The 55,543-nt window shown below is 68.1% G+C and carries 49 protein-coding genes, 4 tRNA genes and 1 riboswitch (2 of these 54 cut by a window edge); of the genes, 20 read left to right on the top strand and 33 right to left on the bottom strand.

All coding sequences use genetic code 11. The features are described from left to right. The 4 genes in view from AC07XP_RS11045 to AC07XP_RS11030 are tightly spaced (at most 11 nt apart) and all read right to left on the bottom strand, a layout consistent with a single transcriptional unit that may run on beyond the window. Positions 1 to 578, bottom strand: the 5' portion of a protein-coding gene (locus AC07XP_RS11045) for an ABC transporter substrate-binding protein (protein WP_495264661.1). The gene continues 289 nt to the left of window position 1, outside the view; only the first 578 of its 867 coding nucleotides appear in the window; it begins with the start codon at positions 576 to 578; the stop codon falls past the left edge of the window. Between the two features lie 11 nt (positions 579 to 589). Further along, positions 590 to 1,171 (bottom strand): bifunctional adenosylcobinamide kinase/adenosylcobinamide-phosphate guanylyltransferase, encoded by a 582-nt coding sequence (locus tag AC07XP_RS11040; protein WP_495264658.1) that lies wholly within the window; start codon positions 1,169 to 1,171, stop codon positions 590 to 592. Continuing rightward, positions 1,158 to 2,555, bottom strand: a complete 1,398-nt coding sequence (locus AC07XP_RS11035; protein WP_495264657.1) for a cobyrinic acid a,c-diamide synthase CobB — start codon at positions 2,553 to 2,555, stop codon at positions 1,158 to 1,160. Before AC07XP_RS11035 ends, AC07XP_RS11040 begins: the two co-directional genes overlap by 14 nt. Then, a complete protein-coding gene (locus AC07XP_RS11030) occupies positions 2,540 to 4,492 on the bottom strand; it encodes a TonB-dependent receptor domain-containing protein (protein WP_495264656.1) in 1,953 nt (650 codons plus the stop codon). Before AC07XP_RS11030 ends, AC07XP_RS11035 begins: the two co-directional genes overlap by 16 nt. 72 nt (positions 4,493 to 4,564) lie before the next feature. Then, positions 4,565 to 4,804, bottom strand: a riboswitch (cobalamin riboswitch). Between the two features lie 133 nt (positions 4,805 to 4,937). On the opposite strand from AC07XP_RS11030, the gene AC07XP_RS11025 reads away from it, so the two are divergent. The 4 genes from AC07XP_RS11025 (at position 4,938) to AC07XP_RS11010 (ending at position 7,116) form a co-directional block, all read left to right on the top strand. Further along, entirely contained in the window at positions 4,938 to 5,165 is a 228-nt protein-coding gene (locus AC07XP_RS11025; RefSeq protein WP_056581479.1) for a hypothetical protein, read from the top strand. Beyond that, positions 5,162 to 5,497 carry a cell division protein ZapA gene (locus AC07XP_RS11020; RefSeq protein WP_062480529.1) on the top strand — a complete coding sequence of 112 codons (336 nt, stop codon included), beginning with the start codon at positions 5,162 to 5,164 and terminating at the stop codon, positions 5,495 to 5,497. The genes AC07XP_RS11025 and AC07XP_RS11020 overlap by 4 nt, the downstream gene beginning before the upstream one ends. A gap of 292 nt (positions 5,498 to 5,789) precedes the next feature. Further along, positions 5,790 to 6,617, top strand: coding sequence for a sulfite exporter TauE/SafE family protein (locus tag AC07XP_RS11015; protein ID WP_062480530.1), 828 nt, complete (start codon positions 5,790 to 5,792; stop codon positions 6,615 to 6,617). A 73-nt stretch (positions 6,618 to 6,690) separates the two neighbouring features. After that, positions 6,691 to 7,116 (top strand): universal stress protein, encoded by a 426-nt coding sequence (locus AC07XP_RS11010; RefSeq protein WP_390344227.1) that lies wholly within the window; start codon positions 6,691 to 6,693, stop codon positions 7,114 to 7,116. A 45-nt stretch (positions 7,117 to 7,161) separates the two neighbouring features. Here AC07XP_RS11010 and AC07XP_RS11005 read toward each other — a convergent pair whose 3' ends face one another. Beyond that, positions 7,162 to 8,127, bottom strand: a complete 966-nt coding sequence (locus AC07XP_RS11005; RefSeq protein WP_495264655.1) for an AraC-like ligand-binding domain-containing protein — start codon at positions 8,125 to 8,127, stop codon at positions 7,162 to 7,164. Between the two features lie 179 nt (positions 8,128 to 8,306). Between AC07XP_RS11005 and AC07XP_RS11000 the strand changes: the two genes are divergently transcribed. Beyond that, positions 8,307 to 9,311 (top strand): carbon-nitrogen hydrolase family protein, encoded by a 1,005-nt coding sequence (locus AC07XP_RS11000; RefSeq protein WP_495264654.1) that lies wholly within the window; start codon positions 8,307 to 8,309, stop codon positions 9,309 to 9,311. 20 nt (positions 9,312 to 9,331) lie between these two features. Next, positions 9,332 to 10,396 carry a phenylacetaldoxime dehydratase family protein gene (locus AC07XP_RS10995; protein WP_495264653.1) on the top strand — a complete coding sequence of 355 codons (1,065 nt, stop codon included), beginning with the start codon at positions 9,332 to 9,334 and terminating at the stop codon, positions 10,394 to 10,396. A 21-nt stretch (positions 10,397 to 10,417) separates the two neighbouring features. On the opposite strand, the gene AC07XP_RS10990 is transcribed toward AC07XP_RS10995, so the two are convergent. The 8 genes from AC07XP_RS10990 to AC07XP_RS10955 form a co-directional block, all read right to left on the bottom strand. Further along, on the bottom strand, positions 10,418 to 11,983 hold the full coding sequence (locus AC07XP_RS10990) for a malonate--CoA ligase (RefSeq protein WP_495264652.1): 1,566 nt from the start codon (positions 11,981 to 11,983) through the stop codon (positions 10,418 to 10,420). Between the two features lie 18 nt (positions 11,984 to 12,001). Further along, positions 12,002 to 12,784 carry an enoyl-CoA hydratase/isomerase family protein gene (locus AC07XP_RS10985; protein WP_495264651.1) on the bottom strand — a complete coding sequence of 261 codons (783 nt, stop codon included), beginning with the start codon at positions 12,782 to 12,784 and terminating at the stop codon, positions 12,002 to 12,004. Further along, positions 12,781 to 13,770, bottom strand: a complete 990-nt coding sequence (locus tag AC07XP_RS10980; RefSeq protein WP_062480542.1) for a Bug family tripartite tricarboxylate transporter substrate binding protein — start codon at positions 13,768 to 13,770, stop codon at positions 12,781 to 12,783. Before AC07XP_RS10980 ends, AC07XP_RS10985 begins: the two co-directional genes overlap by 4 nt. A 93-nt stretch (positions 13,771 to 13,863) precedes the next feature. Continuing rightward, positions 13,864 to 15,330: a malonyl-CoA decarboxylase gene (locus AC07XP_RS10975; protein WP_354343545.1), complete on the bottom strand. Its 1,467-nt coding sequence runs from the start codon at positions 15,328 to 15,330 to the stop codon at positions 13,864 to 13,866. Positions 15,331 to 15,370: 40 nt separating this feature from the next. Continuing rightward, a complete protein-coding gene (locus AC07XP_RS10970; protein WP_095947770.1) occupies positions 15,371 to 16,039 on the bottom strand; it encodes a GntR family transcriptional regulator in 669 nt (222 codons plus the stop codon). A gap of 190 nt (positions 16,040 to 16,229) precedes the next feature. Continuing rightward, a complete protein-coding gene (gene lgt / locus AC07XP_RS10965; protein ID WP_495264650.1) occupies positions 16,230 to 17,060 on the bottom strand; it encodes a prolipoprotein diacylglyceryl transferase in 831 nt (276 codons plus the stop codon). 57 nt (positions 17,061 to 17,117) lie between these two features. Next, entirely contained in the window at positions 17,118 to 17,387 is a 270-nt protein-coding gene (locus AC07XP_RS10960) for a hypothetical protein (protein ID WP_495264649.1), read from the bottom strand. 42 nt (positions 17,388 to 17,429) lie between these two features. Next, positions 17,430 to 18,203 carry an SDR family oxidoreductase gene (locus AC07XP_RS10955; protein ID WP_495264648.1) on the bottom strand — a complete coding sequence of 258 codons (774 nt, stop codon included), beginning with the start codon at positions 18,201 to 18,203 and terminating at the stop codon, positions 17,430 to 17,432. 140 nt (positions 18,204 to 18,343) lie between these two features. Here AC07XP_RS10955 and AC07XP_RS10950 point away from each other — a divergent pair, with 140 nt between their 5' ends. Beyond that, on the top strand, positions 18,344 to 19,282 hold the full coding sequence (locus tag AC07XP_RS10950) for a LysR family transcriptional regulator (RefSeq protein ID WP_495264647.1): 939 nt from the start codon (positions 18,344 to 18,346) through the stop codon (positions 19,280 to 19,282). 3 nt (positions 19,283 to 19,285) lie between these two features. Here AC07XP_RS10950 and AC07XP_RS10945 read toward each other — a convergent pair whose 3' ends face one another. Beyond that, complete coding sequence (locus AC07XP_RS10945) at positions 19,286 to 20,227, bottom strand: LysR family transcriptional regulator (RefSeq protein WP_159277139.1); 942 nt, start codon at positions 20,225 to 20,227, stop codon at positions 19,286 to 19,288. A gap of 106 nt (positions 20,228 to 20,333) precedes the next feature. Between AC07XP_RS10945 and ilvD the strand changes: the two genes are divergently transcribed. Further along, on the top strand, positions 20,334 to 22,028 hold the full coding sequence (gene ilvD, locus AC07XP_RS10940; RefSeq protein ID WP_062482642.1) for a dihydroxy-acid dehydratase: 1,695 nt from the start codon (positions 20,334 to 20,336) through the stop codon (positions 22,026 to 22,028). Positions 22,029 to 22,035: 7 nt separating this feature from the next. On the opposite strand, the gene AC07XP_RS10935 is transcribed toward ilvD, so the two are convergent. Both AC07XP_RS10935 and AC07XP_RS10930 read right to left on the bottom strand, forming a co-directional pair. Beyond that, positions 22,036 to 22,854 (bottom strand): DUF3592 domain-containing protein, encoded by an 819-nt coding sequence (locus tag AC07XP_RS10935; RefSeq protein WP_159277140.1) that lies wholly within the window; start codon positions 22,852 to 22,854, stop codon positions 22,036 to 22,038. A 46-nt stretch (positions 22,855 to 22,900) separates the two neighbouring features. After that, on the bottom strand, positions 22,901 to 23,158 hold the full coding sequence (locus tag AC07XP_RS10930) for a TIGR04438 family Trp-rich protein (RefSeq protein WP_062482640.1): 258 nt from the start codon (positions 23,156 to 23,158) through the stop codon (positions 22,901 to 22,903). Between the two features lie 107 nt (positions 23,159 to 23,265). Between AC07XP_RS10930 and AC07XP_RS10925 the strand changes: the two genes are divergently transcribed. Continuing rightward, on the top strand, positions 23,266 to 23,571 hold the full coding sequence (locus AC07XP_RS10925; RefSeq protein WP_095745089.1) for a c-type cytochrome: 306 nt from the start codon (positions 23,266 to 23,268) through the stop codon (positions 23,569 to 23,571). A 36-nt stretch (positions 23,572 to 23,607) separates the two neighbouring features. Here the strand turns inward: AC07XP_RS10925 and AC07XP_RS10920 are convergent, their stop codons facing one another. Next, positions 23,608 to 24,108, bottom strand: coding sequence for a hypothetical protein (locus AC07XP_RS10920; RefSeq protein WP_062482638.1), 501 nt, complete (start codon positions 24,106 to 24,108; stop codon positions 23,608 to 23,610). Positions 24,109 to 24,308: 200 nt separating this feature from the next. Continuing rightward, positions 24,309 to 26,306, bottom strand: a complete 1,998-nt coding sequence (gene acs / locus AC07XP_RS10915) for an acetate--CoA ligase (RefSeq protein ID WP_495264646.1) — start codon at positions 26,304 to 26,306, stop codon at positions 24,309 to 24,311. 151 nt (positions 26,307 to 26,457) lie between these two features. Between acs and AC07XP_RS10910 the strand changes: the two genes are divergently transcribed. Further along, entirely contained in the window at positions 26,458 to 27,093 is a 636-nt protein-coding gene (locus tag AC07XP_RS10910; RefSeq protein ID WP_062475803.1) for a YqhA family protein, read from the top strand. Here AC07XP_RS10910 and AC07XP_RS10905 read toward each other — a convergent pair. Continuing rightward, positions 27,090 to 28,001 carry a LysR family transcriptional regulator gene (locus AC07XP_RS10905; RefSeq protein ID WP_095947779.1) on the bottom strand — a complete coding sequence of 304 codons (912 nt, stop codon included), beginning with the start codon at positions 27,999 to 28,001 and terminating at the stop codon, positions 27,090 to 27,092. The genes AC07XP_RS10910 and AC07XP_RS10905 overlap by 4 nt on opposite strands. 107 nt (positions 28,002 to 28,108) lie before the next feature. Between AC07XP_RS10905 and AC07XP_RS10900 the strand changes: the two genes are divergently transcribed. Then, positions 28,109 to 28,726, top strand: a complete 618-nt coding sequence (locus tag AC07XP_RS10900; protein WP_495264645.1) for an NAD(P)-dependent oxidoreductase — start codon at positions 28,109 to 28,111, stop codon at positions 28,724 to 28,726. Positions 28,727 to 28,790: 64 nt separating this feature from the next. Here the strand turns inward: AC07XP_RS10900 and fumC are convergent, their stop codons facing one another. Continuing rightward, positions 28,791 to 30,188: a class II fumarate hydratase gene (fumC, locus tag AC07XP_RS10895; protein ID WP_495264644.1), complete on the bottom strand. Its 1,398-nt coding sequence runs from the start codon at positions 30,186 to 30,188 to the stop codon at positions 28,791 to 28,793. A 556-nt stretch (positions 30,189 to 30,744) separates the two neighbouring features. On the opposite strand from fumC, the gene proV reads away from it, so the two are divergent. The 6 genes from proV (at position 30,745) to AC07XP_RS10865 (ending at position 37,511) form a co-directional block, all read left to right on the top strand. Continuing rightward, positions 30,745 to 31,998, top strand: coding sequence for a glycine betaine/L-proline ABC transporter ATP-binding protein ProV (proV, locus tag AC07XP_RS10890; protein WP_070060474.1), 1,254 nt, complete (start codon positions 30,745 to 30,747; stop codon positions 31,996 to 31,998). A gap of 21 nt (positions 31,999 to 32,019) precedes the next feature. Next, positions 32,020 to 33,207 carry a glycine betaine/L-proline ABC transporter permease ProW gene (proW, locus tag AC07XP_RS10885; protein ID WP_495264643.1) on the top strand — a complete coding sequence of 396 codons (1,188 nt, stop codon included), beginning with the start codon at positions 32,020 to 32,022 and terminating at the stop codon, positions 33,205 to 33,207. A gap of 22 nt (positions 33,208 to 33,229) precedes the next feature. Further along, entirely contained in the window at positions 33,230 to 34,240 is a 1,011-nt protein-coding gene (proX, locus tag AC07XP_RS10880) for a glycine betaine/L-proline ABC transporter substrate-binding protein ProX (protein WP_495264642.1), read from the top strand. Between the two features lie 103 nt (positions 34,241 to 34,343). After that, the gene (locus AC07XP_RS10875; protein WP_495264641.1) at positions 34,344 to 35,897 is read left to right on the top strand and encodes a fumarate hydratase; all 1,554 of its coding nucleotides are present in this window, start codon (positions 34,344 to 34,346) and stop codon (positions 35,895 to 35,897) included. Further along, complete coding sequence (gene murI / locus AC07XP_RS10870) at positions 35,894 to 36,706, top strand: glutamate racemase (RefSeq protein WP_495264640.1); 813 nt, start codon at positions 35,894 to 35,896, stop codon at positions 36,704 to 36,706. The genes AC07XP_RS10875 and murI overlap by 4 nt, the downstream gene beginning before the upstream one ends. 16 nt (positions 36,707 to 36,722) lie before the next feature. Continuing rightward, a complete protein-coding gene (locus AC07XP_RS10865; RefSeq protein ID WP_495264639.1) occupies positions 36,723 to 37,511 on the top strand; it encodes a PA3715 family protein in 789 nt (262 codons plus the stop codon). A gap of 15 nt (positions 37,512 to 37,526) precedes the next feature. On the opposite strand, the gene AC07XP_RS10860 is transcribed toward AC07XP_RS10865, so the two are convergent. The 13 genes from AC07XP_RS10860 to AC07XP_RS10800 all read right to left on the bottom strand — a co-directional run bounded on the left by AC07XP_RS10860 (position 37,527) and on the right by AC07XP_RS10800 (position 52,620). Beyond that, positions 37,527 to 38,843 carry an MFS transporter gene (locus AC07XP_RS10860; protein WP_495264638.1) on the bottom strand — a complete coding sequence of 439 codons (1,317 nt, stop codon included), beginning with the start codon at positions 38,841 to 38,843 and terminating at the stop codon, positions 37,527 to 37,529. 31 nt (positions 38,844 to 38,874) lie between these two features. Then, a complete protein-coding gene (locus AC07XP_RS10855) occupies positions 38,875 to 39,513 on the bottom strand; it encodes a DUF6806 family protein (protein ID WP_095745079.1) in 639 nt (212 codons plus the stop codon). Between the two features lie 23 nt (positions 39,514 to 39,536). Beyond that, positions 39,537 to 39,628, bottom strand: a tRNA-Leu gene (locus tag AC07XP_RS10850). A 98-nt stretch (positions 39,629 to 39,726) separates the two neighbouring features. After that, a tRNA-Cys gene (locus AC07XP_RS10845) sits at positions 39,727 to 39,800 on the bottom strand. A 63-nt stretch (positions 39,801 to 39,863) separates the two neighbouring features. Continuing rightward, positions 39,864 to 39,939: transfer RNA gene (locus tag AC07XP_RS10840), tRNA-Gly, on the bottom strand. Positions 39,940 to 40,000: 61 nt separating this feature from the next. After that, a complete protein-coding gene (lon, locus tag AC07XP_RS10835) occupies positions 40,001 to 42,442 on the bottom strand; it encodes an endopeptidase La (protein ID WP_159277150.1) in 2,442 nt (813 codons plus the stop codon). A gap of 15 nt (positions 42,443 to 42,457) precedes the next feature. Next, on the bottom strand, positions 42,458 to 43,726 hold the full coding sequence (gene clpX, locus AC07XP_RS10830; RefSeq protein WP_062475840.1) for an ATP-dependent Clp protease ATP-binding subunit ClpX: 1,269 nt from the start codon (positions 43,724 to 43,726) through the stop codon (positions 42,458 to 42,460). Between the two features lie 110 nt (positions 43,727 to 43,836). Continuing rightward, positions 43,837 to 44,445 carry an ATP-dependent Clp endopeptidase proteolytic subunit ClpP gene (gene clpP / locus AC07XP_RS10825; RefSeq protein WP_062475843.1) on the bottom strand — a complete coding sequence of 203 codons (609 nt, stop codon included), beginning with the start codon at positions 44,443 to 44,445 and terminating at the stop codon, positions 43,837 to 43,839. A gap of 123 nt (positions 44,446 to 44,568) precedes the next feature. Further along, entirely contained in the window at positions 44,569 to 45,882 is a 1,314-nt protein-coding gene (tig, locus tag AC07XP_RS10820) for a trigger factor (protein ID WP_062475844.1), read from the bottom strand. A gap of 26 nt (positions 45,883 to 45,908) precedes the next feature. Continuing rightward, positions 45,909 to 45,995, bottom strand: a tRNA-Leu gene (locus AC07XP_RS10815). 205 nt (positions 45,996 to 46,200) lie between these two features. Beyond that, positions 46,201 to 49,377 carry an efflux RND transporter permease subunit gene (locus AC07XP_RS10810; RefSeq protein WP_495264637.1) on the bottom strand — a complete coding sequence of 1,059 codons (3,177 nt, stop codon included), beginning with the start codon at positions 49,375 to 49,377 and terminating at the stop codon, positions 46,201 to 46,203. Then, the gene (locus AC07XP_RS10805) at positions 49,374 to 50,576 is read right to left on the bottom strand and encodes an efflux RND transporter periplasmic adaptor subunit (protein ID WP_495264636.1); all 1,203 of its coding nucleotides are present in this window, start codon (positions 50,574 to 50,576) and stop codon (positions 49,374 to 49,376) included. The genes AC07XP_RS10810 and AC07XP_RS10805 overlap by 4 nt, the downstream gene beginning before the upstream one ends. A gap of 121 nt (positions 50,577 to 50,697) precedes the next feature. Beyond that, the gene (locus AC07XP_RS10800) at positions 50,698 to 52,620 is read right to left on the bottom strand and encodes a potassium transporter Kup (protein WP_495264635.1); all 1,923 of its coding nucleotides are present in this window, start codon (positions 52,618 to 52,620) and stop codon (positions 50,698 to 50,700) included. 145 nt (positions 52,621 to 52,765) lie between these two features. Between AC07XP_RS10800 and hpnC the strand changes: the two genes are divergently transcribed. The 3 genes in view from hpnC to hpnE are tightly spaced (at most 19 nt apart) and all read left to right on the top strand, a layout consistent with a single transcriptional unit that may run on beyond the window. Next, positions 52,766 to 53,626 (top strand): squalene synthase HpnC, encoded by an 861-nt coding sequence (gene hpnC, locus AC07XP_RS10795; protein ID WP_495264634.1) that lies wholly within the window; start codon positions 52,766 to 52,768, stop codon positions 53,624 to 53,626. Next, positions 53,623 to 54,462: a presqualene diphosphate synthase HpnD gene (hpnD, locus tag AC07XP_RS10790; RefSeq protein ID WP_495264633.1), complete on the top strand. Its 840-nt coding sequence runs from the start codon at positions 53,623 to 53,625 to the stop codon at positions 54,460 to 54,462. The genes hpnC and hpnD overlap by 4 nt, the downstream gene beginning before the upstream one ends. A gap of 19 nt (positions 54,463 to 54,481) precedes the next feature. Then, positions 54,482 to 55,543, top strand: the 5' portion of a protein-coding gene (gene hpnE, locus AC07XP_RS10785) for a hydroxysqualene dehydroxylase HpnE (RefSeq protein WP_495264632.1). Its footprint extends 204 nt past the window's final position; 1,062 of the gene's 1,266 nt are visible here — the first part of the coding sequence; the start codon lies at positions 54,482 to 54,484; its stop codon lies beyond the right edge, outside the window.

Raw genomic sequence — 55,543 nt, 5'->3', positions numbered from 1 at the left:
TCGCCGATGAAGGACGAGTCGCCTGCCGCGTAAGGGCCGGTGTTGACCTCGAAGTACACGCGCAGGCCCTTGGCGCTGGCCGGCAGCGACTGGGCGGCGGCCGACACGGCCGCATCGATGGCGCGCCACACGGCGGGCGCCTCGTGCGTGCCGAGCACCTGGTCGAGCGCGCCCAGCACGCGGCGCACGTCGGCGTGGCTCCTGGGTTCGAGCACGATCACCTTCAGGCCCAGCGCTTCGAGCCGCTGCGTGACACGCGACGACCTGGCGAGCAGCACCACGTCGGGCTTGAGCGCGACGATGGCTTCGACGTTCGGGTCGATCCCGCCGCCGAGCTGCGGCAGCGCGCGCACCTGCGCGGGCGAGTTGGAATAGCGGTCGACGCCGATCAGGCGGTCGCAGGCGCCGAGCGCGCAGACGCCTTCGGTCAGCGACGGCAGCAGCGAGACGATGCGCTGCGGCGGCTGCGCCAGGTGCACGGTGACGCCGCGCTCGTCGACCACATCGATGGCCTGCGCCGCCTGCGCGCCCACCACCAGGGCGAGCCCGAGCAGCGACGCGCGCAACCAGGTCTTCATGCGATCGAAGCTCATGCGCCGGGCGCCTTCAGCGTCAGCGGCAGGCCGGCGACCATCAGCGTCGCGCGGTGGCAGGCGGCCGCCACGTCCTGGTTCAGCCGGCCGAGCACGTCGACGAAGGCACGGGTCTCGCGGCCCAGCGGGATCACGCCCAGGCCGATCTCGTTGCCGACCAGCACCACCGGCCCGCGCGCCTCGCGCAGCGCAATGAGCAGCAGCGTGGCGTGCGCCGAGGGCGTGCGTGTGACCACGGCGGCGCCTTCGGTGCGCAGCGGCATCAGCAGGTTGGTGAGCCACAGCGTGAGGCAGTCGACCACCACGAGCGTGTCGGGCGCGCTCTGCGTGACGATGGCGCGGCCCAGCTCGATCGGCTCCTCGAGGGTCTGCAGACCGGGCACGCGCTCGGCGCGGTCGGCCTGGTGGCGCGCGATGCGCTCGCGCATCTCTTCGTCGTGGGCCTGTGCGGTGGCGATCAGCACCGCGCGGCGCGATGCGGGCCCGGACGCCAGCCAGTCGGCCGCGCGCTGTTCGGCGCGGCGCGACTTGCCGCTTTTCTGGCCGCCGAGGATGAATTCGTGCTCAGTGAAGGGCATCGGGGGGCGCCTGTGCGGCGTGGCTGTCGAGTTCGAGGGGCATGGCGCTGAAGAGCCGCGCGGTCGCTTCCGGGCTGGACGCGAACCACGCATGGAAGTAGCTCGCGCGCACGGGGCCGTGCACGTACAGCGCCTCGCCGCCGCGCGTGCCGACGGTGCGCGCAGCGGGCGCGAGCGGCGTCTCGCAGCGCGAGTAGTGGAAGGTGTGGCCGCGCAGAGCATGCGCGCCCAGGTCGAGCTGCTGCGGGCCGAGGCCGGCCAGCCGCTTCTGCATCACCGCCCGCCCCGGCAGCACGCCCCAGAGGCGGTGCACGTCGGTCGGCTCGGCGTCGTCGCGCGTGGCGAGTTCGTCGAACAGCGCCATCATGCCGCCGCATTCGGCCCAGATCGGCTTGCCGGCCGTGACGTGGTTGGCGAGCGAGAGCCGCAACCGGTCGCTGGCCGACAGCACGGCCGCATGCAGCTCGGGATAGCCGCCGGGCAGCCAGGCGGCGTCGCAGGGCGGCAGCGGTTCGTCGGCCAGCGGCGAGAAGAACGCGAGCCGCGCGCCGAGGGCTTCGAGCACCTCGAGATTGGCCGGGTAGATGAACGAGAACGCCGTGTCGCGCGCGATGGCGATGGTGCGTCCGGCCAGCAGCGACGCGACGGGCGCCGTCGGCGCGGGCTCGAAGCGCACCTGCGGCAGCTGCCCGGGCGTGCGCTGCCCCAGCGGCGTGGCGGCCAGCACGTCGGCCGCGGCATCGAGCCGCACCATCGCATCGCCGAGTTCGGCGGCGCCGACCAGCCCCAGGTGGCGTTCGGGCAGCGCGAAATCGGCGCTGCGCGGCAAGGCGCCGAGCCAGTCGCCGGGCTCGCGCAAGGCGTCTTTCAGCATGTCGGCATGGCGCTCGCTGGCCACGCGGTTGGCGAGCACGCCGGCCCAGGGCAGGCCCGGTCGGAAGTTCTGCAGGCCGTAGGCCAGCGCGCCGAAGGTGCCGGTCATGGCCTGGGCGTCGATCACGGCCAGCACCGGCAGGCCAAGGCGCTCGGCCAGTTCGGCCGCGCTGGGCGTACCGTCGAACAGGCCCATCACGCCTTCGACGATCACCAGGTCGGCCTCGCTCGCTGCGGCATGCAGGCGCGCGCGGCAGTCGGCTTCGCCGGTCATCCACAGGTCGAGCGAATGCACCGGCGCGCCGGTGGCCAGCGCGAGCCAGTGGGGATCGAGAAAGTCGGGACCGCACTTGAAGGCCCGCACGCGGCGGCCCTGGCGCACGTGCAGCCGCGCGAGCGCGGCCGCGACCGTGGTCTTGCCCTGCCCCGAGGCCGGCGCGGCCACGAGCACCGCAGCGCAGGTGACGGCTGCGCCGGGCAAAGGGCGGCGGGTGTTTACTGCGGAGTCCACTTGAGTCCGACGTACGCGGTGCGGCCCCCGGTGGCGTAGAGCCGTGCGAACTGGTAGTCCTTGTCGCCCACATTGTCCACGCGCGCCACCAGGTTCAGGTCGCGCGTGATCTGCGTGCTGGCCGACAGGTTGAGCAGCGTGTAGCCGCCGAGCTTGACGGTGTTGGCCGCGTCGTCGTAGCGCTTGCCCGAGCTTTGGAGCTCGGCGCCCAGCGTCCAGCCGGCGATGCGCCAGTCGGCGCCCAGCGTGCCGTGGGCCCGCGCGCGGCGTGCCAGCAGGTGGTCGGTGGCGAGGTCGCGCGGGTCCTGGTAGTCGAGCGAGGCGCGCAGCGTGACGTCGCCGATGCGGTGGCCGCCCGTGAGCGTCACGCCCTGGTAGCGTGCGCGCGCCGTGCTGGCGTAGCAGCCGAACGACGACTGGCAGCCCTTGGCGCTGCCGTCGAACACGATCAGGTTCTGCACGCGGTTGCGGTACAGCACGATGCCGGCCTGCGTGGCGCCGGCCGTGTACTGCAGGCCCAGTTCGACGTTGCGGCTCGATTCGGGCTGCAGGCTCGCCAGGCCGTACTCGCTGAAGCGCTGGTACAGCGTGGGCGCGCGGAACGCGGTGCCGGCCGACACGGTGGCGCGCAGGCTCGGCGTGATCGCGTAGCCGTAGGCGGCGCTGCCGGTGGTCTTGCCGCCGAACTCGCTGTCGTCGTCGTGGCGCACGTGCAGCTGCAGCGAGTGCGGGCCCTTCACGTAGCCGTAGCCCAATGCGGCGGCGTTCTGCGAGCGGTCGCGCGAGAACAGCTTGGCCGAGGTGGTCGGCGCGTTTTCGAGCGCGTCCTCGCGGCGCTCGAGCGTGGCGGTCACCAGGTGCGCGCCGAAGCGGAATTCGTTCTGGAACAGGTAGCCGCGCAGGCGGGTCTCGGTGCGATAGAACGAGGGCTGGGTCTTGTAGACGGTCTGCGAATCGGTCACCTGCAGGCGGGTGCTGTAGATGTCGTTCCACTTGGCCGACCAGGTCAGGCCGGCGGTGCGCAGTTCGTTGGTCGACACGTCGTTGCGGAAGGTGATCGGCGGCCTGGTGCGAAAGCTCACCGACGGGTCGTAGGCCGCCTCGGTGTTGCTGGTGAGCAAGGTGGCGTCGATGCGCTGGTCGGGCGTGATCTGGAAACCCAGCTTCAGGTTGCCCGAGGTGCTGCGGTAGCCATCGCGGTCGGGGTTGGTGAAGCCGTCCTTCGAGGGCGTGCGCTTGGCGATCGGCTGGATGTTGAAGCCCTTGCTTTCCTCGTGCGCCACGCCGAACGAGTAGTCGAGCAGGCCCGACTTGCCGCTCACGCCGCCTTCGATCCGGCGCAGGCCGTGGCTGCCGAAGCCGATGCCGGCGTAGGGCGACACGCCCTCCTCGCCGCGCTTGGTGAAGAGCTGGATCACGCCGCCCACGGCGTCCGAGCCGTACACCGCGGCGGCCGGGCCGCGCAGCACTTCGATGCGGTCGATCTGCGCGAGCGGAATGCCTTCCCAACCGGCGCCGCCGGTCGATTGCGAATCGATGCGCACGCCATCGAGGTAGACCGCAGTGAAGCGCGATTCGGCGCCGCGGATGAACACGCTGGTGGCGTTGCCCACGCCGCCGCTGCGCGAGATCTCCATGCCCGGCAGGCGCGCCAGCACGTCGGCCACGCCGGTGGCGCCGCTGCGTTCGATGGTCTTGCGGTCGACGATGGAGACATCGCCCACCAGGTCCGACAGCGCCTGCGGCGTGCGGTTGGCGGTGACGACGGTCTCGTCGAGCGTGCCAGGTGCTGCCGCTGCAACTTGCGCCTGCGCGGCCAGCGGCACCAGGGCCAGGCCGCCGAAGGCCGAGGCCAGGGCGATCGTCAGCGGCAGGCACGCGGGACGGTTGCGGCGCACGCTGGCGCGGCCGCTGAAGAGGGAAACACAGGAAATCATGGGGTGAACCGAACGAACTTCTATGCCCTGGCCGGCTTCCCCGCCGGCGCCATGGGCGTCATGGCTGCCGATGCGGCAGCCGCCTTGTTGGCCGGTATCCGGGCTGGCAGATCGACCCTTTGCCGCCTTCCCAGGCACCTGTTTCAGGGCGCCCAGTGGCTGGATGGAAAGGGGTGACGCGTTGCGGCGTCGTCTGCTTGACCGTTGCGGGGGCAGCGCAGGCGGCTTCGGCCCCGGGGGGCGTCCACTCCTGCTTCCCGTTGAACTGCGCCGTGCGAACCACGCCGCGAGCACCAACGGGCGAGATTTTAGGCCCACGGGGCGGACGCACCACACCGGGTTTGATCGCAGGCGGCGCAGGCCCCAGAATCTCGGCCACGTCCGGTGCGCGCCCCGCGCGGTGCGCCGGATGTTCCGAATTCCCGGGAAACTACAATCGCCAACCATGCCCGCCTCCAGCCCCATCGACCAGATCGCCGAGCGTGTGGAACGCCTGCTCGTGCGTCACGAAGAGGTGCAGCGCACCAACGCGCTGCTGCAGGAACAGGTCGATGCGCTCACGCGTGAACGCGACGGCCTGAAGTCGCGGCTCGCCGCGGCCCGCACCCGCCTCGATGCCCTGCTCGAACGGCTGCCGGCCGAACCCCCTTCCGAAGATTCCCATCACGCATGAAGCAGATTGAAGTACAGATCATGGGCCAGAGCTATTTGCTCGGCTGTCCCGACGGCGGCGAAGCGCAACTGCGCGAGGCCGTCGACCGCGTGGACGCGGCCATGTGCAAGATCCGCGACGCAGGCAAGGTGAAGGCACGCGACCGCATCGCCGTGCTCGCCTCGCTGAACCTGGCTTTCGATCTCGCGGCCCAGCAGGCCGCTGCTGCCGCCGCACCGGCCCCCGTCGCGGCCAGCAGCACGGAAGAAACCGCCACCGACACCGACCCGAAGGCCGCCCAGCTCATTCAGAGACTCGATCAGGCCCTGGCAGGCGATGGACATTTGCTCTGAGGGCACGCGGCCCGGCACATCCGGGGCGTAAAATCCGTTTTGTCTGCAGACGTGTCGGGCTTAATATTTCCTTGTTCCAATGCTCTCCGGAGCCGGGCTTGGTACATCGCTTGACGGGCGTGATCATCTCGCGTCAGATGAACCCGAAGTCCTGCTGCCCTCGCCCACCTGAACCCTGGTTCAGGATGCGGGTCCGGCACACCATCTGCAGACACCTTTTCCCGCCACGGCCCCCTGCTTCACCGCACGGGGCCGTTGCTTTTTCAGCCGCTCGTTCTTTCCCCATCCTCCCGTGAACCTCGCTGCCCTGCTCGACCCGCTCCTGATCGCCGAACTCGCCGCGCTCGGCCTGGGCACCGGTTTCCTCGCCGGCCTGCTGGGCATCGGCGGCGGCATGCTGATGGTGCCGTTCATCACGATCATCATGGGCCAGCGCGGCGTGCCGGCCGACCTGGCGGTGAAGATGGCGATCGCGACCTCGATGGCGACGATCATCTTCACGTCGGTGTCCAGCGTGCGCGCGCACCACAAGCGCGGCGCGGTGCGCTGGGACATCGTGCAGCGCCTGGCCCCCGGCATCGTCATCGGCAGCCTTGCGGGCAGCCTGGGCGTGTTCGCGCTGCTCAAGGGCACGGCGCTGGCCATCTTCTTCGCGCTGTTCGTGGGCTTCTCGGCCACGCAGATGTTCCTCGACAAGAAGCCCAAGCCCACGCGCCAGATGCCCGGCACCGGCGGCCAGCTCGCGGCGGGCGGCACCATCGGCTTCATCTCGGGCCTGGTGGGCGCGGGCGGCGGCTTCATCAGCGTGCCGTTCATGACGTGGTGCAACGTGGCGATCCACAACGCGGTGGCGACCAGTGCGGCGCTGGGCTTTCCCATTGCGGTGGCCAACGTGCTGGGCTATGTGCTCAGCGGGCAGTCGGTGCAGGGCCTGCCGGCCGGCGCCTTCGGCTACATCTGGCTGCCCGCGCTCGTGGTGATCGCGGCCTGCAGCGTGTTCACCGCGCCGCTGGGCGCCAGGGCCGCGCACAGCCTGCCGGTGAAGAAGCTCAAGCGCGTGTTCGCGAGCATCCTCTACCTGCTGGCCGCCTACATGCTCTGGAAGGGCCTGCGGGGCTGAGGCATATCAAACACCCCGTGGCTTTCCTGTGCCATCCTATGCGGCACTTGTTCACAGTCGTAGAAGGAAAGCCATGAAAATCCTCATTGCAGTCGACGGCAGCGCCTACACGCAAAAGGCCCTCAATTACCTGCTCGCCAACCGCACCATGTTCGTGGACGGCCATGAGCTGGTGGTGGTCAATGTCTGCACCGGCATCTCCGGCCACGTGGCGCGCCACCTGAGCAAGGAAATCGTCACCGAGTACTACGCCGAGGAAAACGCCAAGGTGCTCGACCCGGTGAAGGCCTGGTTCGCCGAGAAAGGCGTGGCCAACTTCACCGCCGACGCGCGCCACGGCCACGCGGCCGAGGAAATCCTCAAGTCGGCCACCGAATCGAAGGCCGAGCTGATCGTGCTGGGCACGCACGGCCACGGCATCCTGGGCCGCGCGCTGATGGGCTCGGTCGCGACCAAGGTCGTGGCCGAAACCGACATCTCGGTGCTGCTGGTTCAGTAAGCAGCCCCGGTCACCCCGGCGACGGCCGCTGCGCCGGGGCCGCGGTCATTGCGGCGAGCGCTGCTGCCGCCATTCGCGCGGCGAACATCCGAAGCGCTCGCGAAACGCGCGGCTGAAATGCGCCGCGTCGTTGAACCCCCTCCCGTACGCGATCTCCCCCACGGGCCGCCCTGCCAAGCGCGGCTCCAGCAGGTCGCGGCTGCATGCGTCGAGTCGGCGCTCCCAGATGTACTGCGAGGGCGTCAGCGGCTCGCTCTTGAACACGCGGTGGATGTGGCTCACCGACATGCCCAGCTGCGCCGCCAGCGTGCCCACCGACAGCGTCGGATCGGCCAGCTGCTCGTCGATGCGCTGCTTCACGCGCGCGAGGTGGTACGCCGTGAGCTTGCTGAGCGCCGGTGCGTGCGCCGCAGGCAACGTCTGCAGGCCGGCCACGAGGATGTTCTGCACGCCATGGGCCACCGCCAGCGCCGAGGCCGGCTGCAGCGCGTCGAAGTCCTCGCGCAGCGTGCGGATCATGCCCAGCAGCAGGTGCCCCGCGCCCTCGCGCCCCGACACGGTGGTGGCCGTGAGCGCCTCGGTGTCGCGCAGTTCGCTGCGCAGCCGCTCGCCAGGCAGCTTGAGCACGATCTGCTCGAAGGGCCGGTCGAACAGCAGCTGGTAAGGCCGCGTGCTGTCGTACAGCGCGAAGTCGCCGGCACCGAGCACGGCGTCGCGCCCGTCCTGGCGCACCACGCCCTGCCCGCGCGCCTGGATGCTCACGAGAAAACAGTCGTCGCTCGATGCCGCGATGTGGCCCGGCGTGCGCATCACCTTCTGCGCCCGCGAGGTCACGACCGACATGCCGAGGCCGGGTAGCGCGTGCTGGCGGATGCTGCCCTCGAAATCGCCGCCGTCGCCGGTGCGCACCGCGTCGCACTCGAGCTGCACGTAGACATTGCAGATCATGTCGGTCCAGTACGCGAGCCGCTGGTCGCGCGGGACGGCATCGGTGCTGAGCAAGGGGGTCATCGGGGTCCTCGGAAGGCCTTCGCAAGGCACATGCAACGCTGGAACAAGAACGCCGCCAATCCGGGTCAAGGCGTTCCGGCGGCGCGAATTTACGCTTCATGCAACCCGCATGCCACCGCGCAAACCCGGTGCGCACAGTGGGGATTTCGTTACGTTCATTGCCCCCTGGAGAACACCCCATGCCGACCACCGTCCACCCCAAGCTCCGCGTCGCCGCCGTGCAGGCCGCGCCTGTGTTCCTCGACCTCGACGCCACCATCGACAAGACCATCGACCTCATGGCGCAGGCCGCGAAACAGGGCGTGCAGCTCATCGCCTTTCCCGAGACCTGGGTGCCGGGCTACCCGTGGTGGGTCTGGCTCGATTCGCCGGCCTGGGGCATGCAGTTCGTGCAGCGCTACCACGACAACTCGCTGGTCATCGGCTCGCCCGAGTTCGAACGCCTGCAGGCGGCGGCACGCCAGCACAGGATCTGGCTCTCGCTCGGCTACAGCGAGAAAGCGGCGGGCAGCCTCTACATCGCGCAGGCGCTGATCGACGACCAGGGCCGCACCGTGCAGACACGCCGCAAGCTCAAGCCCACGCACGTGGAACGCACCGTGTTCGGCGAAGGCGACGGCGCCGACCTGCACGTGGTCGAGACGCCGCTGGGCAACATCGGCTCGCTGTGCTGCTGGGAACACCTGCAGCCGCTGAGCAAGTACGCGATGTACGCGCAGAACGAGCAGATCCACTGCGGTGCATGGCCGAGCTTTTCGCTCTACCGCGGCGCGGCCTACGCGCTGGGCCACGAGGTCAACAACGCCGCGAGCCAGGTGTATGCGGTCGAGGGCGGCTGCTTCGTCATCGCGCCCTGCGCCACGGTGTCGAAGGCGATGAGCGAGCTGATGTGCACCGACGACGGCAAGCGGCAGATGCTGGGCGTCGGCGGCGGGCATGCGCGCATCTACGGCCCGGACGGTTCGCCACTGGGCACGCCGCTGGCCGAAGACGCCGAAGGCCTGGTGATCGCCGACATCGACCTCGGCATGATCGCGCTCGCCAAGGCGGCGGCCGATCCGAGTGGCCACTATTCGCGGCCCGACGTCACGCAGCTGCTGCTGAACAAGACGCGGCGCACGCCCGTGGTGGTGCAGCTCACGCCGGAGCCCGAGGGCAGCGTGCCCGAGCCGGTCGTGGCCTGAGCCAACCACGGAGCCGCACCATGGAATCGGCCATCCCCGAGCACCTGCGCTGCCCGCGCACCCACGAGCGCCGCGTGGCAGACGACCACACCCCGCCCTACCCCGGCTGGTCGGCGCGCGCGCCCGCGGCGACGACCCAGGTCGTGATGGGCTACTTCGGCGTGCAGTCGCGCGGCCCGGCGATGCAGGGCCGGGCCTGCGCCGCGCTCCTGAAGATCGCCCGCGACTTCGCCTTGCCCGACGGCCCCGGTCACCACGACCTGGCCCATTGCGTCGACGCCGACGGCTGCGACAACATGATCGCCATCGCCTACTGGCACGATGCGGCGGCGTTCGCGCGCTGGTGTGCCACGCCCGCCATCGAGGCCTGGTGGAACGCCGACGAGCGCTTGCATGAAGGCCTCGGCTACTTCCGCGAAATCGCATCCCCGCGTGCTGCGCACTTCGAGACCCTGTTCAGCACGCCCGACCGCCTCGAGGGCATCGGCGTGGTGATGGGCGGTGTGAGCGGCGAACTGCAGGAGCACGGCTACTGGGGGTCGATGCGCGATCGACTCCCGCTCGCGCAGGCAGACGCGCTCGCGCCTTCGGGCACGCGCGCGGTGATCGCCGGCACGCCGGCACCGGGCCAGCGCGTGCGCATCGCGGGCCACACGCACCTCGCGATGATCCGTTCGGGCCAGGAATGGACCGAGACCACCGGCCAGGAACGCCAGCGCTACCTGGAAGACATGGCCCCGGTGCTGCGCGAAGGCATGGACTTCCTGCGCGACCAGGGCCTGCCCATCGGCTGCTACAGCAGCCGCTTCATGCACCACCTCGACGCGCACGGCGCGCCGCTGCAGAAGTCCTTCGGCCTGAGCTACTGGCGCTCGCTGGCCGACATGGAGCGCTGGGCCGAGTCGCACCCGACACACGTCGCGATCTTCGGCAGCTTCATGCGCTATGTGCAGGCGCTGAACTTCGAGCTGCGCCTGCGCCTGTACCACGAGGTGTCGGTGCTGAAGGCCGACGAGCAAAGCTACGAATACATCAACTGCCACGCGCGCAGCGGGCTGATGAACGGGCTCGCGCCCGCCGCCTGAAGCCCGGGCGCGCGGCGGGACTCAGGCGGCGAACAGCCCCTTGTGCTCCGCGCGCAGCAGCGCCTTCTGCACCTTGCCCATCGTGTTGCGCGGCAGCTCCGGCACGACGAAGCAGCGCTTGGGGATCTTGAAGTTCGCCAGCTTGGCCTTGAGCTCGGCCACGATGGCGTCGGCGTCGATCGTGGCGCCGCCCTTGGGGATCACGATGGCCACGCCCACCTCGCCGAAGTCGGGGTGCGGCACGCCGATGACGGCGCTTTCGGCCACGCCGGCCATCTCGTTGATGTAGCCCTCGATCTCTGCCGGGTAGACGTTGTAGCCGCCGCTGATGATCAGGTCCTTGCTGCGACCGACGATGGTGATGTAGCCGCGCGCATCGATCTTGCCCACGTCGCCGGTCTTGAAGAAGCCGTCGGAGGTGAACTCTTCCTTCGTCTTTTCGGGCATGCGCCAGTAGCCGGCGAACACGTTGGGGCCCTTGACCTGGATGCCGCCGATTTCGTCGACCGGCAGGTCCTTGCCCTCGTCGTCGCGCACGCGCAGCTGCACGCCGGGCAGCGCGAAGCCGACGGTGCCGCCGCGGCGCTCGCCCTTCGCAGCGTCGTACGGGTTGGACGTGAGCATGGCGGTCTCGCTCATGCCGTAGCGTTCGAGGATGGTGTGGCCGGTGCGCTCGCGCCATTCGTCGAAGGTCTCGATGAGCAGCGGCGCCGAGCCCGCGACGAACAGGCGCATGGTGCGCACCGCCTCGCGCGTGAGGCCCGGCTCAGCCAGCAGGCGCACGTAGAGCGTGGGCACGCCCATGAACACGGTGGCTTCGGGCAGCTTGGCGACGATGCGCTTGGGGTCGAACTTCGAGAACCACAGGATCTTGCTGCCGTTGAGCAGCGCACCGTGCAGCGCCACGAACAGGCCGTGCACGTGGAAGATCGGCAGCGCGTGAATCAGCACGTCGCCCTTCGTCCAGCCCCAGTAGTCCTTGAGCACTTCGGCGTTCGACAGCAGGTTGCGGTGCGTGAGCATCGCGCCCTTGCTGCGGCCGGTGGTGCCGCTGGTGTACAGGATGGCGGCGAGGTCGTCGGGCTTCTTGATTGCGACGGTGTGGCGGTCGCTGCAACGCGCCGCCGCGTCAAGCAGCGTGCCGGTGCGGTCGTCGTCCAGCGTGAACACATGGCGCGTGCCGGCCGCCTCGGCGATGGGGCGCACCCAGGCCGCGTTGCGGCCGGTGCACACGACCACGGCGGGCTCGGCGTTTCCGATGAAGTACTCGATCTCGGCGCTCTGGTAGGCCGTGTTGAGCGGCAAGAACACGTAGCCCGCGCGCAGGGTCGCGAGGTACAGCAGCATGGCTTCGACCGATTTCTCGACCTGCACGGCGACGCGCGCGCCCTTCTCGAGCTTCAGGCCGTCGAGCAGGTTGGCGATCATCGCGCTGGCGCGGTCGAGGTCGCGCCACGAATAGTGCAGGCCGTTGTCGGTCTCGACCGCGATGGCATCGAGGTCGGCGGGAAAGGCGGCGCGCAAGGCGGCGAACAGGTTGGCGTTGGGGGAGGACTTCGTCTTCTTCATCATCATCTTCTTCGTCATCGTCGTCGAACGGCAGGCTCAGGAAGCTTGGAAATTCGCAGGGCGCTTGGCCAGGAAGGCGTCGATGCCTTCGCGGTGCTCGGCACTGTCGGCGTAGTCGTACGCGGTGGCCAGCAGCTGCTGCGCCGCCGCACCGCCGCTCTTGAGTGCGGTGAAGGTGGCCTTGTGCAGGCGCGCGGCCTGCGGCGACAGCGCGGCAATGCGCGCCGCATGCGCCTGCGCGGCGGCCGGCACCTCGGCGTCGGGCAGCACATGCAGCAGAAAGCCCGCGTCGTACAGCCGCTGCGCGCCATGCACGCCGGCGGCCAGCAGCATGTCGCGCGCCAGCACGTCGCCGATGGCGCCATGCACCAGCGCGGCTTCGCGCGGCGCCATCGGAAAGCCCAGCTTCGCGATGGGCGCACCGAACTTCGCCGACGCGCCGGCCAGGCGGATGTCGCAGCAGCTGGCGATCTCGACGCCGGCGCCCATGCAGGCGCCTTCGATCTGGGCCACCAGCGGCAGCGGGCAGTCGAGCATCGCCTGCAGCGCGGCCCAGACTTCGTTCTCGTGAAACTCGCGCAGGCTCGTTTCCTCGAAACGGAACGAGGGGTACTCGGAGATGTCGCCGCCCGCGCAGAAGGCACCGCCCTCCCCGCGCACGACGACGCAGCGCAGCGCAGTGTCACTGTGCAGGCCGTCGAACACCGCGCGCAACGCGCGCCACATGGCGCGCGTCATGGCATTGAGACGCCCCGGGTTCGACAGCGTGACGAGCGCCACGGCGCCTTCGCGGCGCAGCGAGACCTGCCGCTCGGTCATTCGAGCTTGGCGCCCGAGGCCTTCACGACGGTCGCCCATCGCTTGATCTCGGCGTTGACGAAGCGGCCGTAGGCGGCGTTCGTGACGTTCGGGATCTCGGAGCCGTTCTGGGCCCAGATGGCCTTCAGCTCGTCGGTGCCCAGCGCCTTCTTCATCGTGTCGATGATCTGCGTCTGCGCTTCGGCCGGCGTGCCCTTGGGCGCCCACAGGCCGTACCAGGTGGTGACGGTGTAGTCGGGCAGCCCGACTTCGGCGGCGCAGGGCACGTCGGGGAACGCGGGGTTGCGCTTGGCGCCGGCCACCATGAGCGCCTTGATGCGGCCGCCCTTGATGTGCTGCGCGGAGGAACCCAGGCCGTCGAACATCAGGTCGACGTTGCCCGCGATCAGGTCGGACAGCGCCGGGCCCGCGCCGCGGTACGGGATGTGGGTGATGAAGGTACCGGTCTGCAGCTTGAACAGCTCGCCCGCCAGGTGGTGCGAGGTGCCCGAGCCGGCCGAGCCGTAGTTGAGCTTGCCGGGGTTGCGCTTGGCGGTGGCAATGAGCTCCTGGATGGTCGCGGCCTGCACCCGCTTGGGGTTGACCACCACCACCTGCGGCACGTTGGCCAGCAGCATCAGGGGCACGAAGTCTTTCTCGAGGTCGTAGTCGAGCTTGGGGTAGATCGACGGCGCGATCGCGTGGTGCACGGCGCCCATGAAGAGCGAGTAGCCGTCGGCCGGCAGCTTGGCCGCGATGCTCGCACCCACGGTGCCGCCCGCGCCGCCGCGGTTGTCGATGACCAGCGTCTGGCCCGCCGCGCGGGAGAACTGGGCCGACAGCGGGCGCGCGAAGGCGTCGGTGCCTCCGCCGGCCGGGAACGGCACCACCATGGTCACGGGCTTGGTCGGCCAGCCCTGGGCACGTGCGCCACCGCACAGGGCCACGGCCCCGGCTGCTGCGGCGACGCGCAGCACATCGCGTCGTTGAAAACTCTGTTGCGTCATCTGTCTCGTCTCCTGTCGTCGTCGTTGTAGATGTTGCCGCCCTCCGGCGGTCAAGGTGCGGGCCGCAGCGCTGCCGCGGCAAAGCGAACGGACTCAGCCTTTTTTGAGGAACAGGCCTTCGATGTCTCCCGAAACCGCGATCTTGCCTTCGGCCAGCCAGGCGCGATGCCGGTCCAGGCGCTTGAGGTCGTACAGGTAGTTGACCATGAGGCCGTACGACTGCTTGAGCCCCTTGGCCGACGGGTCGCCGGCCCAGTTGAGCCGCTCGACGCGCGCGCCGTTGCCCAGGTGGAAGCGCGCGACCGGGTCGGCCGGCGTGCCGTCGACCAGCGTGCGGCCCAGGTACTCGGCCGTGACCTGCAGCAGCCACTGGCGCAGCGGCGATTTCGCGTCGAGTTCTGCCGCCGCATCGACCGCGGCCAGCAAACGCTCGGCTGTGGGCGGCACCGAGCCGACGAGGCGGCCGAGTTCGGCTTCGCGCTTCTCGTCCAGGCGCGGCAGCAGTTCGCCGGCGTTCTTGGCGAGCCACGCGCGCAGGCCCGGAATGGGCGACAGCGTGGCGAAGGTCTTCAGGCGCGGCAGTTCGTCCTGCAGGGTCTCGACCACGCGCTTGATGAGCGAGTCGCCGAAGCTCACGCCGCGCAGGCCGGTCTGCGTGTTGCTGATCGAATAGAAGATCGCGGTGGTTGCCTTGGCCGGCTGCACCGGCACGGCGGCCTCGTCGAGCAGCGGCATGATGCCTTCGCTGATGCGGTCGACCAGCGCCACCTCGACGAAGATGAGCGGCTCGTTCGGCAGGCGCGGATGGAAGAAGCCGTAGCAGCGGCGGTCGCTGTCGTCCAGGCGGTTCTTCACGTCGGACCAGCTCTTGATGTCGTGCACCGCCTCGTAGCGGATGAGCTTCTCGATCAGCGAGGCCGGCGAGTTCCAGTCGATGCGGCGCAGCTCGAGAAAAGCCACGTCGAACCAGGTGGAAAACAGGTGCTCCAGCTCGGCCTCGAGCGCGAGCAGTCGCTTGTCGGACTTCAGGCACGGCAGCAGGTCGGCGCGCAGGTCGACCAAAAAGCGCATGCCGCCGGGCTCGACCGCGAAACGCTGCAGCAGCCGCATGCGTGGCGACACCAGCGCGCGGCGCAGGCGCAGCTCGGCCTGCCCTTCGTCGGGCGTGCCGACGGCGCTCTGGTGCTGGTCGCGCGCGCTCTTGAGCTTGCCCGCGTCGGCGGCGAAATGCTCGCTCATGAGCGCCCAGTAGTCGCGGCGCTCTTCGGGCGAGGCGCCGGCGTAGGCCTGCGCGATGGCATGGGCGCGGCGGCCGCCCTCGACCTCGCTCACGCGCGGATCGATCACGGCCTGCAGTTCGGCCAGCACGCGGCGCAGCGTGCGCGGCGACAGCGCCTCGTCGGCCTTGCGCAGCGTGGCCTGCAGCCGCTCGGCGGTGGTGCGGGCGCTGGGCTTGGGCGTGTGACGGGCCGGGCCTTTCGTGGCGCCGTTGCTCGCCACGGGAACCTTGGACGATTCGCCCATGCGCAGGCGCGCCTGGAACCACTCGGTCGCACTCATCGATCTGCTCCTGTGCCGTTGGCTGGATGGGTGGTGCCTGTCACGGCATCACCCGGGATTTCTGCTGTTGCATGACTTCGCGCAGCGCCTCGCGCTGGCGCGTCATGTGGGTGCGCATGGCGGCGTCGGCGCCTTCGCTGTCGCGCGCCTTGAGCGCGGCGAACACGGCCAGGTGCTCCGACAGGCTCTGGTCGAGCCGCCCCGGCGCGTGCAGCTGCTGCAGCCGCGCCAGCTTCAGTATCTTGCGCAGGTCGCCGATCACCTGGGCCAGCCACTTGTTGTCGGCGAGCTTGATGATCGCCTCGTGAATGATGTGGTTGGTGGCGTAGTAGTCGTTGATGCGCCGCGCCTTGGCGTGGCGCACCAGGCGCTCGTGCAGCGCGTCGAGCTCGTTCAGCTCGGCGTCGCTGGCGTTGCGCGCGGCTTCGTAGGCGCAGCGCCCTTCTAGCAGCGCGATCACCGGAAAGATCTCGTCGAGGTCGCGCTCGGTCACTTCGTTCACGAAGCAGCCGCGGCGCGGCTCGTGGCGCAGCAGGCCTTCGGCGGTGAGCACCTTCAGCGCCTCGCGCAGCGGCGTGCGCGAGATCGACAGTCGCTCGCACAGGGCCACCTCGTCCACGAAGCTGCCGGGTGCCAGCGTGCCGTCGAAGATCTGCTCACGCAGCGTGGCGGCGACTTCGTCGTGGAGGGAATTGGGAACCAGGCGCATGCGTTGAAGACTCGGAAAGTCGGTGGGCGTTTCGCGTAATTTCCTGTAATTACGCATAATTGTGAGTGCATGGTTAACGCAATGCAAGGGCCGCGCCCTGCCCTTGCGGCCCGGAATTACCCTGAGATCGACGAAAAAAAGCGGCGCGCACCCGAAGGTGCTGCGCCGCGTTGTGCGGGGTGTGGAGAGGTCAGGCGCGCGCGGTGCTGCCCGTCTTGCCGGCGCGGCCGAACCAGATCCACAGCGCGATGCCGGCGATCACCATCGGCACGCTGAGCCACTGGCCCTGGCTCAGGCTGAGTGCGCGCAGGCCCAGGAAATCGTCGGGCTCGCGGAAGTACTCGGCCACGAAGCGCAGCACGCCATAGCCGATGAGGAACACGGCGGCCACCTGGCCCTGCTTGCGCTCCTTGCGCGCATAGAGCCACATCACGACGAACAGCAGCAGGCCTTCGAGCAGGAACTGGTAGACCTGCGACGGATGGCGCGGCAGCATCGAGCCGCTTTGCGGGAACACCATGCCCCAGGGCAGATCGGGGCTGCTGAAGCGGCCCCACAGCTCGCCGTTAATGAAGTTGCCCACGCGACCCGCGGCCAGGCCGGTCGGCACGCAGGGCGCGACGAAGTCCATCACCTGCCAGAACGGCCGCGCACGCGAGCGCGCAAACCACACCATGGCGCCGATCACGCCGAGCAGGCCGCCATGGAAGCTCATGCCGCCCTGCCACACATACAGGATCTCGAGCGGGTGCGTGAGGTAGTACTCGGGCTTGTAGAACAGGCAGTAGCCGAGCCGGCCACCGACGATCACGCCCATGACGCCCAGGAACAGGATGTCCTCGATGTCCTTGCGTTGCCACACGCCGGCCGTGGCCAGCGAGCGGAACGGCTCGTGGTGCAGGCGGCGCGTGCCCAGGAAATAAAACAGCGCGAAGGCCGCCAGGTAGGTCAGGCCGTACCAGTGGATGGCCACCGGCCCCAACTGCAAGGCGATGGGATTGATCTGCGGATACATGAGCATCCGACGATTGTGCCGTGGCGCAATGACGCCGCCGCCACGGGGGCATTCAGGACAATGTCAGCGCCCGAACTTCCACCACAGCAACCCCGCCACCACGGCCGGCACCGCGAAGATGAACAGGAAGATCGGCAGTTCCTCGGCCACCGAGTACCCGGCCTTGAGCACGCCCACGGCCATGTTGATGCCCGCGCCGACGAACCACGCCGGAATGAACCACTTGGCCGCCGCGGCCAGCGCCATCGCCGAGCCGTCACCCATGAAGCGGCCGCCCAGAAGAAACACCACCAGCAGCGCGAAGCCGCCTCCCATCACCATGACTGTGTGCATCTGCGTTGTCCTCCTGGGCGCATCTTGCCGGATGTCGGCGGGTCAGCGCGTGGTGTAGCCACCGTTGGCGAAGATGGTCTGGCCCGTGATCCACCAACCCTCGGTGACCAGGAAGCGCACGATGGGCGCGATGTCCTCGATGTCGGTGAGGCCCTTCTTCGAGTACTTGCTGAGCGCGGCGGCGCTGCTGTGGTACGCCACGGCCTCGGGGCTTTCCTGGCCGTAGAAGAACGGCGTGTCCATCGGGCCCGGGCCGATGGCGTTCACCGAGATGCCGCGGTCGCCGAACTCCTTGGAGGCTGCGCGCGTGTAGTGCTCCACCGCCGCCTTGGCCGCCGGGTAGATGGCATAGAACGGCGTGTAGGCCGCCAGCAGCGAGCTCACCAGCGTCACGATGCTGCCGCCGTCGGCCAGCGTGCGGCCGGCCTGCTGGATGAAGAAGAAGGCCGCCTTGGCATTGGCGTCGAAGCTCTTGTCGTAGTCGGCCTCGGTGATGTCCAGGATCGGCTTCTTGATCACCACGCCCGCCGTGTTGATCGCCAGGTCGACCTGGCCGAAGTGCTTCACGGCCTGGTCGAACAGCTTCACGTTGTTCTCGACCACCGCGAGGTCGCCCTGCACCAGCAGCGTGTCGGCGCCCTTGGCCTTCAGCGCGGCGGCGGTCTGCTCGGCCTCGGCGCGCGAACCGTCGCTGTTGTAGTGGATGGCCATGCCGCGGGCGCCGCCGTCGACCAGCTGGTGGGCGATGAGGGCACCGAGGTTCTTGCCACCGCCGGCGATGACGGCGACCTTGTTCGTGAGCGTGCGTGCGGACATGGATGGATTCCTCTGAGTGAGTGAAAGACCCGGGACGGGATGTGTGACGAGCCGCCAGTCTATTGATCGCCAAGTTGCAGATAAATCATTCATTCAAGGCTAGACTGTTCTGAAAACCACGAACAATCAGCCCCGCCGCCATGGACCGCATCGAACTCCTCCAGGTCTTCCTGCGCGTGGCCGAAACCGGCAGCTTCACGCGCGCCGCCGACCGGCTGGCGCTGCCGCGCGCCACCATCTCGACCGCCATCCAGCAGCTCGAGGCCCGCCTGGGCTCGCGCCTGCTGCACCGCACCACGCGCCGCGTGGGCCTCACGCCCGACGGCGAGGTGTTGCTCGAGCGGGCCCGCGCGCTGGTGGCCGACATGGAAGACATGGAGCAGCAGTTCCAGCCCGCGCACAGCAGCGTGAGCGGCCGGCTCAAGGTCGACGTGCCCAGCCGCATCGCGCGCCTGCTGATCGCGCCGGCGCTGCCCGACTTCTTCGCACGCCACCCGGCGGTCGAGCTCGAGCTGGGCTCCAGCGACCGCGCGGTCGACCTCGTGCTCGAAGGCGTGGACTGCGCCCTGCGCGTCGGCCCGCTCGCCAACAGCAGCCTCGTCGCCCGGCCGCTGGGGCATTTCACGCTCATCAACTGCGCCAGCCCCGCCTACCTCGCGCGTCACGGCACGCCGCGCACGACGGCCGACCTGCCGCAGCACATGGCGGTCAACTACGCCTCGCCGACCAGTGGCCGCGCCGCGCCCTGGGAATGGCAGCTGCGCGACGGCGAGACCCAGACGCTGCGCCTGCGCAGCCAGGTGGCGGCGAACAACGCCGAGACCTACATCGCCTGCGCGCTGGCGGGGCTGGGGCTGATCCAGATCCCGGCCTACGACGTGCGCGAGCACCTCGCGGCCGGGGAGCTGGTGGAAGTGCTGCCCGACGCGCGCGCCGAGCCGCTGCCGGTGCACCTCGTCTACCCGCACCGGCGCAACCTGTCGCGGCGGGTGCAGGCCTTCGCGGGCTGGCTCGACACGCTGCTGGCGGCCACGCTCGATGCGCCCTCGCCCGCCGGCCGGGCTTCGCGCAGCGCCTGAGTCTTACGCCGGCACGCGCCCCGCCCGCTCGCGCACGAAGGCCACGAAGCGCGCCAGCGCAGGATGCGAAGCTTGCGCGGGCCACACGAGGCTGGTCTCGCACACCGGCAGCGTCACGCGGCGGCGCCCCACGCCCTTGAACTCGTGGACCTGCCGGTAGACCACGCCCGCGCGCCGGAACTGCATCACGCTGTGCGGCACCCAGGCCGCCCCGATGCCGCCCGACACGAGGTTGACGATGGTCTGCATCTGGATCGCCTCCTGCGCCACCTGGGGCGTGCGCCCGGCCGCGTGGTACAGGTCGAAGATCGCGTCGTGTAGCGAGGGCACGATGCGGCGCGGAAAGATCACCAGCGGCTCGTCCAGCACCTCGGCCAGCGGCACCGGCCGCGCCTCGGCCAGCCGGTGCTGCGCGGGCAATGCGAGCACCAGCGGCTCCACCTCGACCGGCAGGCAGGCCAGCCCCGGCGGCGCGGCGCCCGGCGAATGCAGCATCAAGCCGGCGTCGATCTCGCCGCGCGCGAAGGCTTCGAGCTGCACGTCGCCGGTGGCCTCGACCAGCTCCAGCGCCACCTCGGGGCACAGCACGCGGAATTCGCGCACCCAGGCCGGCAGCTGCTCGAAGCCGACCGTCGAGACGAAGGCGATGCGCACCCGTCCCACCTGCCCCGCCGCCGCTGCGCGCGCCCGCGCCGGCAGGGCCTGGGCACGCGCCAGCAGTTCGCGCACGTCGGGCAGCAGCGCTTCGCCGGCGGGCGTGAGCGCCACGCGCCTGCGGGTGCGGTCGAACAGCACCACGCCCAGTGTTTTCTCCAGCTGGGCAATGGCCTGCGTGACCGGCGGCTGGGTCATGTGCAGGCGCTGGGCGGCGCGGCCGAAGTGCAGCTCTTCGGCCACGGCCACGAACTGGCGCCAGGCGCGCAGGTCGATGAGGGCTTCATTCATATGCCAAGCATATCAATCTAAGCTTCAAATTGGATTGGAACCAATCAATCAGAAGTCCGATACTTGGCGCTCCCCCTCACGATCTCCCCACGACAGAAGAGACACCATGGACACCAAGACCATCCAGATCAACCGCCGCAGCGCGAACATCACCGAAGGCAAGAGCCGCGCCCCCAACCGCTCGATGTTCTACGCCATGGGCTACGAGGAAGGCGACTTCAAGAAGCCGATGGTCGGCGTCGCCAACGGCCACAGCACCATCACGCCCTGCAACTCGGGCCTGCAGAAGCTGGCCGACGCGGCCATCGCGGGCATCGAGGAAGCCGGCGGCAACGCGCAGGTGTTCGGCACGCCCACCATCTCCGACGGCATGGCGATGGGCACCGAAGGCATGAAGTACTCGCTGGTGAGCCGCGAAGTCATCTCCGACTGCATCGAGACCTGCGTCGGCGGCCAGTGGATGGACGGCGTGCTGGTGGTCGGCGGCTGCGACAAGAACATGCCCGGCGGCCTCATGGGCATGCTGCGCGCCAACGTGCCCGCCATCTACGTCTACGGCGGCACCATCCTGCCGGGCCGCTACAAGGGCCAGGACCTGAACATCGTCAGCGTGTTCGAGGCCGTGGGCCAGAACGCGGCCGGCAACATGAGCGACGAAGACCTGCACGAGATCGAGAAGCGCGCCATTCCCGGCACCGGCTCCTGCGGCGGCATGTACACGGCCAACACGATGTCGAGCGCGTTCGAGGCGCTGGGCATCTCGCTGCCCTACTCGTCGACCATGGCGAACCCGCACGACGAAAAGGCCAACTCGGCCAAGGAATCGGCCAAGGTGCTGATCGAGGCGATCAAGAAAGACCTGAAGCCGCGCGACATCGTGACCAAGAAGGCCATCGAGAACGCGGTGGCGGTCATCATGGCCACCGGCGGCTCGACCAACGCAGTGCTGCACTTCCTGGCCATCGCGCACGCGGCTGGCGTGGAGTGGTCCATCGACGACTTCGAGCGCATGCGCAAGAAGGTCCCGGTGATCTGCGACCTGAAGCCCTCGGGCAAGTACCTCGCGGTCGACCTGCACCAGGCCGGCGGCATTCCGCAGGTCATGAAGGTGCTGCTCAAGGCCGGCCTGCTGCACGGCGACTGCATCACCATCAGCGGCCAGACCATCGCCGAAGTGCTCAAGGACGTGCCCGACGTGCCGCGCGCCGACCAGGACGTGATCCGCCCGATCGACAACCCGATGTACGAGGAAGGCCACCTCGCCATCCTGAAGGGCAACCTGTCGCCCGAAGGCGCGGTCGCCAAGATCACCGGCCTGAAGAACCCGGTCATCACCGGCCCGGCGCGTGTGTTCGACGACGAGCAGTCGGCATTGCAGGCCATCCTGGCCGGCAAGATCGTGGCCGGCGACGTGATGGTGCTGCGCTACCTCGGCCCCAAGGGCGGCCCGGGCATGCCGGAAATGCTGGCCCCCACGGGCGCGCTGATCGGCGCGGGCCTGGGCGAAAGCGTCGGCCTCATCACCGACGGCCGCTTCTCGGGCGGCACCTGGGGCATGGTGGTCGGCCACGTCGCACCCGAAGCGGCGGCGGGCGGCACCATCGCGTTCGTCAACGAAGGCGACTCGATCACCATCGACGCGCACGAACTGAAGCTCGAACTCAACGTGCCCGAAGCCGAACTCGCCAAGCGCCGCGAAGGCTGGACGCCGCCGGCCCCGCGCTACACGCGCGGCGTGCAGGCCAAGTTCGCGTTCAACGCCTCGAGCGCGAGCTCGGGCGCGGTGCTCGACAAGTTCTGAAGCGGACTCAGCCCATCATCCAAGCGCCGTAGCCGAAGGCAGCAAAGCCCAGGCCGACGATCGCGAAGATGGCCCGGGCTTCGAAATCCATCGCCGGGGGAAAGCTCTGCACGACGAAGTGCAGCAGCGCCCCCGCGCCGATGGTGAGAAAACCCGCACCGAACTGCTTCATCGCGCTGTCGTCGGGATAGAGAAACACCAGCGCGAAGCCGGCCAGGAACACCACGTTCGCCAGCACCGTGCCGCGCGTGCGCCATTTCTTCTGCGTGGGCGTCGGCTCGCGCACCGGCGCCGGCCGGCCCCTGCGGCCTTCCTTGAGCGCCATGCCGGTGAAGAACAGGCCGAACATCGTCGGAAAGCCGCCGAAGAGGCCGAGCCCCCAGACGATGCCCCACATGTTCTGGAAGTCGGCCACCAGCGCCTGGGCCGGGTCGGCGGTGCTGTAGCGCACCTCGACCGCATCGCCCCATTCCTTGTCCGACAGGCTGCCGCCGAGCCCTTTGACGCGGCGCTTCTGCCCGTCGGCGGCGGTGTATTCGACGAGGGGCGCGCGCGTGGTGGTGACGTAGCCCTTGCTGTCCTTGCTGCGCTCTTCCACGAACTCGACCAGGCTGCCCTGCGTGCTGGCCGTGCCCGCGATCGACTGGTAGCGCTGCCAGCCCACCGTGACCGCGCCGTACAGGCCGGCGCAGCCGATCAGCAAGGCGCCAATGCCGGCGCCCCAGAAGAAGGTCTTGAAGCGCCCGACCAGCGCGCCGACGGCCGGCCCGACCAGCAGCGACAGCCCGAAGACGAGCAAGGCGTGGGTGGCGGCTTCGTCGTCCATGGCGCGCGTCCTGTCGGCATGCGGCGCGGGTGACGGGGCCGCGTGGTCAGCGGCGCGGGCGCTGTTGCCCGTTGCTGGTGCGAAGGCCCATGTTGGTCTTCTGGCGGTCGATGCGCGCCTGCTTGCGCCGCTCTTCGCGCTCGATGACCTTGCGCTTGGTGTAGCCCGACGAATCGGCCCAGGCCCACCAGGCCAGCGCCAGCGCGAACGGGCTCAACACGATCCACCAGCTCCAGCCGGCGACCATGCCCACTTCGAAATATTTGAGGGCTACACCGAGCAGGCCCAAGAGCAGAAACCACATCGCGAATACCCTCCGAGTTGGTCGGTATCGCCGCCGGTGCGTGTGCACCGCGCTACCTACAATCGCGTTGGATCGAATGTAACTCAGCCCTTACGAAAACAGTCCCCATGAAAAGAACGATGTTGATGGCAGCCCTGGGCCTCGGCCTCGCGGCGCCCGCCTTTGCCGACCTGGCCCTTGCCACGTCGAAGAACTGCATGAGCTGCCACGCGGTCGAACGCAAGGTGCTCGGGCCGTCGTTCAAGGACATCGCGGCCAAGTACAAGGACGACAAGGGCGCGGCCAACTCGCTGGCCACCAAGATCATCAAGGGCGGCTCGGGCGTGTGGGGCCCGGTGCCGATGCCGGCCAACAACCAGGTCAGCGAAGCCGATGCGAAGAAGCTCGCAGCCTGGGTGTTGTCGACGAAGTAACCGGCAGCAAAACGAAGCGCGCAGCGGCGCGCCCGCTCAGATGCTCGGGTTGATGTCGCTGGGCACCGGACGGCGCTCGATGCGGTCCTCGAGCTGCCCGATGTGCGCCGCCACCGTGTTGTCGGTCTGGTCCGAACGCAGCTTGACCGCGCTTTCCAGCTGATCCATGCGCGCCAACAGCGCCGTGTGGCGGTCGGCGTTGTGCGACATGTGCTGCTTCTCCTGCGCTTCCAGGAAGTTGCGCAGTTCGGTGAAGCGCGAGGCCTCGGCCTTGTCGGCGAGGTCGCGCTGGGTCTGCATTTCCTTCGTGTGGCGCTTGGTCTCCAGCAGCACCGAGCTGTGCAGGTACAGCACGTACACGAGGAAGAAGGCCGCGAGCACGGCCGTGAGCCCCAGCATGATCAGCCCGAGCGGCGCCGACACGCTCATGAAGCCCAGCCACACGTCGGTGGGTGCCGACAACGTGCCCCAGTTCAGCGCGGCAAGCCCCGCGATGAGCAGCACGATGACAAAAAGAAAAGCGGATCTCACGCCCATGTGGCGCCTCCTTGCAAACAACCGATCACGATGACAAAGACCGCGCGCCTGTCAGGGCACGCGGTGACGACATCGGTTTTACCTCAGCCAGGAGGCCGCTTTGGTGCACATGGCCGCACAAACGGCCATGTCCTACACCTCGATACAGCAGGTTCGTGACAACTGTTCCGGAATGGCCGGATTCGGCCAATCCCGGGGGTTCAGTTCGTCTCGGACAGCTGATCGAGGATCGCCGGATTTTCGAGCGTCGAGGTGTCCTGCGTGATCGCCTCGCCCTTGGCGATGCTGCGCAGCAGACGCCGCATGATCTTGCCGCTGCGCGTCTTGGGCAGGTTGTCGCCGAAGCGGATGTCCTTGGGCTTGGCGATGGGGCCGATTTCCTTGGCGACCCAGGCGCGCAGCTCGTTGGCGATCTGCTTGGCTTCTTCGCCGGTCGGGCGCGCGCGCTTGAGCACGACGAAGGCGCACACGGCCTCGCCCGTCACGTCGTCGGGACGGCCCACCACCGCGGCTTCGGCCACGAGGTCGGTCTTGGACACCAGCGCCGATTCGATTTCCATCGTGCCCAGGCGGTGGCCCGACACGTTGAGCACGTCGTCGATGCGGCCCGTGATGCGGAAGTAGCCGCGGTCGGCGCTGCGCACCGCGCCGTCGCCGGCCAGGTAGATCGTGCCGCCCATCTCTTCGGGGAAGTAGCTCTTCTTGAAGCGCTCGGGGTCGTTCCAGATGGTGCGGATCATCGAGGGCCATGGCCGCTTGATGACCAGCATGCCGCCGGCGCCGTTGGGCAGGTCTTTCCCCGTCTCGTCGACGATGGCGGCCATGATGCCCGGCAGCGGCAAGGTGCACGAGCCCGGCACCAGCGGCGTGGCGCCCGGCAGCGGCGTGATGACGTGGCCGCCCGTTTCGGTCTGCCAGAAGGTGTCGACGATCGGGCAGCGCTCGCCGCCGATGTTCCGGTGGTACCACATCCACGCTTCGGGATTGATCGGCTCGCCGACCGAGCCGAGGAGGCGCAGGCTGGTCAGGTCCCAGTTCTTCGGGTGCACCTTCTCGTCGCCTTCGGCCGCCTTGATGAGCGAGCGGATCGCGGTGGGCGCGGTGTAGAAGATCGAGACCTTGTGCTTCTGGATCATTTCCCAGAAGCGCCCCGCGTGCGGGAAGGTCGGGATGCCTTCGAACACGACCTGCGTGGCGCCGGCCGCGAGCGGGCCGTAGGCGACGTAGGTGTGGCCGGTGATCCAGCCGATGTCGGCGGTGCACCAGAACAGGTCTTCGGGACGGATGTCGAAGGTCCAGTCCATCGTGAGCTTGGCCCACAGCAGGTAGCCGCCGGTGGCGTGCTGCACGCCCTTGGGCTTGCCGGTGGAGCCCGAGGTGTAGAGGATGAACAGCGGGTGCTCGGCATTGACCGGCACGGGCGCGCACTCGGTGCTCTGCCCGGCCAGCGCTTCGGTGAAGGTCTTGTCGCGGCCCTCGACGCGGTTCCACGCGGTGGGCGTGCGCTCGTACACGAGCACGGTCTTGAGCGTGTCGCAGCCGCCCAGCGCGATGCCGTCGTCCACGATGGCCTTCAGCGGCAGTTCCTTGCCGCCGCGCAGCTGGTAGTTGGCGGTGATGACGGCCACGGCGCCCGCGTCGATGATGCGTTCCTGCAGCGCCTTGGCCGAGAAGCCGCCGAACACCACGCTGTGGGTGGCGCCGATGCGCGCGCAGGCCTGCATGGCGACCACGCCCTCGATGGTCATCGGCATGTAGATGATGACGCGGTCGCCCTTGCGGATGCCCTGCGCCTTGAGCGCGTTGGCGAACTGGCTCACACGGGCCAGCAGTTCCTTGTAGGTGACACGGGTGACGGCGCCGTCGTCGGCTTCGAAGACGATGGCGGTCTTGTTCTCGACGGGGGTGCCGATGTGCTTGTCCAGGCAGTTGGCGCTGGCGTTGAGTTCACCGTCGCCGAACCATTCGTAGAACGGCGCCTTCGATTCGTCCAGGGTGCGGGTGAAGGGCTTCGTCCACTGGAGGTTGTCCTTGGCCAGGCGGGTCCAGAAGCCTTCGAAGTCCTGTTCGGCTTCCTTGCACAGCGCCTCGTAGGCGGCCATGCCGGCAATGCGGGCGCCTTCGGTGGCGCGGGCGTCGGGCGGGAACACGCGGTTCTCGACCAGGACGGATTCAATGTTCTTCGATGCGCTGCTCATGCTCTTGTCTCCTGATTGAATGCGGCCGTAATGTCGGGGCACGCACTTACGGGCCACTGACGGGGTCGATGTTAGTTCGCAGGGTTATCACGAGTGCGTCACTGGGAGACCTCTAGAATCGCCCGACTTTTTACATCTGTCTTCTTACTTCATGTCCGCCCCCGATCCTTTCGACGCCCGGAACGCGCCCGTACCAGCACGCAGTTCCCCGCTGAAGCCACTGCCCCGGCTCATCTTCGCGAGCCGCTGGCTGCAGCTGCCGCTGTACCTGGGGCTGATCGTGGCGCAGGGTGTGTACGTGGTGCACTTCCTGGTCGAGCTGCTGCACCTGGTCGAAGCCGCCTTCGGCAACAAGGACGCGCTGCAGGCCCTGATCGCGAGCATCGGCTACAAGACCACCGCACCGGTCGGCGCGCTCAACGAGACGGTGATCATGCTGGTGGTGCTGGCGCTGATCGACGTGGTGATGATCTCCAACCTGCTGATCATGGTGATCGTGGGCGGCTACGAGACCTTCGTGAGCCGCATGGACCTCGAAGGCCACCAGGACCAGCCCGAGTGGCTGAGCCACGTGAACGCCTCGGTGCTCAAGGTGAAGCTGGCCACCGCCATCATCGGCATCAGCTCGATCCACCTGCTCAAGACCTTCATCAACGCGGACAACTACACCGACAAGGTGCTGATCGCGCAGACCGTGATCCACATCGCGTTCCTGTTCTCGGCCATGGCCATCGCCTACACCGACAAGCTGATGAACGAGGCCGCAGCCGCCAACGCCCATCACTAAGAAGGCGTGTCCCAGGCCGGCACTTCGGTGAAGCGCTCGGCCAGGAAATCGAGCAAGGTGCGCAGCGCAGACGGCATGTGTTTGCGCGAGGCGTACACCGCATACACCCCCAGTACCTGCGGCTCGTGATCGGGAAAGAGCGACACCAGCTCGCCCGATTGCAACAACCCCGACGTCAGATAGGTGGGCAGCATCGCGATGCCCGCCCCGGCCCGCGCCAGCGCCATCAGGCTGGCCGCGTCGTTGGTCGAGAGGTTGCCGGCCACGGCCACCGAAACCGGCAGGCCGTCGGCCTTGCGCGTGAAGTTCCACAGGCTGCGGCCGAAATACGAATGCGTGAGGCAGTTGCGCTGCGCCAGCTCTTCCACGCGCTGCGGCTGGCCGTGCGCCTTCAGGTAATCGGGTGTCGCGCAGACCACCGAACGGCACACCGAGAGCCGGCGCGCGATGAGGTTCGGATCGATCTCGGACGACACGCGGATGGCGAGGTCGATGCGCTCGTCCACCAGGTTCACCGCGCGGTCGAGCAGCACCAGGTCGACCGCCACGCCCGGGTAGCGCCGCACGTAATCGGCCACCGCGCCGGCCAGCTGCGCCTGCGCGAACGAGGTGCTGGCGGTGATGCGCAGCTGCCCGCTGGGCGCCTCGGCCGGATGGCGCACCGCCGCCTGCATGTCGCCCGCGAGTTCGAGCACCTGGCGGCAGCGCGGCAGCAGTTCCTCGCCCGCCGCCGTGAGGCTCAGGCGGCGCGTCGTGCGGTGCAGCAGGCGTGCGCCGGTCCATTGCTCCAGTTCGGCCACGTAGCGCGTGACCACCGGGCGCGACAGGTCGAGCTTGTCGGCCGCGGCCGAGAGGCTGCCCGCGTCCACCACGGTCACGAACACCCGCATTGCGTTCAATCGGTCCATTCGAACGATTTTAGGAATAAAGAAGCGCGGAATTCGAGGTATTTCTTTCGAAACCAGAAACCTAAGATGCGGTTCATCCCCTTCCCAACTTTTGACCGGAGTCCCTCATGAGCCACATCGCCATCATCGGAGCCACCGGACGTGCCGGCAGCCGCCTTCTCGAAGAAGCGCTGCGCCGCGGGCACACCGTCACCGCCATCGCGCGCAAGGCCAGCGAGAAGCTGTCGGGCCGCGCCAACGTGAAGGCCGTGGATGTCGACGCGCTCGACGCCGCCGCCCTAGAAAAGGCCGTGGCCGGCCATGACGCCGTGTTCAGCGCCGCGCACTTCGCCACCGTGCCGCCCGCGGCCGTCATCGAACCCGTCAAGCGCGCGGGCGTGAAGCGCCTGCTGGTGGTCGGCGGCGCCGGCAGCCTGTTCGCAGCGCCCGGCCTGAAGGTGATCGACACGCCGAACTTCCCCGATGCCTACCGCGCCGAAGCCACGGCTGGCGGCGTGTTCCTGGACGCGCTGCGCAACGAGAAGGACCTCGACTGGACCTTCCTGTCGCCCTCGGCCGAATTCGTCGAAGGCGAGCGCACCGCCAAGTTCCGCCTCGGCAAGGACGACCTGCTGGTGAGCGCCGAGGGCCGCAGCTGGATCAGCTTCGAGGACTACGCGATCGCGTTCATCGACGAGCTCGAGAAGCCCGCGCACTCGCGCCAGCGCTACACGATCGGCTACTGATCGACCGGCCGGCAACGAAAAAGGACCCTCGCGGGTCCTTTTTTCATGGGGGCTGCGGAGCGGATCAACGGCCCGTCATGTTCTCCGGCACCACCCACTGGTCGAACTGTTCGGCCGTCAGGTGCCCCGACGCAATCGCCGCCTCACGCAGGCTCGTGCCTTCCTTGTGCGCCTTCTTCGCGATGTAGGCCGACTTGTCGTAGCCGATGTGCGTGTTCAGCGCCGTCACCAGCATCAGCGAGCGCTGCACCAGCTCCGTGATGCGTTCACGGTTCGGCTCGATGCCCACGGCGCAGTGGTCGTTGAAGCTCACCATGCCGTCGGCCAGCAGGCGCACGCTCTGCAGGAAGTTGTGCGCCACCATCGGGCGGAACACGTTCAGCTCGAAGTTGCCCGAGGCGCCGCCGATGTTGATGGCGACGTCGTTGCCGAACACCTGCGCGGCCAGCATCGTCACGGCCTCGCTCTGGGTCGGGTTGACCTTGCCCGGCATGATCGACGAGCCGGGTTCGTTCTCGGGAATGCTCAGCTCGCCGATGCCGCTGCGCGGGCCGCTCGCGAGCCAGCGCACGTCGTTGGCGATCTTGTTCATGCTGGCGGCGAGCGTCTTGAGCGCGCCGTGGGCATGCACCAGCGCGTCGACGCTGGCCATGGCTTCGAACTTGTTCGGTGCGGTCACGAACGGCAGGCTCGTGAGCTTCGCGAGTTCGGCCGCGACCTGCTCCGCATAGCCCTTGGGCGCATTGAGCCCGGTGCCGACGGCCGTGCCGCCCAGCGCCAGTTCGCACAGGTGCGGCAGCGCGGCGCGCACGTGCGCCTCGCCGTGCGCCAACTGCGCCACGTAGCCCGAGAACTCCTGGCCCAGCGTGAGCGGCGTGGCGTCCTGCAGGTGGGTGCGGCCGATCTTCACGATGTCGGCAAAGTCTTCGGCCTTCTTCGCCAGCGTGCCGCGCAGCTTGGCGATGGCGGGCAGCAGCTTGTGCGTGATGGCCTCGACGGCCGCCACGTGCATGGCGGTGGGGAACACGTCGTTGCTCGACTGGCTGCGGTTCACGTCGTCGTTCGGGTGCACGAGGCGCCCTTCCCCGCGCTCGCCGCCGAGCAGTTCGCTGGCGCGGTTGGCCAGCACCTCGTTGACGTTCATGTTGCTCTGCGTGCCCGAGCCGGTCTGCCAGACCACGAGCGGGAACTCGCCCGGGTGCTTGCCGGCAATGACTTCGTCGGCCGCGGCCACGATGGCGTTGGTCTTCTTCTCATCCTGCAGGCCCAGCGCGTGGTTGACCACGGCCGACGCGCGCTTGACCTGGGCCAGCGCCTTGATGATCTCGCGCGGCTGCTGCTCGCCGGAGATGTCGAAGTTCTGCAACGAGCGCTGCGTCTGCGCGCCCCACAGCTTGTCGGCCGGCACGTCGATCGGGCCGAAGGTGTCGCGCTCGGCACGGGTCTTGGGAGAAGTCGTCATGAGAAAAAGGCTCCGCAGTCTTGGATGGTTGCGCCGCTTATCGGGCGCGATGCCGAGTATGGTCTCAATAAGAATGGCTCGCATCTGACGAGGCCTTTCGCCCGGGTCCCACAGACACGATACGCCCGTGGGTTGACTCGCGTCATGCCAAAAAGTTATAATTAGCGGCTTCCGACGACCAACAAGTCATGTTGGTCACCCTTGCACTACTCGCGGATCTGCGAATCCCGTCGCGGTGCAAGGCCCTTCACGCCGGGCCCAGCCCGGCAAACCGGCCGGATCTTTTTTCCGGCCCCATTGCCACGTCACGCTCATCCAGGCGGCGCCCCTCGACCAGGCCCGTTGTCTGCGAATGAAGCATCCGGCGGGCACTGGCTTCGTCGCCAAGTCGTCTTCAGTGCCTGTCGGCAGCCCTCGGGGCTCGCCGGGCCATTGCATGCGCATGCGCAATCTTCATGCGCGCTGTCGGGCAGCTCCCTCATCGGGCTGATGGCGTGGCCGTTGCCGCCCTCCGGGGCGGTGCTGTGTCCACCCTTCACTCAAGGAGCCCCGGCATATGGCCAAAGGAATTCTCATCGACCATGTCTTCAAGGTGTTCGGCGATTCGCCCGAACAAGCCCTCGAGCTGGTCCGCCAAGGTTTTTCCAAGAAGGAAATCCTGGCGAAGACCGGCCAGTCGATCGGCGTGTTCGATGCCACCTTCGAGATCCAGGCCGGCGAGATCTTCGTGATCATGGGCCTGTCGGGCTCGGGCAAGTCGACGCTGGTGCGCCTGCTGAACCGGCTCATCGAGCCGACCGCCGGGCGCATCGTGATCGACGGGGCCGACATCAACGAGCACTCCGACAGCAAGCTGCGCGCCCTGCGCCGCAAGGACATCAGCATGGTGTTCCAGTCGTTCGCGTTGATGCCGCACATGACGGTGCGCGAGAACACCGCCTTCGGCCTGGAGCTGTCGGGCACGCGCAAGAAAGACCGCCTCGCGCAGGCCGACCTCGCGCTGGCGCAGGTGGGCCTTTCGGGCTGGGGCGACAGCTACCCCGACGAGCTCTCGGGCGGCATGCAGCAGCGCGTGGGCCTGGCGCGCGCGCTGGCGTCCGACCCGTCGATCCTGCTGATGGACGAGGCCTTCTCGGCGCTCGACCCGATCATCCGCACCGAGATGCAGTCGGAGCTGCTGCGGCTGCAGCAGGTGCAGCGGCGCACCATCGTGTTCATCTCGCACGACCTGGACGAAGCCATGCGCATCGGCGACCGCATCGCGATCATGAAGGACGGCCACGTGATCCAGGTCGGCACGCCCGACGAGATCCTGCGCAGCCCGGCCGACGACTACGTGCGCAGCTTCGTGCGCGGCGTGGACGCGGCGGCGGTGTTCAAGGCGGCCGACATCGCGCGCAAGTCGCTCACCGTGGTGTGCGAGCACCCCGAGCGCGGCGCACGCGCGGCGCTCAAGCTGCTCGAAGACCAGGACCGCGACTTCGCCTACGTGACCAGCCCGACCAAGCGCTTCCTGGGCGTGGTCTCGGCCGACACGCTGCGTGGCGCGCTCGACGGGCATTCGGGCCCGCTCGGCTTGCAGCACGCCTTCCTCGAGGACCTGCCGCGCATCGACGCCGAGGCCCCCGTGGCCGGCCTGATCGGCCAGCTCGCGCAGGCACCGTGCGCGCTGCCGGTCGTGGCTGGCGACGGCCGCTTCTGCGGCGCGATCAGCAAGACGACGCTGCTGCGCTTCCTCGATCGCGACACGCCGCCGATCGAACCCGTCTCGCCGCATGCCGCGCCCGCACTCGCCGCCGAGCCGCACTGAATTCACGAAGGACCTTGAACGATGAACGACACCACATTGCCTTCCGACCTGAACGCGCCCCTGCTGGACTCCCCCGTCCTGGACACGCCCGCCGCGCCCCCTGCTGTCCTCGATCCGTGGGAAGCGATCTCGGCCGCGCCTGACACCTCGACCGCCAGCGCCTGGCTCGACGCCCCGGCGAACACCGCGCACGCCCTTGCGGGGCAGGCCGACACCGCCACCAACGGCTTCGCGCTGCACCGCCTGTGGGACGGCTCGCTGCCCGTCGAGGCCTGGATCAACCAGGGCCTGGGCTGGGTGGTCGAGCACTTCCGTCCCTTCTTCCAGACCGTGCGCCTGCCGATCGACAGCACGCTCAACTCGGTGCAGGGCCTCCTCACCGCCCTGCCCGCGCTGCCGATGATCGCGCTCATCGGCCTGCTCGCCTGGCAGTTCGCCGGCCGCGCGCTGGCCATCGGCACCGTCGTGTCGCTGATGCTGGTGACCGTGCTGGGCATCTGGCCCGAAGCCATGGTCACGCTGTCGCTGGTGCTGACCTCGCTGGTGTTCTGCATGGTCATCGGCCTGCCGCTGGGCGTGCTGCTGGCCAGCAGCGACCGGGCCCAGCGCGTGATGCGCCCGGTGCTCGACGCCATGCAGACCACGCCGGCCTTCGTGTACCTCGTGCCGGTGGTGATGCTGTTCGGCATCGGCAACGTGCCGGGCGTGATCGTGACCATCGTCTTCGCGCTCGCCCCGCTGGTGCGCCTGACCAACCTCGGCCTGCGCCAGGTGCGCCCCGACCTCATCGAGGCCGCGCGCGCCTACGGCGCCTCGCCCTGGCAGATGCTCGTGAAGGTGAAGCTGCCGCTGGCCATGCCCTCGATCATGGCGGGCATCAACCAGGCGCTGATGCTGTCGCTGTCGATGGTGGTGATCGCCTCGATGATCGCCGTGGGCGGCCTGGGCCAGATGGTGCTGCGCGGCATCGGCCGGCTCGACATGGGCCTGGCCACCGTCGGCGGCCTGGGCATCGTGCTGCTGGCGATCACGCTGGACCGCCTGACGCAGGCCATGGGCAAGTCGCGCCGCAGCGCCGGCCACCGCTGGTGGCACACCGGCCCGGCCGGCTTCGCGCTGCGCACACTGCAGCGCCTCGTGGGCACGCCCTCGCGCGGCCAGACGCACGCCGACGACGCCGTGCCCGCCCTTTCCGCGCAAGCGCACTGACCGTCACGGAGGACAACCACGCATGAAGACCACCCGCCTCTTCCTTGCCCGCGGCCTCCTGGCGCTGGGCCTTATCGCCTTCGGTGCGACCGCACAGGCCGCCAACGACCTGCCCGGCCAGGGCATCACCGTTCAGCCGCTGAAAAGCTCGCTCGCCGAGGAAGCCTTCCAGACGCTGCTGGTGATGCGCGCGCTCGAAAAGCTCGGCTACACCGTCGAGCCGATGAAGGACCTCGAGCCCGCCACCGAGCACCTGGCCATTGCCAACGGCGACGCCACCTTCATGGCCAACCACTGGAGCCTGCTGCACGCCGACTTCTACAAGAACAGCGGCGGCGACGCCAAGCTGTGGCGCCAGGGCACGTACTCCGACGGCGCGGTGCAGGGCTACCTGATCGACCGCAAGACCGCCGAGCAATACAACATCACCAACCTCGCGCAGCTGAAGGACCCGGCGATTGCCAAGCTGTTCGACGCCGACGGCGACGGCAAGGCCGACCTCACCGGCTGCAACCCCGGCTGGGGCTGCGAGCTGGCCATCGAGAACCACCTGAACGCCTACCAGCTGCGCGACAGCGTGACCCACAAGCAGGGCAGCTACGCCGCGCTCATGGCCGACACCATCGCGCGCTTCAAGCAGGACAAGCCGATCCTCTACTACACCTGGACGCCCTACTGGGTCAGCGCCGTGCTGCGCCCGGGCGCCGACGTGGTCTGGCTGCAGGTGCCCTTCTCGCCCGCGCAGGCCGGCGCACAGGTCGACACCCGGCTGCCCAACGGCCGCAACTACGGCTTCCTGGCCAACGAGCAGCGCATCGTCGCCAACCGGGCCTTCATCGAGAAGAACCCCGCCGCCGGCCGCCTGTTCGAGGTGATGAAGCTGCCGATCAGCGACATCAACGCGCAGAACCTGCGCATGAGCGAAGGCGCGAACAGCATGCAGGACGTGACGCGCCACACCGACGGGTGGATTCGGGTGCACCAGGCGACGTTCGATGGGTGGATTGCACAGGCGCGCGCCGCCGCCCGGTAACACGGCCTCACCCCCGCGCCGGCGCCCTTTCGCCCGGCGCCGGCCTGCGGTATTGGTGGCTGAGATAATCGAGGGCGTTCCCCCTCCAAGAAGACTCCCCACCATGACGACCACGATCCAGCAGGCCGACCTGATCGAATCGATCAGCGCCGCGCTCCAGTACATCAGCTACTACCACCCCGCGGACTACATTGCCCATTTGGCCAAGGCCTACGAGCGCGAGCAGAGCCCTGCCGCCAAGGACGCCATCGCGCAGATCCTCACCAACAGCAAGATGAGCGCCACGGGCCACCGCCCGATCTGCCAGGACACCGGCATCGTCAACGTGTTCCTCAAGGTGGGCATGGACGTGCGCTGGGGCGGCTTCACCGGTTCGCTGGACGACGCCATCAACGAAGGCGTGCGCCGCGGCTACAACCACCCCGACAACACGCTGCGCGCCTCGGTCGTGGGCGACCCGCAGTTCGATCGCAAGAACACCAAGGACAACACGCCCGCGGTGATCTTCACCGAGATCGTGCCGGGCAACACCGTCGAGGTGACGGTGGCCGCCAAGGGCGGCGGCAGCGAGAACAAGAGCAAGCTGGTCATGCTGAACCCCGGCGACAGCGTGGTCGACTGGGTGCTCAAGACCGTGCCGACCATGGGCGCCGGCTGGTGCCCGCCCGGCATGCTGGGCATCGGCATCGGCGGCACGGCCGAGAAGGCCGCGCTGATGGCCAAGGAAAGCCTGATGGACGACCTGGACATGCACGAGCTGCAGGCCAAGGCCGCCTCGGGCGCCGAGCTCAGCAAGGTCGAGTCGCTGCGCCTCGAACTGTTCGAGAAGGTCAATGCCCTGGGCATCGGCGCGCAGGGCCTGGGCGGCCTGGCCACCGTGCTCGACGTCAAGATCCAGATGTACCCCACGCACGCGGCCAGCAAGCCCGTGGCGATGATCCCCAACTGCGCGGCCACGCGCCACGCGCACTTCGTGATGGACGGCAGCGGCCCGGTCTACCTCGATCCGCCGTCGCTCGACCTGTGGCCCGACGTGAACTGGGCGCCCGACGAGAAGAAGAGCAAGCGCGTCGATCTGAACAAGCTCACGCCCGCCGAAGTCGCCAGCTGGAAGCCGGGCGACACGATCCTGCTGAACGGCAAGATGCTCACCGGCCGCGATGCCGCGCACAAGCGCATCCAGGACATGCTGGCCAAGGGCGAGAAGCTGCCGGTCGATTTCACCAACCGCGTCATCTACTACGTCGGCCCGGTCGACCCGGTCGGCAACGAAGCCGTGGGCCCCGCCGGCCCAACCACCGCCACGCGCATGGACGGCTTCACCGAGATGATGCTGGCCGAAACCGGCCTGATCGCCATGATCGGCAAGGCCGAGCGCGGCCCGGTCGCCATCGAGGCGATCAAGAAGCACAAGAGCGCCTACCTCATGGCCGTGGGCGGCGCCGCTTACCTCGTGAGCAAGGCCATCAAGACCGCCAAGGTGGTGGGCTTTGCGGACCTGGGCATGGAAGCCATCTACGAATTCGACGTGGTCGACATGCCCGTGACGGTGGCGGTCGATGCCGGCGGCACCAGCGCGCACATCACCGGCCCGGCCGAGTGGCAAAAGCGCATCGCCAGCGGCGAGTTCAAGACCATTCCGCTGGAAGTCGCTTGAACCCGGTCGGCGTGTTCGACAGCGGCGTCGGGGGGCTGAGCACGCTCGCCGCGCTGCAGGCCGAGCTGCCGATGGAACGCTTCGTCTACTTCGCCGACACCGCGAACGCGCCGTATGGCGAACGCGGCGACGCCTACGTCATCGCGCACTCGCGCCAGGTGGTCGAACACCTGCTGCGTGCGCACGACATCAAGGCGCTGGTGGTGGCCTGCAACACGGCCACCACGGCGGCGATCCACGTGCTGCGCGCCGAATTTCCCGCGCTGCCCATCGTGGGCCTGGAGCCGGCGCTCAAGCCCGCCGTGGCGACGAGCCGCACGGGCCACATCGCGGTGCTGGCCACGCGCGGCACGCTGGCCAGCGCCCGGTACGCAGCCCTGCGCGAATCCTTCGGCGGCTCGGCCACCGTGCGGCCCGTGTCGTGCGACGGTCTCGTGAAGGCCATCGAAGGCTTCGACAACCCCGGCATCGCCGCGCTGTGCGCGCGCTACATGGCGCAGGCCGGCCCCTTCGGCGACGGCGCGGGCCAGGTCGACACCGTGGTGCTCGGCTGCACGCATTACCCGCTCGTGAAAGACGAACTGCAGCGCCACGCACCGCCGACGCTGCGCTTCATCGACACCGGCGCGCCGGTCGCGCAGCAGACGCGCCGCGTGCTGGCATCGCTCGGCCGGCTGGCCGACGACGGCAGCGAAGGCGCGCTGGTGCTCGAGAGCAGCGGCGACCTGACGGTGCTCGAAGCCGCCGCGGCGCGCTGGCTGCCCGCACGCGCGCAAGGCGCTTCGGTGCCGGCGGCGAACGCTGCCTGACATCCACTCACCCGCCATGCGCGCCCTCTTCTTCCTGCGTCATGCACTGGTCCTGCTGGGCCTGGCCTCGGCCGCCGGCCTGGGCCACGCCGCCTGCGAAAGCGGGTTGGCCGAGCGCATGCACGCCAAGCTCTATCCGAAGCAGCCGCTCGACGAGCGGCTGGCCGCATGCAAGGTCTGGCCGGCGTTTCCCGGCCGCAGCATCGTGGTGCTGCCCATGCCGCGCGAGACCACGGACAAGGGCGCCAAGGTCTTCGACCTCGCGCTGCTGCTGATCCAGCGGCCCGACAACGGCAACACCGACCGCGACACGGTGATCGGGCGGATCTTCCTGCCCGAGGCGCTCGACGAAGACGCCACCACCTCGATCCAGGAAATCCGTGTCGATACCTCGCGCTATGTGCTGTCCCCCGACACGCGCGCCTTCGGCCTGCGCGTGCGCTACCGCGGCAACAGCACGACCTCGGGCCCGCAGGCCAGCGAGACCGTGCGCCTGTATGTGCAGCGCGGCAACAAGCTGCAGCAGGTGCTGCAGGAGGTCGAGCTCGATCACGACAACGGCGGCTGGGACGCCACCTGCACCGGCCACTTCGAGAAGCTGCGCACCATGCTGTCGGTCGCGCGCACCACGAGCAACGGCTTTGCCGACCTGCAGCTGTCGCGCACGCTGGTGCAAAGCCGCGCGCAGGAACAGGAAGACCAGGGTTGCGTCGAGAAAGCGCTGCCCGCCAAGTTCAGCACCGTGACGCTGCGCTATGACGGCGAGCGCTTCAAGGTGCCGAAGTCGCTGCAGCAGGCGCCCTGAGGCGCCGGGGCGCCGCTATCGCGCAGCAGCCTTGTCGTGCAGCGCGGCCTTGCGGCCGCGTTGCATATCGATCGGCAGCAGCAGCAACAGCCCGCCGACGAACAGCACGGCCGTCGACAGGATCGCGATGCGCTGGTTGCCGCCGGTGGCCCAGGTGATGGCACCGAAGCTCAGCGGGCCGATGATGCTGGCCAGGCGCGTGGCGAAGGTCCAGAGGCCGAAGAATTCGGCCAGCTGCTGCGGCGGCGCGAGGTAGCCGGTCATCGCGCGCCCCGCCGACTGGCTCGAGCCCATCGCCAGCCCTGCGATGGCGGCGGCCCACCAGAAGCCGCCCTTGGTCGTGACCCATGCGGCGATCACGCATACCGCGATCCACGCGAGCAGCGTGGCGGCCAGCGACACCTTGTGGCCGATGCGGTCCTGCACGTAGCCGAAGGCGAAGGCGCCGAGCGCGGCCGCAACGTTGAGCACGAAGATCAGCACCATCGTCTCGCTCGCGACGAAGCCGATCACCTGTTCGGCGTAGATCGCCGCCAGCGTGATCGCGACCGCCACGCCGCCCTGGTAGCAGACGGTGCAGACCAGCAGCCACATGAAGTCGCGGTAGGCGCGCGCCTGCTGGAAGGTGGCGCGCAATTGCCGCCAGGCGCTGTCCTGGCCGCGGCGGGCCTGCGGCACGGCGCGTTCGGGCAGCAGCGCGAAGGTGACGCAGGCGGCCACGCCGTAGATCGCCGCCGTGATCAGCATGGTGACCGGCACGAAGTGCGCCGCCGGCAGCCCGCGCGCTTGCGACCACAGCACGTACGCCAGGCACAGCCCCAGCGCCAGCATGCCGCCGACATAGCCGAAGGCCCAGCCCCAGCCGCTCACCTTGCCCATGCCTTCGGCCGTCGCCAGCTCGGGCAGGAAGGCGCCGGTCAGAGACTCGCCGTAGGAATAGAAAGCATTGGAGACGATCACCAGCGCCATCGCGAGCGCGACACCCATCGCGCCGCCCGCAAAGCCCGGCGTGAGCGCCAGAGCCGCCGTGGCGAGCACGCAGCCCGTGGTCGTCATGACCAGCACGCGCTTCTTGGCGGCACGCAGGTCGGCCCAGGCGCCGATGGCGGGCATCGTGAACATCACGATGGCATACGAGGTGCTGAGGGCCGCGGTCCACGCGAAGGTGGCCCATGGCGCGCCCTTGGCGATGCCGCCCACGAAGTAGGCGGCGAACACCGCCGTGATCACGACCGTGGTGTAGCCCGAGTTCGCGAAGTCGTACATCGCCCAGCCGAACACCTCGCGCTTGCGCACGCCGGGGCGCAACGCGGAGGCTGGGAACAGGGCCATGCGGCCTTGGGACCGGGCGGTAAGGGAAAGGTCAGTGCAGGTGGCGCGGACGACGGCCACCGCCGTGGCCGCCACCGCTGCCGCCGCCGGCCCCTCCGGCACCGCGCGGACGCTTGCCGATTTCGAGCGAGTTCACGAGCGCGTCGAAACGGTCGCTGAAGAGGCGATCGATCTCGGCGACCACGCCGCCCAGTTCGGCACCGTCGAAGTGGCGTTCCATGAGGTTGACCACGTCTTCGACCAGCAGGTCGCGCTGCACCTGCATGATCGCGGCCGGGTTGGGGCCCACGAACAGCATCAGGAAGTCGTCGCGCGATTCTTCGTCGGGATCACCCTCTTCTTCGTCGAAATCGGTGTCGTAGAAGGTGACTTCGATCGCGGCACCGCGTTCGGAAAGTTCGTTCAGGCCCATGCACATCTCGTCGAGCGCCTGGCGGAAGTCTTCGTCGCCCGGCACGGTCCAGCAGATCTGCAGCGTGTGGTCCTTCTGCTCGAAGCGGATGCCGGGTTCTTCTTCGTAGGTGCTGGTGGCACCGTCGGCCAGCGATTTGGCGCCTGCGTATTTCCAGAGCGGCCGCAGCGCCTCCTGGATCTGCTCGAAGCTCACGTCCGATCGCAGCGGCACATCGCCATGCACATGGATCTCAAATGGAGCGTTGTAGCGAGGCATCAAATACTCCCTTGTAAATATGGTGGTACCCGGAACGGGGGTCGAACCCGTATGCCCCGATTAAGGAAGCGGCGGATTTTAAGTCCGATGTGTCTACCAATTTCACCATCCGGGCCTCGGGTTGAACATCGACGATAACCCAAATGAAACAAGCCCCGGCAACGTCGGTTGGCGGGGCTTGTGTATCGGAGCCGATCGGTCTTGACGAGAGGGTGGAGGCGCGACCCGGAGTCGAACCGGGCTAGACGGATTTGCAATCCGTTGCATAACCGCTTTGCTATCGCGCCACGCTGAATAACGAAATCGAACTGCGAAAAAAAGGGAAGCTGCTTGCTTCCCTTTTTCAAAACTGGAGCGGGAAAAGAGTCTCGAACTCTCGACCTCAACCTTGGCAAGGTTGCGCTCTACCAACTGAGCTATTCCCGCGTTTCGAGCCTCAAATTATATACCAGTTTTTTGAGGCTCCACAAGTTCTGCAATCAATCGATCAATGTTTGACCGAGCCTTCGACGGCCGGCGCCGCAGCACGCTGCTTGGCCAGTTCGGCCACCGCAGCAGCCGAAGCGGCCACCTCTTCGTCGGACAGCGGCTCGGGCATTTTCTCGAGCGCGATCTCGAGCACCTTGTCGATCCACTTCACCGGCACGATCTCGAGGCCGTTCTTCACGTTCTCGGGAATGTCCTGCAGGTCCTTGGCGTTCTCTTCGGGGATCAGCACGGTCTTGATGCCGCCGCGCAATGCTGCCAGCAGCTTTTCCTTCAGGCCGCCGATGGCGGTGACTTCGCCGCGCAGCGTGATCTCGCCGGTCATCGCGACGTCGGCACGCACCGGGATGCCCGTGAGCGCCGACACGAAGGCCGTCGTCATCGCTGCACCCGCGCTCGGGCCGTCCTTGGGCGTGGCTCCGTCGGGCACGTGGATGTGGATGTCGCGCTTCTCGAACACCTCGTCCTTGATGCCCAGGCGGCGCGAGCGGCTGCGCACCACGGTGCGCGCGGCCTCGACCGATTCCTTCATCACGTCGCCCAGCGAACCGGTGCGGCTGATCACGCCCTTGCCGGGCATGGTCACGGCTTCGATCGTCAGCAGGTCGCCGCCGACTTCGGTCCACGCAAGGCCGACCACCTGACCGACCTGGTTCTGCTTCTCGGCCAGGCCGAAGCTGTACTTGCGCACGCCGAGGAACTCGTTGAGGTTCTCGCCGTCGACCGTGACCTTGGGCGTCAGTTGCTTGAGCAGCAGGCCCTTCACCACCTTGCGGCAGATCTTGGACAGCTCGCGCTCGAGCGAGCGCACGCCGGCTTCACGCGTGTAGTAGCGCACGATGTCGCGCACGGCGGATTCGGTGACGGCCAGTTCGTCGTCCTTCACGCCGTTGTTCTTCATCTGCTTGGGCAGCAGGTACTTGATCGCGATGTTGGTCTTCTCGTCCTCGGTGTAGCCCGAGAGGCGAATGACTTCCATGCGGTCCAGCAGCGCCGGCGGGATGTTCATCGAGTTCGAGGTGGCGACGAACATCACGTCGCTCAGGTCGAAGTCGACTTCCACGTAGTGGTCGCCGAAGGTGTGGTTCTGCTCGGGGTCGAGCACCTCGAGCAGCGCGCTCGACGGGTCACCGCGGAAATCGGTGCCCAGCTTGTCGATTTCGTCGAGCAGGAACAGCGGGTTGCGCGTGCCGATCTTGCTCAGGCCCTGCAGCACCTTGCCCGGCAGCGCGCCGATGTAGGTGCGGCGGTGACCGCGGATCTCGGCTTCGTCACGCATGCCGCCCAGCGCCATGCGGGTGTACTTGCGGCCGGTCGCCTTCGCGATCGACTGCCCCAGCGAGGTCTTGCCGACACCCGGCGGGCCCACGAGGCACAGGATGGGTGCCTTCACCTTGTCGACGCGTTGCTGCACCGCGAGGTATTCAAGGATGCGGTCCTTGACCTTCTCGAGGCCGTAATGGTCGGCATTGAGCACGGCCTCGGCATTGGCCAGGTCGTGCTTGATCTTGGTCTTCTTGCTCCACGGCAGGCTGATGAGCACGTCGATGTAGTTGCGCACCACCGTGGCTTCGGCCGACATGGGCGACATGAGCTTGAGCTTCTTGAGCTCGCCCTCGGCCTTCTTCAGGCCTTCCTTGGACATCTTGGCGAGCTTGATCTTCTTCTCGATCTCCTCGATGTCCGCGCCCTCTTCGCCTTCGCCGAGCTCCTTCTGGATGGCCTTGACCTGCTCGTTGAGGTAGAAGTCGCGCTGGTTCTTCTCCATCTGGCGCTTCACGCGGCCACGGATCTTCTTGTCGACGTTCAGGATGTCGACTTCGCGTTCGAGCTGGCCGAACAGGTTTTCCAGGCGCGCCTTGACGTCGTCCAGGTCGAGCACGGCCTGCTTGTTGTCGAGCTTGAGCGGCAGGTGGGCAGCGATGGTGTCGGCCAGGCGGCCGGCGTCGTCGATGCTCGAGATCGAGGTGAGGATCTCGGGCGGGATCTTCTTGTTCAGTTTGACGTACTGGTCGAACTGCTGCATCACCGCGCGGCGCAGCGCCTCGACCTCGGTGCCCTTCTCGCCGCCTTCGGGCGCCTCGACGGGCGTCACGTTGGCCGAGAAGTGCGTCTCGCCGTCATCGATGCGGTTCACGCGGGCGCGTTGCTGGCCTTCGACCAGCACCTTCACGGTGCCGTCGGGCAGCTTGAGCATCTGCAGGATGGTCGAGACGCAGCCGACCTCGAACATGTCCTCGACCGAGGGCTCGTCCTTGGCGGCGGCCTTCTGGGCCACCAGCATGATGCGGCGCTCGGCCTCCATCGCCAGCTCGAGCGCCTTGATGCTCTTCGGGCGACCCACGAAGAGCGGGATCACCATGTGGGGAAACACCACGACGTCGCGCAGCGGCAGCAGCGGCAGGTCGAGGGCTTCGGGGGGCAATGGGGTATGACCAGACATGAGCGTCCTTGTCCTTTAGGCCTTTTTCGCCGTTTCGCGGTACACGAGCAGCGGGGGCTTGTTTTCGTCGATGGTCGATTCCTCGACCACCACCTTGTCGACATTGGTCGCGTTCGGCAATTCGAACATGGTGTCGATCAGCGACTGTTCAAGGATCGAGCGCAGGCCGCGCGCACCGGTCTTGCGGGCCAGCGCCTTGCGTGCGATCGCCTTGAGCGCCGCGGGACGGATTTCGAGGTCCACGCCTTCCATCTGCAGCAGCTTGGTGAACTGCTTCACCACCGCATTCTTGGGCTCGGTCAGGATCTGCACCAGCGCGTCTTCGCTCAGCTCGGCCAGCGAGGCGACCACGGGCATGCGGCCCACGAGTTCGGGGATCAGGCCGAACTTGATCAGGTCTTCGGGCTCGACTTCGCGGAACACCTCGGTGATGCTGCGCTGGGCCTTGCTCTTCACTGCGGCGCCGAAGCCGATACCCGAGGCCTCGGTGCGGTTTTCGATGACCTTCTCCAGCCCGGCAAAGGCGCCGCCGCAGATGAACAGGATGTTGGTCGTGTCGATCTGCAGGAAGTCCTGGTTCGGGTGCTTGCGCCCGCCCTGGGGCGGCACGCTGGCCATGGTGCCTTCGATGAGCTTCAGCAGCGCCTGCTGCACGCCTTCGCCCGACACGTCGCGGGTGATCGAGGGGTTGTCGGACTTGCGCGAGATCTTGTCGATTTCGTCGATGTAGACGATGCCGCGCTGGGCACGCTCGACCTCGTAGTTGCAGCTTTGCAGCAGCTTCTGGATGATGTTCTCGACGTCCTCGCCCACGTAGCCGGCTTCGGTCAGCGTGGTGGCGTCGGCCATCACGAAGGGCACGTCGAGCATGCGCGCGAGCGTTTGCGCCAGGAGCGTCTTGCCCGAACCCGTGGGGCCGATCAACAGGATGTTGCTCTTGCTGAGCTCGACCTCGTCGCCCTTGGTGTTCTTTTCCTTGTGGCGCAGGCGCTTGTAGTGGTTGTAGACCGCCACCGACAGCATGCGCTTGGCCGGCTCCTGGCCGATCACGTAGTTGTCGAGGTTGGTCTTGATCTCCAGCGGCGTGGGCAGGTCGCTGCGCGCGTCGCGCGCTTCCTCACCGGCCGGCAGCTCGTCACGGATGATCTCGTTGCACAGGTCGATGCATTCGTCGCAGATGAAGACCGAAGGGCCCGCGATCAGCTTCTTGACCTCATGCTGGCTCTTGCCGCAGAACGAGCAATAAAGCGTTTTTTCGCTGGAGGTGCCTTTTTTTTCGGCCATGGACTTTTGCCTCGTGACAGGGTATGGACAATGATAACTAAACAAAAACGGCGTTTCCCGTGTGGGAAACGCCGTTTTTGCCTTTTGGGCGCCCGAGGCGCCGGGCGGCATTAACCGCGCTGGGAGACGACCTGGTCGACCAGGCCGTAATCCTTGGCCTCGTCGGCAGTCAGGAAATAGTCGCGCTCGGTGTCCGACTTGACCTTTTCCAGCGGCTGGCCGGTGCGTTCGGCCAGGATGCGGTTCATCTGGTCCTTGGTGCGCAGGATGTCGCGCGCATGGATTTCGATGTCGGTGGCCTGGCCGCGTGCGCCGCCGAGCACCTGGTGGATCATGATCTTGGAGTTGGGCAGCGAGAAACGCTTGCCCTTCTCGCCGGCCGCCAGCAGGAAGGCGCCCATGCTGGCCGCGAAGCCCAGGCACATGGTCGACACCGACGGCTTGATGAACTGCATCGTGTCGTAGATCGCCATGCCGGCGCTCACGCTACCGCCCGGGGAGTTGATGTAGAACGAAATGTCCTTGTCCGGGTTCTCGCTCTCGAGGAACAGCAGCTGGGCCACCACGAGGTTGGCGGTCTGGTCGTTGACCTCGCCCACCAGGAAGATGATGCGTTCCTTGAGGAGACGCGAGTAGATGTCATAGGACCGCTCGCCGCGGCCCGACTGCTCGACGACCATCGGGATCATGCCGAGGCCTTGAATTTCCTGTGCGCTCATGAATTTGCTCTCCGGAAAATGGATTCGTTCGCTCTGATTGAACTGTACGCCTGAGTGAAATGGGGCTCGTGCCGCAAAGCACAAGCCCCATCGGCGTTGCTGCATGCAGCGACGGAAACCAGCTTACTGCTGCTGCGCCATCAGTTCGTCGAACGACACCGACTTTTCGTTGACCTTGGCCTTGCCCAGCACGAAGTCGGTCACGTTGTTCTCGATGACCACGGCTTCGACTTCCGCCAGTCGGTTGTTGTCGCTGAAGTACCAGCGCACGACGTCTTGCGGCTTCTCGTAGCTGGCGGCCAGCTCGTCGATGTGGGCCTTGATCTGCTCGGGCTTGGCCTGCAGTTCGTTGGCACGCACCAGCTCGGCCACGACCAGGCCCAGGCGCACGCGGCGCTCGGCTTGCGGGCGGAACACTTCCTCGGGGATCGGGGCCTTGTCGGCGTCCTTGATGCCGCGCTGCTTGAGCTCGGCGCGGGCGCCGTCGATCATGCGGGCGACTTCCGACTGCACGCTGGCGTTCGGCAGGTCGAGTTCGGCGTTGGCCACCAGGGCGTCCATCACGGCGTTCTTGTTGCGGGCCAGCAGGCGGAACTTCACTTCACGCTCGAGGTTGCGCTTGATGTCGGCGCGCAGGCCTTCCACGGTGGCTTCGGCGATGCCGAGCGACTTGGCCAGCTGCTCGTTGACTTCGGGCAGGTGCGAGGCTTCGATCTTCTTCACGGTGACCATGAAGTCGGCTTGCTTGCCGGCCACGTCCTTGCCGTGGTAATCGGCCGGGAACGACAGCGGGAAGGTGCGGCTGTCGCCGGACTTCATGCCGCGCACGGCGTCTTCGAATTCCTTGAGCATCTGGCCTTCGCCGACGACGAACTGGAAGTCTTCGGCCTTGCCGCCCTGGAAGGGCTCGCCGTCGATCTTGCCTTCGAAGTCGACCGTCACGCGGTCGTTGTCTTCGGCCACGGCGTCTTGGGCGCGCTGGGCGAAGGTGCGGCGCTGCTTGCGCAGGATGTCCAGGGTCTTGTCGATGGCTTCGTCGCCGACTTCGGCCGACAGCTTCTCGACTTCAGCGCCCGACAGGTCGTTGATCTTGACTTCGGGGAACACTTCGAAGACCGCGTCGAAGGCGAGCTGGCCTTCGGGCGACTCTTCCTTCTCCGTGATGCGGGGCTGGCCGGCGACACGCAGCTTGGCTTCGTTCGCGGCTTGCGAGAAGGCTTCACCGACCTTGTCGTTCATGACTTCGTAGTGCACCGAGTAGCCGTAGCGCTGAGCCACGACGTTCATCGGCACCTTGCCGGGACGGAAGCCGTCCATCTTGACGGTGCGCGCGAGCTTCTTGAGGCGCGAATCGACTTCGTTCTGGATGGTGCCGACCGGCAGGGTCAGCGTGATCTTGCGTTCGAGCTTCTCGAGAGTTTCAACGTTCACGGTCATGGTGTCTTCCTTGTGAGGGGTGTGGCTGGTGCGCGGGGCCGGACTCGAACCGGCACGTTCTTGCGAACGTCAGGACCTAAACCTGGTGCGTCTACCAATTTCGCCACCCGCGCGATGCCAAATTTCAGGTGAATGCAAAGGCGGACGGCCTCGGCGCTGCGGAAAAACCGCTGGCCCAAGACCGTCCGCCTGAAATCGGTCAACCGCGCATTTTAAACGCAAGAATGGGGGCCTTCCGGCTTCCCCCTTTGGGGGATTTCACCCACTCTCGCGCAAGGGATACGGGCCGCACGACAACGGCCCGTGAAAAGCACCTTGTCAGGCGGCAGCGGTTTGCGGCTCCCGCTTGATGCGGAAGGCCGCGGCGTACATGGCCGGCAGCGCCAGCAGCGTCAGCACGGTGGCCACGATCAGCCCGCCCATGATGGCCACGGCCATCGGCCCCCAGAACACGCTGCGCGACAGCGGGATCATCGCCAGCACCGCCGCCGCGGCGGTCAGCACGATGGGGCGCAGGCGCCGCACGGCCGACTCGACGATCGCGTCCCAGGCCGGCACGCCGGCAGCGCGGTCGAGCTCGATCTGGTCGATCAGGATCACGGCGTTGCGCTGGATCATGCCCATGAGCGCGATCACGCCGAGCAGCGCCACGAAGCCGAAGGGCCGGTTCAGCAGCAGCAGCGCGGCGGCCACGCCGGCGATGCCCATCGGGCCGGTGATGAACACCAGCAGCGAGCGGCTGAAGCTGTGCAGCTGCAGCATCAGCAGCGTGAACACCAGGAACAGCATGATCGGCACGCCCGCCACGATCGAGGCCGAGCCCTTGGAGCTTTCCTCCACGGCGCCGGCCACCTCGATGCGGTAGCCGCCCTGCCCGGCCGCATGCCAGCCGGCCTCGAGCTGACGCAGTTTCGGCAGCAGCTGCTCGGTCACGGTGGCGCCCTGCAGGCCTTCCACCACGTCGCCCTGCACGGTGATGGCGTAGTCGCGGTTCTCGCGCCACATCACGCCCGGTTCCCAGGTGAACACCGGGCGGGCGATCTGCGTGAGCGGGATCGAACGGCCCGTGGTCGTCGGGATGTAGGCGTTGCCGATGTCCGAGATGGCCTCGCGCTCGTCAGCCGACTGGCGCAGCACGATGTCGATCAGCAGGTCGTTCTCGCGGTACTGGCCGACCGTGGTGCCGCTGAACATGGTGCGCGAGGCCTGGGCGATGGCCTGGCTGGTCACACCGAGCGCGCGCGCCTTGGCCTGGTCGATTTCGAGGCGGATCACCTTGACCGACTCGTTCCAGTTGTCGTTCACGCCGCGCATGTTGGTGCTCTCGCGCAGCACGGCCTTCACCTCGTCGGCGCGGGCGCGCAGCTGGGCGGGCTCGGTGCCGATCACGCGGAACTGCACCGGGTACGGCACCGGCGGCCCGTTGGGCAGCAGCTTGACGCGGCCGCGCACCTCGGGGAATTCTTCGGCCAGCAGCGCAGGCAGGCGCAGGCGCAGTCGCTCGCGCACCTTCAGGTCCTGTGCCAGCACGATGAGCTGCGACACGTTGGTCTGCGGAAACACCTGGTCCAGCGGCAGGTAGAAGCGCGGCACGCCGGAGCCGATCCAGGTGCTGACGGTCTTCACGCCCTCTTCCTTCATCACGCGCTGCTCGACGCGCTTGGCCACCTCTTCGTTGGCGGCGAACGAGGTGCCTTCGGGGAACCAGATGTCCACCATGATCTCGGGCCGGCTCGAATCGGGGAAGAACTGCTGCTGCACCTTGCCCATGCCGACGATGCCCAGCGCAAAGATCAGCACGGTGGCACCGATGGTCACCCAGCGGTGCTGCACGCACCAGTTCACGGCGCGGCGGAAGCTGTTGTAGAACGGCGTGTCGAACAGCTCGTGCGGCGGCGCGTCGGGGTCGTGCGGCTTCACCTTGAGCAGCAGCGTGCCCAGGTACGGCACGAAGTACACCGACACGATCCACGACAGCACCAGCGCGATCACCGTCACCGCGAAGATCGCAAAGGTGTATTCGCCCGTCACCGACTTGGCGATGCCGATCGGCAAAAAGCCCGCCGCCGTGATGAGCGTGCCCGTGAGCATCGGCTTGGCCGTGACGTCGTAGGCGAAGGTGGCGGCGCGGACCTTGTCGTAGCCCTCTTCCATCTTCCGCACCATCATCTCGACCGCAATGATCGCGTCGTCGACCAAGAGGCCGAGCGCGATGATCAGCGACCCCAGCGATATCTTGTGCAGCCCGATGCCGAAGTAGTTCATGGCCAGGAAGGTCACGGCCAGCACCAGCGGAATGGTGATCGCCACCACCAGCCCCGGGCGCATGTCGATGTACCAGCCGAAGCGCCCGCCCTTGTGCAGGCCCAGCGCGATGATGCTCACGGCCAGCACGATGGCCACGGCCTCGATGAGCACGCCGACGAATTCGTTGACCGAGCTGGCCACCGACACCGGCTGGTCCTGCACCTGCGCCAGCTTCACGCCGGCCGGCAGGCGCTGGTCGATGGTGGCGGTGGTGGCCTTGAGCGCCTTGCCCAGCGCGATGATGTCGCCGCCCTTGGCCATCGACACACCGAGCGCAATCACTTCCTTGCCCTGGTGGTGCACCTTGACGGCCGGCGGATCGACGTACCCGCGGCGGATCTCCGCGATGTCGCCGAGCTTGATCTGGTTGCCCGAACTGCCGCGGATCGGCATCTCGCGCAGCTGCTCGACGCTGGTGAACTGGCCGCCCACGCGCACCTGCACCACGTCCAGAGGCGACTGGATCGTGCCGGCGCTTTCGACCGCGTTCTGCGAGCCGAGCTGGGCCAGCACGGCGTTGAAGTCGAGCCCCAGCTGGGCCAGGCGCTTCTGCGAGATCTCGATGAAGACCTTCTCGTCCTGCACGCCGAACTGGTCGACCTTGGCCACGTCCTTCACGCGCAACAACTGCTGGCGCACATCGTCGGCCAGCGTCTTGAGCTCGGCGTAGCTGAAGCCTTCGCTTTCCAGCGCGTAGATCACGCCGTAGACGTCGCCGAAGTCGTCATTGAAGAACGGCCCCTGCACACCCGCGGGCAAGGTGCCGCGCATGTCGCCGATCTTCTTGCGCACCGTGTACCAGACGTTGGCCACCTCGGCGGCCTTCGACGAGTCCTTGATCTGGAAAATGATCTGCGACTCGCCCGGCTTGGAGTAGCTGCGGATCTTGTCGGCGTACGGCGCTTCCTGCAGCGTGCGCTCCAGCTTGTCGGTGACCTGCTCGGCCACCTGCTGCGCCGTGGCGCCGGGCCAGTAGGTGCGCACCACCATGGCACGGAAGGTGAACGGCGGGTCTTCGTCCTGGCCGAGCTGGAAGTACGCGAAGGCGCCCAGCACCATCAGCACCACCATCAGGTAGCGCGTGAGCGGCGCGTGGTCCAGCGCCCATTTGGAAAGGTTGAAGCCGGGCGACTTGTACCCAGACTCAGGCGCCGGGGTTGTCGCGGGGGTCGCTGGGCCTTCCGTCATTTGGCGGCACCCGTTGCGATCTCCTTCTTCGTCGCGGCCACGGCCTCGACGGCCTGCTGCTTCGCCTGCGCCTGTTGCTGGCCATTGGCGGCGGCCGCCATGGCCTCCTTCGACTGGTAGATGGTGACCTTCTGCCCCGGCGACAGCACGTGCACGCCCGCGGCCACGACCATCATCCCGGTCGACAGGCCCGAGCCGATCACCGCCTCATTGCCGTCGGCCGTGACCACCTGCACCGGCTGCGAGCGCACGGTCATGCTGTCCTTGTCGAGCACCCAGACCGCCGAGCCCTTGCCTTCCTGGCGCAGCGCGCTGGTCGGCAGCTTGATCACCGCGACGTCGGTGCGGGCCAGCGCCTGCGGCCTGGCGTAGACGGTGGCACCGAGCGCCGGCGAGGTCGCGGCGTCGATCGACACCTTGACCGAATAGGTGCGCGTGACCGCGTCGGCACTGGCCGCCACCTCGCGCACCTGGCCCTGCAGCACCTCGCCGCCGGACCAGCCGCGCACCGCGACCGGCGAGCCGGGCTTGATCAGCGCGGCGCGGTCTTCAGGCACCGCGAACACCACGTCGCGCGCGCCGTCCTGGGCGATGCGCACGACCGGCGTGCCGGCCTGCACCACCTGGCCCGGCTCGGCCTCGATGGCCGTGATGACGCCCGCCACGTCGGCCACCAGCGTCGTGTAGCTAGCCTGGTTGCCTTGCGAGGCCAGCTGCGCCTGCGCCTGTTCAAGCTGGGCCTGCGCGGCCTTCCAGGTGGTTTCGCGGCGTTCCAGTTCGGCACCGCTGATGAAGTTCTGCGATCGCAGTTCGGTGTAGCGCTTCAGGTCGGCGGCCGCGAGGTCGCGGTTGGTCAGCGCGGCGGCCTGCTGGGCGCGGGCGGCCTCGGCGGCCAGGCGGTAGTCCTGCGGATCGAGCTGGGCCAGCACCTGGCCGGCCTGCACGTGCTGGCCGAGTTCGGCCTGGCGTTTGGTGATCTTGCCCGCCACCCGGAAGCCCAGGCGCGATTCGACCCGGGCCCGCACCTCGGCCGAGAACTCGGGCTGGGCGTCGTAGTCGCTGGTGCCGACGGTCACGAACTTGACCGCCCTCACGGGCTCCTGGGCGGGCGGTTTCGGCGAACAGCCGGCCAGAAAGATGGCGGGAAGCAGCAGCCAGGCGGCGCTGCGGGCACGGAGTGAGGCGGCGGAGGCGGTCATGAGACACCCAAGAAGAGAGGAACCGGGCCATTAATGACCCACCGGTTAGTAATCTAGGGTAAACGTTAAACAGTGTCAATGACCCGCGGGTCAGTTGACCATGTCGACAGCAATGTCTGCGCTAGGTTCTCTGCCCCATTTCAACCAGCCGGTTATCAGGAAGCTCGAAGTAATCGGATGCCCGGCCCGCGTTGCGCTGCAGCCAGCCGAACAGCACCCGTCGCACCGGGTTCATGCCCGGCAGGTTCTCCTCGCCCACCGAGGCGCGGGAGACGAAGTACGAGGTCTTCATCGAGTCGATGGCCAGGGTCTTCTGGTAGGCCAGGATGCGGATGAACTCGGGCACGTCGGCCCGCTCCATGAAGCCGTGCCGCGCCGTGACCACCCAGATGCCGTCCATCAGCTGCTCGGCCTCGATGCGCAGGCGCGCGTCCACGCGCGGCGTGTCGCACGAGAGCACGCGCAGCACGATCACCTGCTCGTGCAGCACCTGGTTGTGCTTGAGGTTGTGCAGCAGCGCGTGGGGCACCGCCGTGGCGTCGGGGTTCAGGAACACGGCCGTGCCACTCACCCGATGCGGCATGTTCAGCGCCAGCGACTCGACGAAGGGGCGCAGCGGCAGGCTGTCGGCCGCCGCCGCTTCCAGGCCCAGGCGCCGGCCCTTGGCCCAGGTGGTGAACAGCACCATCACGCCGGCCGCCACCGCCAGCGTGAGCCAGCCGCCCTCGGCCACCTTCAGGCTGTTGGACACCACGAAGGTCAGGTCGACCGCCGCGAAGGCCGCCACGCCGACCGCCACCGCCACCTTGTTCCAGCGCCACAGGCCCCAGGCCACGATGCCGGCCAGCAATGTGGTCGTCACCATCGTGATCGACACCGCGATGCCATACGCCGCCGACAGCGCGCCCGAACTGCGGAAGCCCAGCACCAGCAGCAGCACGCCGACCATCAGCAACCAGTTGACGGCTGGCACGTAGATCTGCCCGATGGCCGTGCCCGAAGTCTGCACCACGCGCATGCGCGGCAGGTAGCCCATGCGCATCGCCTGCGCGGTGAGCGAGAAGGCGCCCGAGATCACCGCCTGCGACGCGATCACCGTGGCCATGGCGGCCAGCACCACCATCGGCAGCACGCCCCACGAGGGAAAGAGCCGGAAGAACGGGTTGTCGATGGCCGCCGGGTTCGCCAGCACCAGCGCGCCCTGCCCGAAGTAGTTGAGCACCAGCCCCGGCAGCGCGATGAAGAGCCACGCGAGACGGATCGGCCTGGCGCCGAAGTGCCCCATGTCGGCATACAGCGCCTCCCCGCCCGTGAACGCCAGGAACACCGCGCCCAGCACGGCCAGCGACTGCGCCCGGTGCACCACCAGGAAGCCCACCGCCCGGCGCGGGTCGAGCGCCGCCAGCACCTGCGGCTGCTGCAGCACCTGCCACAGCCCCGCCACGCCCAGCACCAGGAACCACAGCAGCATCACAGGCCCGAAGATCTTGCCGACCACACCGGTGCCCTTCTTCTGCACCATGAACAGCCCGACGAGGATGGCCAACGTGATCGGGATCACCACGCGCTGCAGCACCGGCGCCTGCACCTCCAGGCCCTCCACCGCCGACAGCACTGAGATCGCCGGCGTGATGAGGCTGTCGCCGTAGAACATGGCCGCGCCCACCAGGCCCAGGACCCCGATCCCGCGCCACACCCAAGGCCGGGTCTTCGGGCCGGAAACGGCGTTGCGCGCCAGCGCCTGCAGCGCCAGGATGCCGCCTTCGCCGTCGTGGTCGGCGCGCAGCACGAACACCACGTACTTGAGCGTCACCACGAACATCAGGCCCCAGAAGATCAGCGAGAGCAGGCCCAGCACCGCGTCGGGCGAGAACGGCACGCCGTGCTCGGGGTTCATCGTCTCCTTGAAGGCGTACAGCGGCGAGGTGCCGATGTCGCCGAAGACGACGCCCAGCGCCGCGATCATCAAACCGGGCCCGGCCGCGTGTGCCGTGTCGCCCGAAGCGGGAAGCGAAGTCCCGGAAGCCGCGGCAGTTGCTTTCATCGTCATGGGCGAAAGAGAGATGGAAAGTGGCGACGCCACGAGCATAGTGCCCGGACATGACGTCGCCGACAATCGTGGCGTGTCCGCCACTCCTCCTGCCAATCCTCGTCATGCCGCCGCGCCGGCCCATTACGAAAACTTCCCCGTGGCCTCCTGGCTGTGCCCGCCGCACCTGCGCCCGCCCATCGCCGCGATCTACCACTTCGCGCGCACCGCCGACGACATCGCCGACGAGGGCGACGCCTCGCCCGATGCGCGCCTGGCCGAGCTGCGCGCCTACCGCGAGGAACTGGCCGCCGCCGCGCGCGGCGACGCGCTGCCCGACTCGCGCTGGCCCCACGTGTTCGGCCCGCTGGCCTGGGCCATCGGCCAATACCGCCTGCCCGAAGACCTGCTCGCCGACCTGCTCAGCGCCTTCATGCAGGACATCGAGAAGACCCGCGACCGCGGCACCTACGCCGACCGCGCCGAGCTGCTCGACTACTGCCGCCGCTCCGCCAACCCGGTCGGCCGGCTGCTGCTGCACCTGTACGGCGTGACCGATGCGCAGGCGCTGGCCCAGAGCGACGCCATCTGCAGCGCGCTGCAGCTCATCAACTTCTGGCAGGACCCGAGCGTCGACCTGCCGCGCGGGCGCTTCTACTTTCCGCGCACCGACTGCGCGCGGCGCGGCCTGACCTCCGAGCATTTCAAGGTCTTCGCGCCCCTGTCTTCCGCGCCGCCGCCGCAGGAAGCTATCAATCTGATAGCGGTGGTGGCCTTCTGGGCGCGCGAGCTCATGACCGAGGGCGCCCCGCTCGTGCACCGCCTGCCGGGCCGCGTGGGCTGGGAGCTGCGCCTGGTCGTGCAGGGTGGCCTGCGCATCCTGGACAAGATCGAGGACCTGGGCTTCGACACCTTCACGCAGCGCCCCACCGTCGGCAAGGCCGACGCGCCCGTGCTGCTCTGGAAGGCATGGCGGATGCGGAGACAATCACGGCCCATGAAAGCAGCGCCTCCCCGATGAATCCCGAGCAATACGTGCAAGACAAGGCCGCCGCTTCGGGCAGCAGTTTCTATTACGCCTTCCTGTTCCTGCCCAAGCCGCGGCGCGCCGCGATCACGGCTTTTTATGCCTTCTGCCGCGAAGTCGACGACGTGGTGGACGAGGTCTCCGACCCCGGCGTGGCCGCCACCAAGCTCGCCTGGTGGCGCACCGAGGTCGCCCAGGCCTTTGCCGGCACGCCGCGCCACCCGGTCATGCTGGCGCTCATGCCGCATGCCGCCACCTACGGCATCGAGGCGCGCCAGCTCAACGAAGTGATCGACGGCTGCCAGATGGACCTGGACCAGACCCGCTACCTCGACTTTCCCGGCCTCGCGCGCTACTGCCACCTGGTGGCCGGCGTGGTCGGCGAAGTCGCCGCGCGCATCTTCGGCCAGACCGATCCGCAGACCACCGCCTACGCCCACAAGCTCGGCTTGGCGCTGCAGCTCACCAACATCCTGCGCGACGTTGGCGAAGACGCGCTGCGCGGTCGCATCTACCTGCCGGTCAACGAGCTGCAGCAGTTCGACGTGAAGGCGCACGAGATCCTGAACCGCGTGCACTCCGACCGTTTTGTCGCGCTCATGAAGTTCCAGGCCCAGCGCGCCCACGCCGCCTACGACGAAGCACTGGCCCTGCTGCCGCTGGCCGACCGCCGCACGCAAAAGCCCGGCCTGATGATGGCCAGCATCTACCGCACGCTGCTGCGCGAGATCGAGCGCGACGACTTCCAGGTGCTCAACCAGCGCATCAGCCTGACGCCCGTGCGCAAGCTGTGGCTCGCCTGGAAGGTCCAGGCGCTGGGCCGGATATGACGCCCCACCCTTCGTGCCCATGAGGCTCGCCGTCATCGGCGCCGGCTGGGCCGGCCTGGCCTGCGCCGTCGAGGCCACGCGCCTCGGGCACGCCGTCACCCTGTTCGAAGCCGCGCCGATGGCCGGCGGGCGGGCGCGGCGGGTCGATCACATGCACGACATGGCGCTGGACAACGGCCAGCACATCCTGATCGGCGCCTACACCGCCACGCTGGCGCTCATGCGCGACGTGGGGGTGGATGTCGACACCGCCCTGCAGCGCCTGCCGCTGTCGCTGCGCTTTGCCGACGGCGGCGGGCTGCAGCTGCCCGCGGGCCGGCCGCCGCCGCTCGACCTGCTCATCGGCATCTTCACCGCGCGCGGCTGGAGCTGGCGCGACAAGGCCGCGCTGCTGGCCACTGCCGTGCGCTGGCGCCTCGCGGGCTTTCGCTGCGCGCCGGGCACCAGCGTCGCCACGCTGTGCGCCGGCCTCACGCCGCGCGTGATGCACGAACTCATCGAGCCGCTGTGCGTCTCGGCGCTCAACACGCCCGTGCCGCAATCGAGCGGCCAGGTGTTCCTGCGCGTGCTGCACGACGCGCTGTTCAGCGGGCGCGGCGGTGCCGACCTGCTGCTGCCGCGCATCGACCTCGGCGCCCTGCTGCCCGATGCCGCGCTGGCCTGGCTCGCGCAGCACGGCGCCACCGCGCGCATCGGCCACCGCGTGCGCGCCATCGCGCCCGAGGGCGACCGGTGGCGCGTCGATGACGAGGTCTTCGACCAGGCCGTGCTGGCCTGCGCGCCCTGGGACGCCGCACGCCTCGTGCGTGCCACCGGCCTGCCGGCCGCTTCGCGCTGGTGCAACGTCACCGAATCGCTGCGCTTCGAGGCGATTGCCACGGTCTACGTGCGCGGCGCCGCGCCGCTGGCCGAGCCGATGCTCGCGCTGCGCAGCCAGCCGGGCAGCGCACCGGCCCAGTTCGTGTTCGACCGCGGCCAGCTCGGTGGGCCAGAAGGCGTGCTCGCCTTCGTCGTGAGCGCCAACGAAACGCCGCGCGAGACGCTCGAGAAACAGGTGCTCGCGCAAGCCGGCGCGCAGCTC

The organism is Variovorax sp. GW531-E2 (genome assembly GCF_059423125.1).
The sequence above is the reverse complement of the archived record's forward strand: the minus strand, read 5'-3'. Positions and strand labels throughout refer to the sequence as shown.

What these genes read in the sequence shown, in the direction of transcription:
- AC07XP_RS11040 (WP_495264658.1), bottom strand. Translation starts at nt 1,171, where the DNA reads ATGCCCTTCACTGAGCACGAATTCATCCTCGGCGGCCAGAAAAGCGGC.
- AC07XP_RS11030 (WP_495264656.1), bottom strand. Translation starts at nt 4,492, where the DNA reads ATGATTTCCTGTGTTTCCCTCTTCAGCGGCCGCGCCAGCGTGCGCCGC.
- AC07XP_RS11025 (WP_056581479.1), top strand. Translation starts at nt 4,938, where the DNA reads ATGCCCGCCTCCAGCCCCATCGACCAGATCGCCGAGCGTGTGGAACGC.
- AC07XP_RS11020 (WP_062480529.1), top strand. Translation starts at nt 5,162, where the DNA reads ATGAAGCAGATTGAAGTACAGATCATGGGCCAGAGCTATTTGCTCGGC.
- AC07XP_RS11010 (WP_390344227.1), top strand. Translation starts at nt 6,691, where the DNA reads ATGAAAATCCTCATTGCAGTCGACGGCAGCGCCTACACGCAAAAGGCC.
- AC07XP_RS11005 (WP_495264655.1), bottom strand. Translation starts at nt 8,127, where the DNA reads ATGACCCCCTTGCTCAGCACCGATGCCGTCCCGCGCGACCAGCGGCTC.
- AC07XP_RS11000 (WP_495264654.1), top strand. Translation starts at nt 8,307, where the DNA reads ATGCCGACCACCGTCCACCCCAAGCTCCGCGTCGCCGCCGTGCAGGCC.
- AC07XP_RS10995 (WP_495264653.1), top strand. Translation starts at nt 9,332, where the DNA reads ATGGAATCGGCCATCCCCGAGCACCTGCGCTGCCCGCGCACCCACGAG.
- AC07XP_RS10990 (WP_495264652.1), bottom strand. Translation starts at nt 11,983, where the DNA reads ATGACGAAGAAGATGATGATGAAGAAGACGAAGTCCTCCCCCAACGCC.
- AC07XP_RS10985 (WP_495264651.1), bottom strand. Translation starts at nt 12,784, where the DNA reads ATGACCGAGCGGCAGGTCTCGCTGCGCCGCGAAGGCGCCGTGGCGCTC.
- AC07XP_RS10980 (WP_062480542.1), bottom strand. Translation starts at nt 13,770, where the DNA reads ATGACGCAACAGAGTTTTCAACGACGCGATGTGCTGCGCGTCGCCGCA.
- AC07XP_RS10975 (WP_354343545.1), bottom strand. Translation starts at nt 15,330, where the DNA reads ATGAGTGCGACCGAGTGGTTCCAGGCGCGCCTGCGCATGGGCGAATCG.
- AC07XP_RS10970 (WP_095947770.1), bottom strand. Translation starts at nt 16,039, where the DNA reads ATGCGCCTGGTTCCCAATTCCCTCCACGACGAAGTCGCCGCCACGCTG.
- lgt (WP_495264650.1), bottom strand. Translation starts at nt 17,060, where the DNA reads ATGCTCATGTATCCGCAGATCAATCCCATCGCCTTGCAGTTGGGGCCG.
- AC07XP_RS10960 (WP_495264649.1), bottom strand. Translation starts at nt 17,387, where the DNA reads ATGCACACAGTCATGGTGATGGGAGGCGGCTTCGCGCTGCTGGTGGTG.
- AC07XP_RS10955 (WP_495264648.1), bottom strand. Translation starts at nt 18,203, where the DNA reads ATGTCCGCACGCACGCTCACGAACAAGGTCGCCGTCATCGCCGGCGGT.
- AC07XP_RS10950 (WP_495264647.1), top strand. Translation starts at nt 18,344, where the DNA reads ATGGACCGCATCGAACTCCTCCAGGTCTTCCTGCGCGTGGCCGAAACC.
- AC07XP_RS10945 (WP_159277139.1), bottom strand. Translation starts at nt 20,227, where the DNA reads ATGAATGAAGCCCTCATCGACCTGCGCGCCTGGCGCCAGTTCGTGGCC.
- ilvD (WP_062482642.1), top strand. Translation starts at nt 20,334, where the DNA reads ATGGACACCAAGACCATCCAGATCAACCGCCGCAGCGCGAACATCACC.
- AC07XP_RS10935 (WP_159277140.1), bottom strand. Translation starts at nt 22,854, where the DNA reads ATGGACGACGAAGCCGCCACCCACGCCTTGCTCGTCTTCGGGCTGTCG.
- AC07XP_RS10930 (WP_062482640.1), bottom strand. Translation starts at nt 23,158, where the DNA reads ATGTGGTTTCTGCTCTTGGGCCTGCTCGGTGTAGCCCTCAAATATTTC.
- AC07XP_RS10925 (WP_095745089.1), top strand. Translation starts at nt 23,266, where the DNA reads ATGAAAAGAACGATGTTGATGGCAGCCCTGGGCCTCGGCCTCGCGGCG.
- AC07XP_RS10920 (WP_062482638.1), bottom strand. Translation starts at nt 24,108, where the DNA reads ATGGGCGTGAGATCCGCTTTTCTTTTTGTCATCGTGCTGCTCATCGCG.
- acs (WP_495264646.1), bottom strand. Translation starts at nt 26,306, where the DNA reads ATGAGCAGCGCATCGAAGAACATTGAATCCGTCCTGGTCGAGAACCGC.
- AC07XP_RS10910 (WP_062475803.1), top strand. Translation starts at nt 26,458, where the DNA reads ATGTCCGCCCCCGATCCTTTCGACGCCCGGAACGCGCCCGTACCAGCA.
- AC07XP_RS10905 (WP_095947779.1), bottom strand. Translation starts at nt 28,001, where the DNA reads ATGGACCGATTGAACGCAATGCGGGTGTTCGTGACCGTGGTGGACGCG.
- AC07XP_RS10900 (WP_495264645.1), top strand. Translation starts at nt 28,109, where the DNA reads ATGAGCCACATCGCCATCATCGGAGCCACCGGACGTGCCGGCAGCCGC.
- fumC (WP_495264644.1), bottom strand. Translation starts at nt 30,188, where the DNA reads ATGACGACTTCTCCCAAGACCCGTGCCGAGCGCGACACCTTCGGCCCG.
- proV (WP_070060474.1), top strand. Translation starts at nt 30,745, where the DNA reads ATGGCCAAAGGAATTCTCATCGACCATGTCTTCAAGGTGTTCGGCGAT.
- proW (WP_495264643.1), top strand. Translation starts at nt 32,020, where the DNA reads ATGAACGACACCACATTGCCTTCCGACCTGAACGCGCCCCTGCTGGAC.
- proX (WP_495264642.1), top strand. Translation starts at nt 33,230, where the DNA reads ATGAAGACCACCCGCCTCTTCCTTGCCCGCGGCCTCCTGGCGCTGGGC.
- AC07XP_RS10875 (WP_495264641.1), top strand. Translation starts at nt 34,344, where the DNA reads ATGACGACCACGATCCAGCAGGCCGACCTGATCGAATCGATCAGCGCC.
- AC07XP_RS10865 (WP_495264639.1), top strand. Translation starts at nt 36,723, where the DNA reads ATGCGCGCCCTCTTCTTCCTGCGTCATGCACTGGTCCTGCTGGGCCTG.
- AC07XP_RS10860 (WP_495264638.1), bottom strand. Translation starts at nt 38,843, where the DNA reads ATGGCCCTGTTCCCAGCCTCCGCGTTGCGCCCCGGCGTGCGCAAGCGC.
- AC07XP_RS10855 (WP_095745079.1), bottom strand. Translation starts at nt 39,513, where the DNA reads ATGCCTCGCTACAACGCTCCATTTGAGATCCATGTGCATGGCGATGTG.
- lon (WP_159277150.1), bottom strand. Translation starts at nt 42,442, where the DNA reads ATGTCTGGTCATACCCCATTGCCCCCCGAAGCCCTCGACCTGCCGCTG.
- clpX (WP_062475840.1), bottom strand. Translation starts at nt 43,726, where the DNA reads ATGGCCGAAAAAAAAGGCACCTCCAGCGAAAAAACGCTTTATTGCTCG.
- clpP (WP_062475843.1), bottom strand. Translation starts at nt 44,445, where the DNA reads ATGAGCGCACAGGAAATTCAAGGCCTCGGCATGATCCCGATGGTCGTC.
- tig (WP_062475844.1), bottom strand. Translation starts at nt 45,882, where the DNA reads ATGACCGTGAACGTTGAAACTCTCGAGAAGCTCGAACGCAAGATCACG.
- AC07XP_RS10810 (WP_495264637.1), bottom strand. Translation starts at nt 49,377, where the DNA reads ATGACGGAAGGCCCAGCGACCCCCGCGACAACCCCGGCGCCTGAGTCT.
- AC07XP_RS10805 (WP_495264636.1), bottom strand. Translation starts at nt 50,576, where the DNA reads ATGACCGCCTCCGCCGCCTCACTCCGTGCCCGCAGCGCCGCCTGGCTG.
- AC07XP_RS10800 (WP_495264635.1), bottom strand. Translation starts at nt 52,620, where the DNA reads ATGAAAGCAACTGCCGCGGCTTCCGGGACTTCGCTTCCCGCTTCGGGC.
- hpnD (WP_495264633.1), top strand. Translation starts at nt 53,623, where the DNA reads ATGAATCCCGAGCAATACGTGCAAGACAAGGCCGCCGCTTCGGGCAGC.